At 70.5% G+C, this 53,996-nt stretch carries 63 protein-coding genes (2 of these 63 cut by a window edge); 5 read left to right on the plus strand and 58 right to left on the minus strand.

Annotated features, from left to right (window positions below; translation table 11 throughout):
- The 4 genes in view from alr (AES38_RS12405) to glmS are tightly spaced (at most 10 nt apart) and all read right to left on the minus strand, a layout consistent with a single transcriptional unit that may run on beyond the window.
- Positions 1 to 368, minus strand: the 5' end (the start) of a protein-coding gene (alr, locus tag AES38_RS12405; protein ID WP_053775239.1) for an alanine racemase. Its footprint begins 1,321 nt before the window's first position; only the first 368 of its 1,689 coding nucleotides appear in the window; it begins with the start codon at positions 366 to 368; the stop codon falls past the left edge of the window.
- On the minus strand, positions 365 to 1,522 hold the full coding sequence (gene alr, locus AES38_RS12410; protein WP_053775240.1) for an alanine racemase: 1,158 nt from the start codon (positions 1,520 to 1,522) through the stop codon (positions 365 to 367). The genes alr (AES38_RS12405) and alr (AES38_RS12410) overlap by 4 nt, the downstream gene beginning before the upstream one ends.
- A complete protein-coding gene (locus AES38_RS12415; protein ID WP_053775241.1) occupies positions 1,519 to 1,878 on the minus strand; it encodes a holo-ACP synthase in 360 nt (119 codons plus the stop codon). The genes alr (AES38_RS12410) and AES38_RS12415 overlap by 4 nt, the downstream gene beginning before the upstream one ends.
- A gap of 10 nt (positions 1,879 to 1,888) precedes the next feature.
- Positions 1,889 to 3,739, minus strand: coding sequence for a glutamine--fructose-6-phosphate transaminase (isomerizing) (gene glmS / locus AES38_RS12420; protein WP_053775242.1), 1,851 nt, complete (start codon positions 3,737 to 3,739; stop codon positions 1,889 to 1,891).
- Between the two features lie 108 nt (positions 3,740 to 3,847).
- Here glmS and coaA point away from each other — a divergent pair, with 108 nt between their 5' ends.
- The gene (gene coaA, locus AES38_RS12425) at positions 3,848 to 4,807 is read left to right on the plus strand and encodes a type I pantothenate kinase (protein ID WP_053775243.1); all 960 of its coding nucleotides are present in this window, start codon (positions 3,848 to 3,850) and stop codon (positions 4,805 to 4,807) included.
- 18 nt (positions 4,808 to 4,825) lie between these two features.
- Here the strand turns inward: coaA and glmM are convergent, their stop codons facing one another.
- The 18 genes from glmM to AES38_RS12510 all read right to left on the minus strand — a co-directional run bounded on the left by glmM (position 4,826) and on the right by AES38_RS12510 (position 18,711).
- A complete protein-coding gene (gene glmM / locus AES38_RS12430; RefSeq protein ID WP_053775244.1) occupies positions 4,826 to 6,175 on the minus strand; it encodes a phosphoglucosamine mutase in 1,350 nt (449 codons plus the stop codon).
- Between the two features lie 23 nt (positions 6,176 to 6,198).
- Positions 6,199 to 6,684, minus strand: coding sequence for a 30S ribosomal protein S9 (gene rpsI / locus AES38_RS12435; protein WP_043668864.1), 486 nt, complete (start codon positions 6,682 to 6,684; stop codon positions 6,199 to 6,201).
- A gap of 50 nt (positions 6,685 to 6,734) precedes the next feature.
- A complete protein-coding gene (gene rplM, locus AES38_RS12440; RefSeq protein ID WP_043668861.1) occupies positions 6,735 to 7,181 on the minus strand; it encodes a 50S ribosomal protein L13 in 447 nt (148 codons plus the stop codon).
- A 151-nt stretch (positions 7,182 to 7,332) separates the two neighbouring features.
- A complete protein-coding gene (locus AES38_RS12445) occupies positions 7,333 to 8,013 on the minus strand; it encodes a tRNA pseudouridine synthase A (protein ID WP_371259382.1) in 681 nt (226 codons plus the stop codon).
- A complete protein-coding gene (locus AES38_RS16555; protein ID WP_371259383.1) occupies positions 7,977 to 8,321 on the minus strand; it encodes a tRNA pseudouridine synthase A in 345 nt (114 codons plus the stop codon). The genes AES38_RS12445 and AES38_RS16555 overlap by 37 nt, the downstream gene beginning before the upstream one ends.
- A complete protein-coding gene (locus tag AES38_RS12450) occupies positions 8,318 to 9,409 on the minus strand; it encodes a GNAT family N-acetyltransferase (RefSeq protein ID WP_244629175.1) in 1,092 nt (363 codons plus the stop codon). The genes AES38_RS16555 and AES38_RS12450 overlap by 4 nt, the downstream gene beginning before the upstream one ends.
- 104 nt (positions 9,410 to 9,513) lie before the next feature.
- Positions 9,514 to 10,083 carry a 50S ribosomal protein L17 gene (rplQ, locus tag AES38_RS12455; protein ID WP_053775245.1) on the minus strand — a complete coding sequence of 190 codons (570 nt, stop codon included), beginning with the start codon at positions 10,081 to 10,083 and terminating at the stop codon, positions 9,514 to 9,516.
- 50 nt (positions 10,084 to 10,133) lie between these two features.
- Entirely contained in the window at positions 10,134 to 11,129 is a 996-nt protein-coding gene (locus AES38_RS12460) for a DNA-directed RNA polymerase subunit alpha (protein WP_043668849.1), read from the minus strand.
- A 161-nt stretch (positions 11,130 to 11,290) separates the two neighbouring features.
- Positions 11,291 to 11,689, minus strand: a complete 399-nt coding sequence (rpsK, locus tag AES38_RS12465) for a 30S ribosomal protein S11 (protein ID WP_012039274.1) — start codon at positions 11,687 to 11,689, stop codon at positions 11,291 to 11,293.
- A gap of 45 nt (positions 11,690 to 11,734) precedes the next feature.
- Positions 11,735 to 12,109, minus strand: coding sequence for a 30S ribosomal protein S13 (gene rpsM / locus AES38_RS12470; protein ID WP_053775246.1), 375 nt, complete (start codon positions 12,107 to 12,109; stop codon positions 11,735 to 11,737).
- Positions 12,110 to 12,263: 154 nt separating this feature from the next.
- On the minus strand, positions 12,264 to 12,377 hold the full coding sequence (rpmJ, locus tag AES38_RS12475; protein WP_043668846.1) for a 50S ribosomal protein L36: 114 nt from the start codon (positions 12,375 to 12,377) through the stop codon (positions 12,264 to 12,266).
- Between the two features lie 70 nt (positions 12,378 to 12,447).
- A complete protein-coding gene (infA, locus tag AES38_RS12480) occupies positions 12,448 to 12,669 on the minus strand; it encodes a translation initiation factor IF-1 (RefSeq protein ID WP_012039277.1) in 222 nt (73 codons plus the stop codon).
- Positions 12,670 to 12,908: 239 nt separating this feature from the next.
- On the minus strand, positions 12,909 to 14,081 hold the full coding sequence (locus AES38_RS12485; protein WP_053775247.1) for a mannitol-1-phosphate 5-dehydrogenase: 1,173 nt from the start codon (positions 14,079 to 14,081) through the stop codon (positions 12,909 to 12,911).
- Positions 14,078 to 14,515, minus strand: a complete 438-nt coding sequence (locus AES38_RS12490; RefSeq protein WP_053775248.1) for a PTS mannitol transporter subunit IIA — start codon at positions 14,513 to 14,515, stop codon at positions 14,078 to 14,080. Before AES38_RS12490 ends, AES38_RS12485 begins: the two co-directional genes overlap by 4 nt.
- 112 nt (positions 14,516 to 14,627) lie before the next feature.
- Positions 14,628 to 16,163, minus strand: coding sequence for a PTS mannitol transporter subunit IIBC (locus AES38_RS12495; RefSeq protein WP_053775249.1), 1,536 nt, complete (start codon positions 16,161 to 16,163; stop codon positions 14,628 to 14,630).
- Between the two features lie 109 nt (positions 16,164 to 16,272).
- Positions 16,273 to 17,943 carry a phosphoenolpyruvate--protein phosphotransferase gene (gene ptsP / locus AES38_RS12500; RefSeq protein WP_053775250.1) on the minus strand — a complete coding sequence of 557 codons (1,671 nt, stop codon included), beginning with the start codon at positions 17,941 to 17,943 and terminating at the stop codon, positions 16,273 to 16,275.
- Positions 17,940 to 18,206: an HPr family phosphocarrier protein gene (locus AES38_RS12505; RefSeq protein ID WP_012039282.1), complete on the minus strand. Its 267-nt coding sequence runs from the start codon at positions 18,204 to 18,206 to the stop codon at positions 17,940 to 17,942. The genes ptsP and AES38_RS12505 overlap by 4 nt, the downstream gene beginning before the upstream one ends.
- A 124-nt stretch (positions 18,207 to 18,330) precedes the next feature.
- On the minus strand, positions 18,331 to 18,711 hold the full coding sequence (locus AES38_RS12510) for a PTS sugar transporter subunit IIB (RefSeq protein ID WP_053775251.1): 381 nt from the start codon (positions 18,709 to 18,711) through the stop codon (positions 18,331 to 18,333).
- A 211-nt stretch (positions 18,712 to 18,922) separates the two neighbouring features.
- On the opposite strand from AES38_RS12510, the gene AES38_RS12515 reads away from it, so the two are divergent.
- Entirely contained in the window at positions 18,923 to 20,911 is a 1,989-nt protein-coding gene (locus AES38_RS12515; protein WP_053775252.1) for a BglG family transcription antiterminator, read from the plus strand.
- A 48-nt stretch (positions 20,912 to 20,959) separates the two neighbouring features.
- On the opposite strand, the gene map is transcribed toward AES38_RS12515, so the two are convergent.
- The 36 genes from map to rpoB all read right to left on the minus strand — a co-directional run bounded on the left by map (position 20,960) and on the right by rpoB (position 51,741).
- Positions 20,960 to 21,796: a type I methionyl aminopeptidase gene (map, locus tag AES38_RS12520; RefSeq protein WP_053775253.1), complete on the minus strand. Its 837-nt coding sequence runs from the start codon at positions 21,794 to 21,796 to the stop codon at positions 20,960 to 20,962.
- Positions 21,797 to 21,799: 3 nt separating this feature from the next.
- The gene (locus tag AES38_RS12525) at positions 21,800 to 22,402 is read right to left on the minus strand and encodes an adenylate kinase (RefSeq protein ID WP_053775254.1); all 603 of its coding nucleotides are present in this window, start codon (positions 22,400 to 22,402) and stop codon (positions 21,800 to 21,802) included.
- On the minus strand, positions 22,399 to 23,721 hold the full coding sequence (gene secY / locus AES38_RS12530) for a preprotein translocase subunit SecY (RefSeq protein WP_043668822.1): 1,323 nt from the start codon (positions 23,719 to 23,721) through the stop codon (positions 22,399 to 22,401). Before secY ends, AES38_RS12525 begins: the two co-directional genes overlap by 4 nt.
- A gap of 125 nt (positions 23,722 to 23,846) precedes the next feature.
- Positions 23,847 to 24,422 (minus strand): 50S ribosomal protein L15, encoded by a 576-nt coding sequence (gene rplO, locus AES38_RS12535; RefSeq protein WP_053775255.1) that lies wholly within the window; start codon positions 24,420 to 24,422, stop codon positions 23,847 to 23,849.
- Positions 24,422 to 24,604: a 50S ribosomal protein L30 gene (rpmD, locus tag AES38_RS12540; protein ID WP_012039289.1), complete on the minus strand. Its 183-nt coding sequence runs from the start codon at positions 24,602 to 24,604 to the stop codon at positions 24,422 to 24,424. Before rpmD ends, rplO begins: the two co-directional genes overlap by 1 nt.
- Positions 24,604 to 25,269, minus strand: a complete 666-nt coding sequence (rpsE, locus tag AES38_RS12545; RefSeq protein WP_053775811.1) for a 30S ribosomal protein S5 — start codon at positions 25,267 to 25,269, stop codon at positions 24,604 to 24,606. Before rpsE ends, rpmD begins: the two co-directional genes overlap by 1 nt.
- A 35-nt stretch (positions 25,270 to 25,304) precedes the next feature.
- Positions 25,305 to 25,676, minus strand: coding sequence for a 50S ribosomal protein L18 (rplR, locus tag AES38_RS12550; protein WP_012039291.1), 372 nt, complete (start codon positions 25,674 to 25,676; stop codon positions 25,305 to 25,307).
- 2 nt (positions 25,677 to 25,678) lie between these two features.
- Positions 25,679 to 26,215 carry a 50S ribosomal protein L6 gene (gene rplF, locus AES38_RS12555; protein ID WP_053775256.1) on the minus strand — a complete coding sequence of 179 codons (537 nt, stop codon included), beginning with the start codon at positions 26,213 to 26,215 and terminating at the stop codon, positions 25,679 to 25,681.
- Positions 26,216 to 26,219: 4 nt separating this feature from the next.
- The gene (gene rpsH / locus AES38_RS12560) at positions 26,220 to 26,618 is read right to left on the minus strand and encodes a 30S ribosomal protein S8 (protein ID WP_012039293.1); all 399 of its coding nucleotides are present in this window, start codon (positions 26,616 to 26,618) and stop codon (positions 26,220 to 26,222) included.
- 138 nt (positions 26,619 to 26,756) lie between these two features.
- Positions 26,757 to 27,353: a 50S ribosomal protein L5 gene (gene rplE, locus AES38_RS12565; RefSeq protein ID WP_043668813.1), complete on the minus strand. Its 597-nt coding sequence runs from the start codon at positions 27,351 to 27,353 to the stop codon at positions 26,757 to 26,759.
- A gap of 2 nt (positions 27,354 to 27,355) precedes the next feature.
- Entirely contained in the window at positions 27,356 to 27,715 is a 360-nt protein-coding gene (gene rplX, locus AES38_RS12570; RefSeq protein ID WP_015491186.1) for a 50S ribosomal protein L24, read from the minus strand.
- Positions 27,716 to 27,717: 2 nt separating this feature from the next.
- Complete coding sequence (gene rplN / locus AES38_RS12575) at positions 27,718 to 28,086, minus strand: 50S ribosomal protein L14 (RefSeq protein WP_012039296.1); 369 nt, start codon at positions 28,084 to 28,086, stop codon at positions 27,718 to 27,720.
- 29 nt (positions 28,087 to 28,115) lie between these two features.
- A complete protein-coding gene (gene rpsQ / locus AES38_RS12580) occupies positions 28,116 to 28,412 on the minus strand; it encodes a 30S ribosomal protein S17 (protein ID WP_012039297.1) in 297 nt (98 codons plus the stop codon).
- 2 nt (positions 28,413 to 28,414) lie between these two features.
- Complete coding sequence (gene rpmC, locus AES38_RS12585) at positions 28,415 to 28,741, minus strand: 50S ribosomal protein L29 (RefSeq protein ID WP_012039298.1); 327 nt, start codon at positions 28,739 to 28,741, stop codon at positions 28,415 to 28,417.
- Entirely contained in the window at positions 28,741 to 29,160 is a 420-nt protein-coding gene (gene rplP, locus AES38_RS12590; protein ID WP_043668807.1) for a 50S ribosomal protein L16, read from the minus strand. The genes rpmC and rplP overlap by 1 nt, the downstream gene beginning before the upstream one ends.
- A gap of 2 nt (positions 29,161 to 29,162) precedes the next feature.
- Positions 29,163 to 29,960, minus strand: coding sequence for a 30S ribosomal protein S3 (gene rpsC / locus AES38_RS12595; protein ID WP_012039300.1), 798 nt, complete (start codon positions 29,958 to 29,960; stop codon positions 29,163 to 29,165).
- On the minus strand, positions 29,960 to 30,352 hold the full coding sequence (rplV, locus tag AES38_RS12600; protein ID WP_043668804.1) for a 50S ribosomal protein L22: 393 nt from the start codon (positions 30,350 to 30,352) through the stop codon (positions 29,960 to 29,962). The genes rpsC and rplV overlap by 1 nt, the downstream gene beginning before the upstream one ends.
- A 25-nt stretch (positions 30,353 to 30,377) precedes the next feature.
- Positions 30,378 to 30,659, minus strand: a complete 282-nt coding sequence (rpsS, locus tag AES38_RS12605; RefSeq protein ID WP_043668801.1) for a 30S ribosomal protein S19 — start codon at positions 30,657 to 30,659, stop codon at positions 30,378 to 30,380.
- A 12-nt stretch (positions 30,660 to 30,671) separates the two neighbouring features.
- On the minus strand, positions 30,672 to 31,511 hold the full coding sequence (gene rplB, locus AES38_RS12610; RefSeq protein ID WP_053775257.1) for a 50S ribosomal protein L2: 840 nt from the start codon (positions 31,509 to 31,511) through the stop codon (positions 30,672 to 30,674).
- A 22-nt stretch (positions 31,512 to 31,533) separates the two neighbouring features.
- A complete protein-coding gene (rplW, locus tag AES38_RS12615) occupies positions 31,534 to 31,833 on the minus strand; it encodes a 50S ribosomal protein L23 (RefSeq protein WP_012039304.1) in 300 nt (99 codons plus the stop codon).
- Positions 31,830 to 32,486: a 50S ribosomal protein L4 gene (gene rplD / locus AES38_RS12620; RefSeq protein ID WP_043668795.1), complete on the minus strand. Its 657-nt coding sequence runs from the start codon at positions 32,484 to 32,486 to the stop codon at positions 31,830 to 31,832. The genes rplW and rplD overlap by 4 nt, the downstream gene beginning before the upstream one ends.
- A 2-nt stretch (positions 32,487 to 32,488) precedes the next feature.
- Positions 32,489 to 33,142 (minus strand): 50S ribosomal protein L3, encoded by a 654-nt coding sequence (gene rplC, locus AES38_RS12625; protein WP_053775258.1) that lies wholly within the window; start codon positions 33,140 to 33,142, stop codon positions 32,489 to 32,491.
- Positions 33,143 to 33,150: 8 nt separating this feature from the next.
- Positions 33,151 to 33,459 carry a 30S ribosomal protein S10 gene (rpsJ, locus tag AES38_RS12630; RefSeq protein WP_012039307.1) on the minus strand — a complete coding sequence of 103 codons (309 nt, stop codon included), beginning with the start codon at positions 33,457 to 33,459 and terminating at the stop codon, positions 33,151 to 33,153.
- Positions 33,460 to 33,897: 438 nt separating this feature from the next.
- Complete coding sequence (locus tag AES38_RS12635; protein WP_053775259.1) at positions 33,898 to 34,866, minus strand: DNA topoisomerase IB; 969 nt, start codon at positions 34,864 to 34,866, stop codon at positions 33,898 to 33,900.
- Positions 34,867 to 35,022: 156 nt separating this feature from the next.
- Complete coding sequence (gene tuf / locus AES38_RS12640) at positions 35,023 to 36,216, minus strand: elongation factor Tu (RefSeq protein WP_053775260.1); 1,194 nt, start codon at positions 36,214 to 36,216, stop codon at positions 35,023 to 35,025.
- Positions 36,217 to 36,328: 112 nt separating this feature from the next.
- On the minus strand, positions 36,329 to 38,443 hold the full coding sequence (gene fusA / locus AES38_RS12645) for an elongation factor G (protein ID WP_053775261.1): 2,115 nt from the start codon (positions 38,441 to 38,443) through the stop codon (positions 36,329 to 36,331).
- Positions 38,444 to 38,490: 47 nt separating this feature from the next.
- Positions 38,491 to 38,961 carry a 30S ribosomal protein S7 gene (gene rpsG, locus AES38_RS12650; protein ID WP_012039311.1) on the minus strand — a complete coding sequence of 157 codons (471 nt, stop codon included), beginning with the start codon at positions 38,959 to 38,961 and terminating at the stop codon, positions 38,491 to 38,493.
- The gene (gene rpsL, locus AES38_RS12655; RefSeq protein ID WP_012039312.1) at positions 38,961 to 39,335 is read right to left on the minus strand and encodes a 30S ribosomal protein S12; all 375 of its coding nucleotides are present in this window, start codon (positions 39,333 to 39,335) and stop codon (positions 38,961 to 38,963) included. The genes rpsG and rpsL overlap by 1 nt, the downstream gene beginning before the upstream one ends.
- Positions 39,336 to 39,600: 265 nt before the next feature.
- Positions 39,601 to 40,026 (minus strand): DUF6121 family protein, encoded by a 426-nt coding sequence (locus tag AES38_RS12660; RefSeq protein WP_053775262.1) that lies wholly within the window; start codon positions 40,024 to 40,026, stop codon positions 39,601 to 39,603.
- Between the two features lie 19 nt (positions 40,027 to 40,045).
- Positions 40,046 to 41,038 (minus strand): hypothetical protein, encoded by a 993-nt coding sequence (locus tag AES38_RS12665; protein WP_053775263.1) that lies wholly within the window; start codon positions 41,036 to 41,038, stop codon positions 40,046 to 40,048.
- Between the two features lie 71 nt (positions 41,039 to 41,109).
- Positions 41,110 to 41,949, minus strand: a complete 840-nt coding sequence (locus tag AES38_RS12670) for an amino acid ABC transporter ATP-binding protein (protein WP_053775264.1) — start codon at positions 41,947 to 41,949, stop codon at positions 41,110 to 41,112.
- Positions 41,936 to 42,601 carry an amino acid ABC transporter permease gene (locus tag AES38_RS12675; RefSeq protein WP_053775265.1) on the minus strand — a complete coding sequence of 222 codons (666 nt, stop codon included), beginning with the start codon at positions 42,599 to 42,601 and terminating at the stop codon, positions 41,936 to 41,938. Before AES38_RS12675 ends, AES38_RS12670 begins: the two co-directional genes overlap by 14 nt.
- A 44-nt stretch (positions 42,602 to 42,645) precedes the next feature.
- A complete protein-coding gene (locus AES38_RS12680) occupies positions 42,646 to 43,494 on the minus strand; it encodes an amino acid ABC transporter substrate-binding protein (RefSeq protein ID WP_053775266.1) in 849 nt (282 codons plus the stop codon).
- A 188-nt stretch (positions 43,495 to 43,682) separates the two neighbouring features.
- Entirely contained in the window at positions 43,683 to 44,162 is a 480-nt protein-coding gene (locus AES38_RS12685; RefSeq protein ID WP_244629272.1) for a hypothetical protein, read from the minus strand.
- A 142-nt stretch (positions 44,163 to 44,304) separates the two neighbouring features.
- A complete protein-coding gene (locus AES38_RS12690; protein WP_053775268.1) occupies positions 44,305 to 48,204 on the minus strand; it encodes a DNA-directed RNA polymerase subunit beta' in 3,900 nt (1,299 codons plus the stop codon).
- A 48-nt stretch (positions 48,205 to 48,252) separates the two neighbouring features.
- The gene (rpoB, locus tag AES38_RS12695; RefSeq protein ID WP_053775269.1) at positions 48,253 to 51,741 is read right to left on the minus strand and encodes a DNA-directed RNA polymerase subunit beta; all 3,489 of its coding nucleotides are present in this window, start codon (positions 51,739 to 51,741) and stop codon (positions 48,253 to 48,255) included.
- Positions 51,742 to 52,047: 306 nt separating this feature from the next.
- On the opposite strand from rpoB, the gene AES38_RS12700 reads away from it, so the two are divergent.
- The 3 genes in view from AES38_RS12700 to AES38_RS12710 are tightly spaced (at most 52 nt apart) and all read left to right on the plus strand, a layout consistent with a single transcriptional unit that may run on beyond the window.
- A complete protein-coding gene (locus AES38_RS12700) occupies positions 52,048 to 52,716 on the plus strand; it encodes an MBL fold metallo-hydrolase (RefSeq protein ID WP_053775270.1) in 669 nt (222 codons plus the stop codon).
- Positions 52,717 to 52,768: 52 nt separating this feature from the next.
- Positions 52,769 to 53,626 (plus strand): spermidine synthase, encoded by an 858-nt coding sequence (locus AES38_RS12705; RefSeq protein ID WP_053775271.1) that lies wholly within the window; start codon positions 52,769 to 52,771, stop codon positions 53,624 to 53,626.
- A gap of 47 nt (positions 53,627 to 53,673) precedes the next feature.
- Positions 53,674 to 53,996, plus strand: partial view of a PQQ-dependent sugar dehydrogenase gene (locus AES38_RS12710; RefSeq protein WP_053775272.1) — the start only. It continues 862 nt past the right edge of the window; the window shows 323 of its 1,185 coding nt (coding positions 1–323); the start codon lies at positions 53,674 to 53,676; its stop codon lies off the right edge, out of view.

Genomic DNA, 53,996 nt, shown 5'->3' on the forward strand with positions numbered 1-53,996 from the left:
ATCCGCTCCAGCTCCCACAGCGCCGAGACGCCGAGGTCGATGCCCTCCTCGACCGCGACCCGGAAGTCGGTATCGACCCCGTGCAGCCACGCGAGGAGGCGCGCGTCGATCCCCGCGCGACGGAGCTCGACCGCGGACGCGACGTCGAGCACGGCGAGGCTCTCGGCGCCGGCCTCGAGGGCGGCGCGCGCGACCTGGAGCGCGCCGTGGCCGTACGCGTCGGCCTTCACGGCGACCATCGTGCGGGCGGGGGCGGCGAGCGCCGCGAGCGTGCGGACGTTGTGGCGGATCGCGTCGAGGTCGATCACGGCGCGGCGGCCGGGGGCGACGGGAGCGGGCGTGGGCGTCTCGGGCTCGGGTCCGGTCATGGGAGGTGCCTCCGGGTGACGCGGCCGGCGATGCGCGCGACGATCTCGTAGCCGATGGTGCCGGTCGCCTCGGCCCACTCCTCCACCGAGGGGGCGCCGGTCGCGGGATCCCCGAACAGCACGGCGTCGTCGCCCACGGCGACCGGGGTCCCGTCGACGACCCCGTCGCCCACGTCGACCACGAACTGGTCCATGGCGATCCGGCCGCTCACCCGGAAGCGCGCGCCGTGGATCGCGACGGGCGCGCGGTTGCTCGCGAGCCGGGGCACGCCGTCGGCGAAGCCGAGCGAGACGAGCGCGAGGGTCGTGGCGGCGGCGGTGCGGTACGTGTAGCCGTAGGAGACGCCGGTGTCGGCGGGCACCCGCTTGACGGCGACGACGCTGCCGACGAGGGTCATGGCGGGCACGAGGCCGAGGTCGGCGGAGGTGACGCCGTCGAGCGGGGAGATGCCGTAGATCCCGATGCCGAGGCGCACCATGTCGAGGCGGGCGTCCGGCACGCGCAGCGCGCCGGCGGTGGCGGCGAGGTGGCGGATCCCGGGCTCGAGCCCCGCGGCCCGCACCACGTCGACCGCGGCGTGGAACGCGCGCACCTGCGCCCGGTCCTCCTCCTCGCCCGCGTTCGCGAGGTGGCTGAAGACGCCGCCCAGGCGGATCGCGCCCTCGGCGACGAGCTGCGCGGCCTCGGCGACGACGCCCGGCCACTCGGCCCGCGTCACGCCGTTGCGCCCGAGGCCGGTGTCGACCTTGAGGTGGACCTCGGCGGGCCGGCCGACGCGACGGGCGGCGTCCGCGGCCTCCCGCACCTGGCGGAGGCTGTTGAGCCCCAGGTCGACGCGGTGCGCGATCGCGGAGGCGAAGTCGGCGCCCGGCGCGTGCATCCAGGTGAGGATCGGCGCGTCGATGCCCGCCGCCCGCAGCGCGAGCGCCTCGCGGATGTCGACGACGCCGAGCCGGTCGGCGCCGCCGTCGAGCGCCGCGCGCGCGGACGCGACGGCGCCGTGCCCGTACCCGTCGGCCTTCACCACGGCCATCACGAGCGGAGCGCCCGTCGTGGCGCGCAGGGTGCGGACGTTCGCCGCGATCGCGTCGGTGTCGACGCGGGCCTCGCGGCGGAGCGCGGCCGGGAGCTGGACGGTCGCCTCGTCGGTCATGCGCCCTCCCCCTCGGTCACCACGAACGCGGTCGCGAGGCCGGCGTCGTGGCTCATGCTCAGGTGGATCCGCGTCACGCCCCGCGCCGACGCGACCTGCGCCACGGCGCCGCGCACCACGAGCGACGGGTCGCCGTGCTCGTCGCGCACGACCTCCATGTCCTGCCAGCTGATGCCGCCGGGACCGCCGAGCGCCTTGATCAGCGCCTCCTTCGCCGCGAAGCGGGCTGCCAGCGAGCGCGTCGGCAGGGGCCGCTCCGCGGGCGCGAACAGGCGCGGCACGAGGCCCGGAGTGCGCTCGGCGCTCCGGGCGAAGCGCGCCACGTCGACCACGTCGACGCCGATGCCCCTGATCACGCGCGGCCGGTCACTCGACCGTGACGGACTTCGCGAGGTTGCGCGGCTGGTCGACGTCGAGGCCCTTGGCCGCCGCGAGCTCCATGGCGAAGATCTGCAGCGGCGTGACGGCGAGCAGCGGCTCGAACAGCGGCGCGGCGAGCGGGATCGGGATGACCTCGTCCGCGTGCGGCAGCACGAACGCGTCGCCCTGCTCGGCGATCGCGATGACGCGGGCACCGCGCGCGCGGATCTCCTCGATGTTGGAGATGACCTTCTTGTGCAGCGCGAGCTGGTGCGTGGGGCTCGGCACGATGACGAAGACGGGCTGGCCCGGCTCGATCAGCGCGATGGGGCCGTGCTTGAGCTCGCCGGCCGCGAAGCCCTCGGCGTGGATGTAGGCGAGCTCCTTGAGCTTCAGCGCGCCCTCGAGCGCGACCGGGAAGCCCACGTTGCGGCCGAGGAAGAGCACCGCGCGGGTGTCCGCCATCCACTTCGCGAGCTGGCTGATCTTCTCGCCCTGCTCCACGACGGCGGCGAGCTTCTCCGGGACGGCGAGCAGCTCCTCGGTGTTCGCGACGATCTCGTCGGCCGACAGCGTGCCGCGGATGCGCGCGAGGTGCAGCCCGAAGAGGTACAGCGCCGCGACCTGCGCGACGAACGCCTTGGTGGACGCGACCGCGACCTCGGGACCCGCGTGCGTGTAGACGACGGCCTCCGACTCGCGCGGGATGGTGGCGCCCTGGGTGTTGCAGATGGAGAGCACGCGCGCCCCGGCCTCGCGGGCGTAGCGGACGGCGAGCAGCGTGTCCATGGTCTCGCCGGACTGGCTGATGGAGATGACGAGGGTCGTCGCGTCGAGCACGGGGTCGCGGTAGCGGAACTCGTGCGCGAGCTCGACCTCGACGGGGACGCGCGCCCACTTCTCGAGGGCGTACTTGCCGAGGATGCCCGAGTAGGCGGCCGTGCCGCAGGCGACGATGACGATGCGCGAGATGTCCGCGAGGTCGACCTCGCCGATCGCGTCGAGGTCGGGGAGCACGACGACGCCGTCGACGATGCGGCCGCGGAGCGTGTTCGCCACGGCGTCCGGGCCCTCGCTGATCTCCTTCGCCATGAAGCTCGACCAGCCGCCCTTCTCGGACGCGGAGGCGTCCCAGGCGATCTCGAACTCGTGCGTCTCCACGGGCGCGCCGTGGAAGTCGGTGACGGTGACGGAGTCGGGGCGGATGGCGACCATCTGGTCCTGGCCGATGGCGACCGCGCGGCGCGTGAACTCCACGAACGCGGCGACGTCGGATCCGAGGAAGTTCTCGCCCTCGCCCAGCCCGATGACGAGCGGGGAGTTGCGGCGCGCGCCGACCACGAGGCCGGGCTGGTCGCGGTGCACGGCGAGGAGCGTGAACGCGCCCTCGAGCCGGCTCACCGTGTTGCGGAACGCCTGCTCGAGGTCGTGCGTGATGCCGTACTCGCGGCCGAGCAGCTGGGCCGCGACCTCGGTGTCGGTGTCGCTGTGGAACTCGTAGCCGTCCGCGAGGAGGTCGTCCTTGAGCTCCGCGAAGTTCTCGATGATGCCGTTGTGGATGAGGGCGAGCTTGCCGTCGTCGCCGAGGTGAGGGTGGGCGTTCCGGTCGGTGGGGCCGCCGTGCGTGGCCCAGCGGGTGTGGCCGATGCCGGTGGATCCGTTCGGCAGCGGCGAGGCCTCGAGGTCCTCCAGCAGACGGTCGAGCTTGCCGGCGCGCTTGCGGACGCCGAGGGTGCCGTCGGCGTCGAGCACCGCGACGCCCGCGGAGTCGTAGCCCCGGTACTCGAGCCTCCGCAGCCCCCCGAGGAGCACCTCGAGGCTCTTGGACTCACCGACGTATCCCACGATTCCGCACATGGGGCACGAGTTTACCTTCGGGCGTCGAGGAACCCCGCCGCGGACCGCGCGCCGGGCGCGCCCCCGCCGCCCGGTCGCCCCTGCGGCCCCGCCGTAGGATGAGGGGCCATGCCAGACACCGCGACGGGATCCCCGACGAGCCACGGCCACGTCTCCCCGTTCGTCGAGATCGCCCGGGCCGACTGGGCCGCCCTCGCCCCCGCCACGCACCTCCCGCTGCGGGAGACCGAGCTGGTGCAGCTGCGCGGCATCGGCGACCGGCTCGACATGCGCGAGGTCGAGGACGTCTACCTCCCGCTCAGCCGGCTGCTCAACCTCTACGTCACGGGCACGAAGAAGCTGCACCGCGACACGAGCGCGTTCCTCGGCGAGCGCGCCAAGAGCACGCCGTTCATCATCGGCGTGGCGGGATCCGTGGCCGTCGGCAAGTCGACCGTCGCGCGCCTGCTCCGCGAGATGCTCGCGCGCTGGGAGGACACGCCGCGGGTCGAGCTCGTGACCACCGACGGCTTCCTGCACCCGAACGCCGAGCTCGCGCGCCGGGGCCTCATGGAGCGGAAGGGGTTCCCCGAGTCGTACGACCGGCGGGCGCTGCTGCGGTTCGTCACGCAGGTGAAGAGCGGCGTGCCCGAGGTGCGGGCGCCCTTCTACTCGCACCTCGCGTACGACATCGTGCCGGGCGCGGAGGTCGTCGTGCGCCAGCCGGACGTGCTCATCATCGAGGGCCTCAACGTCCTCCAGCCGGCCGCGTCCGGCGCGAAGCTCGCCGTGAGCGACCTCTTCGACTTCTCGATCTACGTCGACGCCCGCACGCACGACATCGCGCAGTGGTACGAGGAGCGGTTCCTCAGCCTCCAGCGCGGCGCGTTCAGCAACCCGCGCTCGTACTTCCACCGGTACGCCGAGCTCAGCCCGGCCGAGGCCGTGGCGCGGGCGCGCGGGATCTGGTCCACCATCAACGAGCCGAACCTCGAGCAGAACATCCGGCCGACCCGCTCGCGCGCGACGCTCGTGCTGCGCAAGGACGCGGACCACTCGGTCGCGAACGTCCTGCTGCGCAAGCTCTGACGGCGCGGGAGGCGTGGGCTAGATCGCGAGGCGCTCGGTGACGAGCGCGGCGAGCTCCTGCGCGTGGCGCTCGGCGGTCGCCTGGTCGGCGGCCTCCACCATCACGCGGATCATGGGCTCGGTGCCCGACGCGCGCAGGAGGATGCGGCCGGTGTCGCCGAGCTCGGCCTCCGCTCGTGCGACGGCGGCGTTGACCTCGGCGTCGTCACCGACGCGCTCGCGGTCGACGCCGCGGACGTTGATCATCACCTGCGGGTAGACGGTCATGACCGAGGCGAGCTCGTGCAGGCTCTTGCCCGTCGCCGCCATCTCCCCGAGCAGCTGGATCCCCGTGAGGATGCCGTCGCCGGTCGTCGCGTGCTCCGCGATGACGAGGTGGCCGGACTGCTCGCCGCCGAGGGAGTACCCGCCCTCGTTCATGGCCTCGAGCACGTAGCGGTCGCCGACGCGCGTCTGCAGCACGGTGATGTCGTTCTCGGCCATGGCGATGCGGAGGCCGAGGTTGCTCATGACGGTGGCCACGAGCGTGCGCTCCGCCAGCAGGCCGCGGCGGGCCATGGAGAGCGCGAGGACCGCCATGATCTGGTCGCCGTCGATGACGGCGCCCGTGTGGTCGACCGCGAGGCAACGGTCGGCGTCGCCGTCGTGGGCGATGCCGACGTCCGCGCCGTGGGCGAGCACGGCCTCGGCGAGCAGGTCGAGGTGCGTGGAGCCGACGCGGTCGTTGATGTTCATGCCGTCGGGATCGTTGCCGATCACCGTGACGGTGGCGCCCGCGTCCGTGAAGACCTCGGGGCTGATGCCGGCGGCGGCGCCGTGCGCGCAGTCGAGGACCACGTGGATCCCGTCGAGCCGGTGCTGCAGCGTGCCGAGCAGGTGGAGGACGTAGCGGTCCTCGGCGTCGGCGAAGCGGCGGATGCGGCCGACGTCGGCTCCCGTGGGGAGCAGGACGGGCTGCGAGAGCTGCGCCTCGATGCGGTCCTCGAGCTCGTCGGCGAGCTTCCGTCCGCCGGCGGCGAAGAACTTGATCCCGTTGTCGGGAGCGGGGTTGTGCGACGCGGAGATCATGACGCCGAAGTCGGCGTCGAAATCCGCGATGAGGTACGCCGTGGCCGGCGTCGGGATGACCCCGGCGTCGAACACGTCGACGCCGGAGCTCGCGAGGCCGGCGGCCACGGCCGCCGCGATGAACTCGCCGGACACCCGGGGGTCCCGGGCGACGACCGCGACGGGTCGTCGCCCGGAGTCCCGGGCGTCCTGGCCGAGCACGTGCGCGGCGGCCTGGGCCAGGCGCAGGGCGAGGTCCGCGGTGATGGTCTCGCCGTTGGCGAGTCCGCGGACGCCGTCCGTGCCGAAGAGCCGGGGCATGGCTGCCGGTGTGCCCGAGCGCCTTAGCGCTTCGAGAACTGGGGCGCCTTGCGGGCCTTCTTGAGTCCGGCCTTCTTGCGCTCCTTGACGCGCGCGTCGCGGCTGAGGAAGCCGTTCTTCTTCAGCGTGGCGCGGTTGTTCTCCTCGTCGATCTCGTTGAGGGCGCGGGCGATGCCGAGGCGCAGCGCGCCGGCCTGGCCGGAGGGGCCACCGCCGGAGATGCGCGCGACGACGTCGTAGCTGCCGAGGAGGTCGAGGACCTTGAACGGGTCGTTGACGAGCTGCTGGTGCAGCTTGTTGGGGAAGTAGTCCGCGAACTCACGGCCGTTGACCGTGATCGAGCCGGAGCCGGGGACGAGGCGCACGCGGGCGATGGCCTGCTTGCGTCGTCCGACGGCGCCGCCGGACACGTTGAGGACCGCGCGGGGGGCCTTGGGGGCCTCCTCGTTCGGGGTCTCGGTCGAGAAGCTCTCGGGAGCCACGTCGAGGGAGTCTGAGATCTGAGCCACTGGGTTCGATTCCTTCTGAGGTCTTTGGTCGTCGCTGTCGGCAGCCGGAGCTACTGAGCGACCTGGCCGAGGGTGTACGGGGTGGGCTGCTGAGCAGCGTGGGGGTGCTCGGGGCCCGCGTAGACCTTGAGCTTCTTCAGCTGCGCCGCACCCAGCGAGTTCTTCGGCAGCATGCCGCGGATGGCCTTCTCGACCGCGCGCGTGGGGTGCTTCTCGAGCATCTCGACGTAGGTCATCGAGGAGAGGCCGCCCGGGTAGCCGGAGTGGCGGTAGGCCAGCTTCTTCTCGAGCTTCTGGCCCGTGAGCGCCACCTTGTCGGCGTTGACGATGATCACGAAGTCGCCCATGTCCATGTGCTGGGCGAAGGTGGCCTTGTGCTTGCCGCGCAGGAGCGCGGCGGCGTGGCTGGCGAGACGGCCGAGGACGATGTCCGTGGCGTCGATGACGACCCAGTCGTGCTGGACCTCACTGGCCTTGGGGGAATAGGTGCGCGTCATTGATCTGACTGCCTTCTTTTCGAGGTGAGATGGTCGTGGATCCCGCTCCGTGGGCGTTCTGACGAGAACGCATCCGGTGGAGGGCTCAACCTTGTACGTCGCCGCACGCAGGCGTGCAGACAACCGGTTCAGAGTACGCGATCGGAGCGGATCAGGCAATCCCGGGCGTGTCGGCCAGCCGTGCGAGGTCGCGGGCGGCCTGCTCGGCGCCGTCGACGACCGGATCCACCTCGTGCGCGCCCCGCCGGTTCCGGGTGATCGCGTTGCGGGCCTCGAGCTCCTCGTCCGCCGGGTAGCCGACCCTCTCGAGCACGAGCCCGCGTGCCGGCATGACGCTGAACTCGCTGGTGCGCTCGCGGATCTCGAGCAGCTCCCGCAGGCGGGCGACGGTCGCCCGGCCGGACGCCGCCGCGACGCACGCGCCGACGAGCGCGCGCACCATGCTGTGGCAGAAGGCGTCCGCCCGCACGACCGCCTCGAGCGCGCCGTCCGCCGCGCGCGTCCACGTCAGCTCCTGCAGCGTGCGGATGGTCGACGCGCCCTCGCGCGGCTTGCAGTACGCGGCGAAGTCGTGGAGCCCCAGGAGCGCGTCGGCGGCCTCCTGCAGCCGGGCGTCATCGAGCTCGACCGGCACCTCGACCGTGCGGTGCCGCTGCAGGGGGTCGCGCGGGCCGGCGGCGTCGGCGATCCGGTAGCGGTAGGCCCGCCAGGTCGCGGAGAACCTCGCGTCGAAGCCCGCGGGCGCGGGGGCGCACGCGAGCACCACCACGTCGGAGCGCGCGCCGAGCACGCCGTTCAGGCGCCGGGCGAGCGCGGGCGCGGCGCGCTCCACGGACGGGACGTGCGGCCCTCCCCCGCGGCGTCCGTCGCGGCACGGCCGCGCGGCGGTCGGTCGAGGGAGGCCACCTGCTCGTCGGTCAGGTCGAGATGGGCCACCTGGCCGGTGGCGTGCACCCCCGCGTCGGTGCGGCCGGCGACGACCAGCGCCGGCGCGGGCGGCGTGCGCGCGAGGAGCTGCGCGAGCGCGTCCTCGAGCACGCCCTGCACCGTGCGGAGGCCGGGCTGCTTCGCCCAGCCGGCGAACCCGGTGCCGTCGTAAGCCACGTCGAGGCGGACGCGCGCGCCGCCGTCCCCGGTCATCGGTCGGCGGATCCCCGCGGCCGGGTCGTGCCGACCTCGCGCTCGTACACGGCCGAGCGGCTGGCCTGCGTGAAGCCGACGTGCTCGTACAGGTCGAGCGCGCCGGTGGGGCTGTCGAGGTCGACGTCGAGCACCGCGCGCTGCAGTCCCTCGGCGCGGAAGCCCTGGAAGGCGGCCGACAGCAGCGCCTGGGCCAGGCGGCGGCCGCGGAACTCGCGCCGCACGCCGACGAGGCCGATGTAGGCCGACGTGTAGCCGGCGGCCTCCCAGTGGTCCGGGGAGACCTCCGCCAGGGCGAAGCCGGCGACGACCGCGTCCTCGCCGTCGCCCGTCACCGCGATGACCGACAGGTCGTCGCGGGAGGTCGGCAGCGAGAGGAAGGCCTCCCAGCGCTCGGCGCTGATGGGCTCGGATCCCCAGTGGTCGCGGAACACCTCGTTCTTGGCCTGGCGCACGCGCTCCCACCACTCGCGCGCGACCGGGATCAGCCGGAGGCCCTCGGGCGACGGGACCTCGGGGATCTCGGCGGCGAGGTCGCGGTGCATCTCGACGAAGTAGCGGCCGACGCGGAGCCCGCGGGACGCGAACAGCGCCGCGGCGCCCGCGTCGTCCGCCTGCGCCTCGGTGGAGAGGCGCGTCGGCACGGATCCGTCGATGTGGGGCGCGGGCTGGGCCACCGCGAGCTTCTGCGTCGCGCGCGCGATCTGCCAGTCGAGCAGGCGTCCGCCGACGCCGGTGCGGCGGAGGTCGGGGCGGACGGCGCCGGAGATGTCCGCGCGCACGACGGTCTCGTCGTCGGGCTTCACGAGGGCGTGGCCCTCCGCGGCGAGGCGGCCGTCGGCGTCCACGGCGACGATGCCGTCCCGGGCGACGTCCACGTACGAGAACCCGAGCGCCATGGCGATCTCGTCGCGGGAGGCGCGGTGCTCGGGGTGGTCGGCGTCGGCCACGGCGCTCTGCAGGTCCGCGAGCGCGTCGACGTCGTCGAGCGACATGGCCCGCCACGTGATGCCGTCGGGGCCCTCGGGGAGCGGGATCGGGGCGGTGGAGGAGGCGTCGTCCGGCATGGTCGTGCTGCTGTCGGTCATCCCTCCAGGGTAGCGGGGCGGCCGCGGTGCCTCCCGGGCGGGCCGCCGCACGCACGAGAGCCCCCGACACGCAGGGCGACGGGGGCTCTCGGGTGGTGCGGGTGCTACTTGTCGGACTTCTCCGCGGCGTCGGCCTCGACCTCGGCGGCGGCCTCGTCGGTCGTCTCCGCGGGGGTCGCGTCGGTGTGCTCGACGGCGTCGGTCTCCTCGACGGGGACCTCGGTCGCCTCGTCCTCGGCGGGCGCCTCGGCGACCGGAGCAGCGGCGGCCGGGGCCGTCGTGGTCGCGGTGCGCGAGGAGCGGACCTTCGGGGTCACGGGCTCGAGCACGAGCTCGATCTGCACCATGGGGGCGTTGTCGCCCTTGCGGAAGCCGAGCTTCGTGATGCGGGTGTAGCCGCCGTCGCGCTCGGCGACGAGGGGCGCGATCTCCGTGAAGAGCTCGTGGACGACGCTCTTCGAGGGGATGACGCCCATGACGCGGCGACGGGCGTGCAGGTCGCCGCGCTTGGCGAACGTCACGAGGCGCTCGGCGACGGGACGCAGGCGCTTGGCCTTCGTCTCGGTCGTCTTGATGGACTTGTGCTCGAACAGGCTCTGGGCGAGGTTCGCGAGCATGAGGCGCTCGTGCGCCGGGCCGCCTCCGAGGCGGGGACCCTTGGTGGGCTTGGGCATTGTCTATGTCTCCGTAATGGTCGAAAGGAAGTCGGGCCGGGGCCGGACGATCAGTTGGTGGTGGTCTCGTCCTCGTCGTAGCTGTAGTAGTGCGCGCCGTCGAAGCCGGGGACGGCGTCCTTCAGCGACAGACCCAGCTCGACCAGCTTGTCCTTGACCTCATCCACGGACTTCTGGCCGAAGTTGCGGATGTTCATGAGCTGCGTCTCCGAGAGGGCGACGAGCTCGCTGACGTTGTTGATGCCCTCGCGCTTGAGGCAGTTGTACGACCGGACCGAGAGGTCGAGGTCCTCGATGGGCATCGACAGCTCGGAGCTGAGGACGGCGTCGACCGGCGCGGGGCCGATCTCGATGCCCTCGGCCGCGGTGTTGAGCTCGCGCGCCAGGCCGAAGAGCTCGGTCAGCGTGCGGCCGGCCGACGCGATGGCGTCGCGGGGCGTGATGGCCGACTTGGTCTCGACGTCGACCACGAGGCGGTCGAAGTCGGTGCGCTCGCCGGCACGGGTGGCCTCGACGCGGTAGGTGACCTTGAGCACGGGCGAGTAGATCGAGTCGACCGGGATCTGGCCGGCCTCGCTGAACTCGCTGCGGTTCTGGGTCGCCGAGACGTAGCCGCGGCCGCGCTCGATCGTGAGCTCCAGCTCGAACTTCGCCTTCTCGTTGAGCGTGGCGATGACGAGCTCGGGGTTGTGGATCTCGACGCCCGCGGGAGCGGAGATGTCGGCGGCCGTGACCTGGCCCGCACCCTGCTTGCGCAGGTACGCGGTGATCGGCTCGTCGTGCTCGCTGGAGACGACGAGGCCCTTGATGTTGAGGATGATCTCGGTCACGTCCTCCTTCACGCCGGGGACGGTGCTGAACTCGTGCAGCACGCCGTCGATGCGGATGCTGGTGACGGCCGCGCCGGGGATGGACGAGAGGAGCGTGCGGCGGAGCGAGTTGCCGAGCGTGTAGCCGAAGCCGGGCTCCAGCGGCTCGATGACGAACCGCGAGCGGAACTCCGAGATCTGCTCCTCGGTGAGGGTGGGGCGCTGCGCAATGAGCACTGTGTTGTTTCCTTTCGGCGAGGCGACCGATATATGACGCCTGCGATGCCCCCCGGGTGGCGGCCCGGGCGGGTAGAGATTTGGTCGATCGGACACACGGCGGATCGGCCGACGCCGTCCCCTCCTGACGGAGCGGGACGGCAGCGGCCGATCAGCGCGAGCTAGACGCGGCGGCGCTTGGGCGGGCGGCAGCCGTTGTGCGCCTGCGGGGTGACGTCGTTGATCGAGCCCACCTCGAGGCCGGCGGCCTGGAGCGAGCGGATCGCGGTCTCACGGCCGGAGCCGGGTCCCTTGACGAACACGTCGACCTTCTTCATGCCGTGCTCCTGCGCCTGGCGGGCGGCCGACTCGGCGGCGAGCTGCGCGGCGAACGGCGTCGACTTGCGCGAGCCGTTGTAGCCGACGACGCCCGAGGACGCCCAGCTGATGACGGCGCCGGTCGGGTCCGTGATCGAGACGATGGTGTTGTTGAAGGTGCTCTTGATGTGGGCCTGGCCCACGGCGATGTTCTTCTTGTCCTTGCGGCGCGGCTTGCGAACGGCCGACTTGGGTGCTGCCATGGAATTCTCCTGTGTCTACGGGTGGCGAGGGCGCTGGCCGACGGCCTAGCGCGCCTTCTTCTTGCCGGCTACGGTGCGCTTCGGGCCCTTGCGGGTGCGAGCGTTGGTCTTCGTGCGCTGCCCGTGGACAGGGAGGCCGCGGCGGTGGCGGATGCCCTCGTAGCTGCCGATCTCGACCTTGCGGCGGATGTCGGCGGCCACCTCGCGGCGGAGGTCGCCCTCCACCTTGAAGTTCCCGTCGATGTAGTCGCGCAGGGCGATGAGCTGGTCGTCGCTCAGGTCCTTGACGCGGATGTTCTTGTCGATGCCGGTGTCCGCGAGGGTCTTGACGCTCGAGGTGCGGCCGACGCCGTAGATGTACGTGAGTGCGATCTCGACGCGCTTGTCGCGCGGGAGGTCGACGCCTGCTAGACGTGCCATTGAGGCTTCTCCTGGTGATGAGTGGAGGTCTGCAGCAGCGCCTGTGCATCGGCCTCCGACCGATGGTGTCCCCCGGACCCTCGCGGGTCCCGGCTTCCGGCGTTGCTGTCGTGCTGAGAGGGGTGGTGCTGGTGGTGCTGTGCGGTGGTGCTGACTAGCCCTGGCGCTGCTTGTGGCGCGGGTTCTCGCAGATGACCATCACGTTTCCGCTGCGCCGGATGACCTTGCACTTCTCGCAGATCGGCTTGACGCTCGGGTTGACCTTCATGACGCTTCCTTATGTGTTCTTCGCTGGCCTCGTACCCCGCGGCTGCGGGGCCGTTCCTTGTGCAGCAGGCCTACTTGTAGCGGTAGACGATCCGGCCGCGCGTGAGGTCGTACGGGCTCAGCTCCACGATCACGCGGTCCTCGGGGAGGATGCGGATGTAGTGCTGACGCATCTTGCCCGAGATGTGGGCGAGGACCTTGTGCCCGTTGCTCAGCTCAACGCGGAACATCGCGTTCGGCAGAGCTTCGACAACTCCGCCTTCGATCTCGATGACGCCGTCTTTCTTGGCCATATACTCACTGTCGCTAGAGGTGGTGTCTGCTGGTCGTGCGGATGCGCATCAGGTGGAGCGCGCATGGTGCGGACGGCACGCCGGGAGGCGGCCGCGCACCAAGGGTCGAGAGTACGGCATCCCCGGGCGTGTCGCAATTCTCCCCGCGTGTCGCGGCGGGATCCGCGGATCCTGCGCTAGCGGAGCGCACGACGGGCCGGGCGGTCGCCCGCCCGGCCCGTGCGCGACGCGCGTCCCGGCTACTCGGCGCGGTGGCGCGGCGCGCTGCGGCGGTCGGCCTGGGCCGCGTCGACCACGGCGACGAGGTCGGCGGTCAGCGGGTGCTGGTCGTCGAGCCCCGTGACGCGGCGGACGAGGTCCGCCGGGGTGTCCGTCTGCAGGAGCTCCTGCAGCTCGAGCGCCTGCGGGTCGCCCGCGGGGTCGAAGCGGAGCGCCTGGCCCATGGCGCGCACGAGGGCGTCGTGCGGCAGGCCGCGCTCGGCGAGCTGCGACGCAGGACCCACGAAGCGCTCCTCGCGGGAGAGCTTGCGCAGCGGCTGGCGTCCGACGCGCTCGACGGTGTCGGCGAGGGCCGCGTTGGCGAATCGCGCGAGGTTCTTCTCGCGGTACGCCGCCTGCTCGGCCTCGTCGAGCCCGTGCTTCGCGACGAGCAGCGCACTCGTCTCCTCGAGCACCTGGCGCACCTCGTCGGCGACCTCGGGGATCGCCATGGCGTCCGACTGGCTGACGGCGCCGCGCGCGTAGCCGTGGTACGCCACGGTCGCGTGCCCGGTGTTCACCGTGAAGAGCTTCCGCTCGATGTAGGGCGCGAGGTCGTCCACGAACGTGGCACCGGGGATCGCGGGCACGGCATCGCCGAAGGGCCCGCGCTCCACGACCCACTCCGAGAAGTCCTCGACGGTCACGTCGAGGCCCGCGGCGGGATCCTGGTTCGGCACGATGCGGTCGACGGCCGTGTTGGCGAAGACCGCCCGGTCGAGCGCGTCGGCCTCGTCGCCGAGCGCCGTCCGGATCTCGGCGCGCAGGGTGTCGGTCGCGTTGATCGCGTTCTCGCACGCCATGACCGCGACGGGTCCGAGGTCGGCGGAGCGCGCGCGGAGGCCCGCGGCGATAGCCGGGGCGACGAAGCGGAGGATGTTCGGGCCCACGGCCGTGGTCACGACGTCGGCGGTCGCGATCTCGCGGATGAGCGCCTCGCCGTCGGCCGCGCTGTCGATCGCGCGGAAGCCCGTGACGGTCCAGTCGCGCGCCTGCGGCCCGACCTCGGTGACGCGGTAGGACTCGGCGGCGTCGAGGCGCCCGATGAGCTCGGCGTTGACGTCGGCGAACACGACCTCGTAGCCGGCCTCGTGCAGGATCAGCCCGACGAAGCCGCGGCCGATGTTGCCGGCGCCGAAGTGGACGGCCTTCACGCCTCGTTCACCTCGGCCAGGAGGGCGTAGAGCGCCTCGGCGTCGGGGGCGTCGAGGAGCTTCCGCACCTCGTCGTCGTCGCTGAAGATGATGGCGATCTTGCTGAGGATGTCGAGGTGCCCGTTGTCCTTGCCGGCGATGCCGACGACGAAGCGGACCTCGTTGCCCGCCCAGTCGATGGGGGCGTCGTAGCGGACGAACGAGAGGGCGGAGTCGAGGATCGTGTCCTTGCCCTCGTTGGTGCCGTGCGGGATGGCGAGCAGGTTGCCCATGTAGGTCGAGACGCTCTTCTCGCGCTCGAGCATGTAGCCCTGGTACTCGGGGGTGACGGCGCCCGCGGCGACGAGGATGCCCGCCGCCTCGGCGATGGCCTCCTCGACGGAGGACGCGGTGCCGCCGACGCGGATCTGGGCGGGTTCGAGGACGTTCGACATGGTGCTCCTGACGTGGTTCTGCCTGATGCGAGGCTACCGGGGCCCGGTCGGTGACGACCGGGCCCCGGGTCTCGCGCGTGCGGTGGTGCGGGTCCGCCTGCGCGGACCGGGATCAGCTGTCCGAGCGCTGCTTCCGGACCAGCTCCACGATCTCGTCGTAGCGCGGCGAGTTCATGAAGTTGTCGACCGAGACGTGCTCGCTCGAGGGGCTCTTCTGGCGGGCCCGGTCGGTGAGCTCGCGCTGCGTGATCACGAGGTCGGCCGTGCCGTCGAGGGCCGCGATGGCCTTGTTGACGACCGTGACGTCGGTGAGCCCGGCCTTCTTCATCTTGTTGCGGAGGACCGAGGCCCCCATGGCGGACGAGCCCATGCCGGCGTCGCAGGCGAAGACGATGTCCTGGATGCGGGTGGCCGTGGCCGTGCCGCCGTCGGTGCCCGTGGCGGTGCCGGCCTGGCCGTCGGCGAGGCCGCCGACCGTGCCCGCGGTGCCGGTCTCGGCGCCGAGGCCCGAGAGGATCGAGGACTCCTTGCCCTTGTTGGCCTGCGTCGCGGCGACCGCGGCGCCGAAGTCGCCGGAGCCCTTCTTGCCGGTGCGGAGGATGACCGCGGCGACGACGAAGGTGACGGCCGCGGAGATGATGACCGAGAGGATCACGCCGAGGAAGCTGTTGCGCTCCGTCTGGCCGAGCACGGCGATGATGCTGCCGGGCGAGGCCGGGCCGCGGAGGCCCGAGCCGAAGGCGACGTTGGTCGCGACGCCCGAGGCGCCACCCGCGATGACCGCGAGGAACAGGAGCGGCTTCGAGAGCACGTACGGGAAGTAGATCTCGTGGATGCCGCCGACGAACTGGATGAGGATCGCGCCGGGAGCGGTGGAGCGCGCCGCGCCCGCGCCGAAGATCGCGAAGGCGAGGAGCACGCCGAGGCCGGGGCCGGGGTTCGCCTCGAGCAGGAACAGGATGCTCTTGCCGTTCTCCAGCGCCTCGGTGGTGCCGAGCGGGGTGAGGATGCCCTGGTTGATGGCGTTGTTGAGGAACAGGACCTTGGCGGGCTCGATCACGATGCTCGTGATCGGCAGCAGGTTGTTGTTCACCAGGAAGGCGACGCCCTCGCCGAGGCGGGCCGTGATCCAGCTGATGACGGGCGTGAGGAGGAAGTACGCGCCGATCGCGAAGATCGCGCCGAGGATGCCGGCGGAGAAGTTGTTGACGAGCATCTCGAAGCCGGGGCGGATCCGGTCGATCCAGAGGCGCTCGATGACCTTCAGCAGGTAGGCCGCGAGCGGGCCCGTGATCATGGCGCCGAGGAACATCGGGCTGCCGCCGTCGAAGTACGGGTCGCCGACCGTGCCGACGATGACGCCCATGGTCGCGATGCTCGCGACCACGCCGCCGCGCGCGTCGTAGACCATGCGGCCTCCGGTGTTCGCGATGAGCAGCGGGAGGAGGAAGTACAGCACGGGCGCGACGAGGCCGGCGAGCTCCTCGTTGGGCAGGTAGCCGTCCGGGATGAACAGGGCGGTGAGGAGGCCCCAGGCGATGAACGCCGCGATGTTCGGCATGATCATGCCGCTGAGGAACGTGCCGAACTTCTGCACGCCGGTGCGCACGGACTGCCCCGTGCTGCGGGTGGGTGACGTCGTCGTCATGGGGGTGGTGCTCCTGTTCGTGGTGGTGGCGGGCCTGCTGCGGCCCGCCTGCTGCGGTGAGGTGGGATGTGGTGCGGTGCGGTGCGGTGCGGGGAGAGGGCGGTGCGGGTCAGACGGTGGCGGGCGCCGACGCCGCGGTGACCGCGGCGCGCGCCTCGACGGCGCTGTCGGCGGCGAGGGCGACGGCGGCCAGGGCCTCCGCCTCCTCGCGCGAGTGCAGGGTGAGCTCGGCGCGCACGTCGGCGAGGGCCGCCGGCGACATCGAGAGGCTGGTCGCGCCGAGGCCGACGAGCACGACGGCGAGCAGCGGGTCGGCCGCCGCCTCGCCGCAGATCCCGACGGGCTTGCCGAGCGCGCGTCCCGCGGCGCCGACCTCCTGCACGAGGCGGAGGACGGCGGGGTGCCACGGGTCCTGGAACGCGGCCACGGATCCCAGCAGCCGGTCGGCCGCGAGCGTGTACTGCGTGAGGTCGTTGGTGCCGATGCTCGCGAAGTCGGCGACGCTGAGGATCCGGTCGGCGAGGAGCGCGGAGGACGGGACCTCCACCATCACGCCGACGGTCCTGAGGCCCAGCTCGCGGCCGAGGGCGGAGAAGTAGCGCGCCTCCTCGACGGTCGAGACCATGGGCGCCATGACCCACAGGTCGGCGTCGGTGGCGGCGTCGGCCTGCGCGAGCGCGGTGAGCTGGTCGCGGAGGATCTGCTCGTTGGCCCGGAGCGCGCGGAGGCCGCGGAGCCCGAGGGCCGGGTTCTCCTCGTCGGCGTCGTTGAGGAAGGCGAGCGGCTTGTCCGCGCCGGCGTCGAGCGCGCGGACGACGACCTTCTGGCCGGGGAACGCCCGGAGCAGGCGCGTGTAGTGCTCCTGCTGCTCGGCGACGGTCGGCGCGCTGGTGGCGTCGAGGAAGAGGAACTCGGTGCGGAAGAGGCCGACGCCCTCGGCGCCCTTGGCGACCGCGTCGTCGGCGCCGTCGGCGGATCCGAGGTTGGCGAGCAGCGGGATCGCGGTGCCGTCGGAGAGCGCGCCGGGGCCGGTGGGCACGGCCACGCTGTTGCGGCGGGTCTCGATCTCGGCGCGGGCGGCCTGCTCCTCGGCCTCGCTGGGGGCGACGGTGACGACGCCCGTGAGCGCGTCGACCACGACGGTCTCGCCGTCGGCGAGGTCCTTCGCCTCCGCGGCGCCGACGACCGCGACGATCGCCTTCTCGCGGGCGAGGATCGCCGTGTGCGAGGTCGGGCCGCCGTCGGTCGTGATGAGCGCGAGGACCTTGTCGAGGTCGAGCAGCGCGGTGTCGGCGGGCGCGAGGTCGCGCGCGACGAGCACGAACGCGTGGTCGGGATCCGGCACGCCGGGGGCGGCGACGCCCTGCAGGTGCGCGACGACGCGCTGCGAGACGTCGTCGAGGTCGGTGGCGCGCTCGCCCATGTAGCCGCCCATGCTGAGGAGCAGGTCGCGGAAGCCGGCGAAGGCCTCGTGCACGGCGCGCTCGGCGGTGCGACCGGTCGCGAGGCGCGCGGTGATGTCGTCGACGAGGGTCGGGTCCTCGGCCATGAAGGCCTGCGCCTCGAGCACGTCCTTGGCGGCGCCGCCGGCCTTCTCGCCGCGGATGCGGATGTCGGCGGCGACGGCGGCGAGCGACGCGCTCACGCGGATGCGCTCCTCGTCGGCGGTCAGGGTGCTCGCGGTGTCGGCGGGCTCGGGCAGCGGGTCGGGCATGCGGACGACGGGGCCGACCGCGGATCCGCGGCCGATGCCGATGCCGTTCAGGGCGCGGGAGCTCATGCGGCGTCCAGGTCGGACTCGAGGAGCGTGGCGAGGTCGGTGACGACCTGCTCGGCGTTCTCGCCCTCGGCGGAGACGACGACCTCGTCGCCCGTGTCGACGCCCAGCGAGATCACGCCGAGGATGCTCGCCGCGTTGACGCTGCGGTCGCCCTTGGCGAGCTGCACGGGGATCCCGGCCTTCGCGGCGGCCTGCGTGAACAGCGAGGCGGGGCGGGCGTGAAGCCCGTGCGACGAGGCGATGGTGACGGTGCGTTCTGCCATGGTGGCTCCTTCGGTCGGCCCCGTCGTCGGGGCCCTGGTGGGCGGTGCCCGGGTGGGCGGTGCCCGGGTGGGCGGTCGTCGTGCGGTGCTGCGGGTCGTGCGGCGTCGGCGCGGGCGCCGGAGGTCAGGCGGTGGGCGGGGATCCCCCGACGGCGCGGGCGTGGAGGCCGGGCGCGAGGCGGAGCGATCGGGCGCCCTGGCGCATGGCGGCGACGGCCCGGTCGAGCGCGGCGCGCGCGCCCTCGGGTCGCGAGGCGTCGGCGTCGAGGAGGACGGCGGTCGCGCCCTCGTCGGCGGCGGCCTGGCGCACGGCGTCGAGGCGGTCGGCGAGGTGGGCGCCGAGGAGGACGACGTCCATGCCGGCGGCATCGAGGCGCACCTGGGCCAGGGATCCCGCGACGGCCTCGATCTCGAGCCCGTCGGCCTCGGCGAGCGCGCGGAGGCGCTGGGCGAGGAAGGTGCTGGATGCGCCGGAGCCGCAGACGACGAGGATCCTCCCGGTCATGCTGTGCCTCCTCGCGTCGTCGCTGGTCGTCCCATCGTGCTCCGGGGTGGGGTGCCGCTGCCAGCAGATCCGCTTCCGCGGGGTAGGAAGACGACGCCCGCAGCGGCCCCGGCGGGCATCGGGGCCGGGCGCGGATGGTTGACTCGTCTCGGAGAGCGGCACGCTCCGTCCGACGCCGGAGGGGACGCGAGCGGCCGCGAGGGAGACGACCATGCTGAGCGAGAACCAGGAGAGGCTGCTGGACTACCTGTCCACGGCGGACCGCTGGGTCGAGGCCGGCGAGCTCGCCGACCGGCTCGGCGTCACCACGCGCAGCGTGCGCAACTACGTCACGGCCGTCCGGGAGCGCTCGACCGTCGCCATCGCCTCCTCCCCCGACGGCTACCGCATCGACGCCGGCAGCTACGCCCGCCACCTCGGCGCCCGGTCGACGGCGGATCCGCAGGGCACGCCCCGCGACCGGCTGCACGCCCTCGTCCGCCGGCTCGGCGACGCCCCCGACGGGCTCGACGTCTTCGCGCTCGCGAGCGAGCTGCACGTGAGCGAGTCGACCGTCGAGGCGGACCTCCGCAAGGTGCGCGCGCTCGTCGAGGACGCCGGCCTCGCCCTCCGGCGGACCGGATCCACCGTCGTGCTCGAGGGCTCGGAGCGCGACTTCCGCCGGCTGCTGTCGCGCATGTTCCGCGACGAGAGCGCCCAGGGCTTCCTGCCGCTCGAGTCCGTGCAGCGCGAGTTCGCCTCCGACTCGCTGCGCGCCTTCAAGACCGACCTCATCCGCGAGCTCACGGAGCGCGGCTTCTTCGTCAACGAGTACGGGGTCGACAACGTGCTGCTGCACGTGGCGATCGCGGTCGACCGGCTCGCGCGGGCGCCGCGGCGGACGGACGCCGACGCGGATCCCGACCAGACGGACGACGGCGCGACGCTCGTCGCGGACCCGACCGACGACGACCCGTCATCGACCGTCCCCTCCCCCGACCCCACCGCCCTCGCGATCCGCGACGTGCTCGCCCGGCTCCTCGCCGCGCACTTCGACGTGCCCGTGCCCGCCGGCGACGTCGCCTACCTCGCGCTCCTCGTCCGCACGCGCGTCGTCACGCCCGGCAACGAGCAGTCGCTCGCCACCGTGATGCGGGAGCACGTCGTCGAGAGCGACCTCGACGTGGTGCGGGCCATCGTCCGCCGCGTGAAGCAGGAGTACCTGGTGGACCTCGAGGACGAGGACTTCACGGTCCGCTTCTCCCTGCACCTCGGGAACCTGGTGGCGCGCGCCGCCGACCGCTCCTTCTCGCGCAACCCGCTGGCCCGCTCCATCAAGACCTCCTACCCGATGACGTACGAGATCGCCGTGTTCATCGCGAGCGAGGTGCAGCGGCGCCGCGGCATCGCGATCAACGACGACGAGATCGCGTACATCGCGCTGCACGTGGGCTCGCACCGGGAGCGCGTCGCCCGGCGCGACGACCGGGTCGCCAGCGCGCTCGTGTGCCCGAACTACTACGACCTGCACCAGATCATGCGCTCGCGCATCGAGCAGGCGCTCGGCTCCGACATCAGCGTCGACGCCGTCGTCACGCGCACGGACGCCGACGCGGACGCGCTCGGCGTGCAGCTCGTGATCGACGCCACCGGCACGCGTCCGCCCGGGGACGACGTCGTCGTCGTGCAGCCGCTGCCGACCCCCGACGACATCGAGTCGATCCGGCGGGCCGTCGCGCGCGTCCGCCGTCAGGCGCGGCGCAGCTCCATGAAGCACGACCTGCTGCGCTTCCTCGACGAGTCGCTGTTCTTCCGCGACCTCCACGCCCCCGACGAGGAGGCGATGATCCGGCTGCTCGGCGGGAAGATGGTCGAGCAGGGCATCATCGAGCCCGAGTACATCGAGGGCGCGATCGAGCGCGAGCGCCTGTCGTCCACGGCCTTCACCGACACGCTCGCCGTGCCGCACTCGCTCGCCATGACGGCGAACCGCACGGCCATCGCGATCGTCGTCAACGACGAGGCGATGCGGTGGGGCGGCAACCGCGTGCACGTGGTCGCGCTCGTCGCCTTCAGCGCCAGCGGACGCACGAGCTTCCAGCACGTGTTCGACCAGTTCGTCGAGGTCTTCTCCGACCACCGCGACGTGCAGGCGATCATGCGGGCCTCCGGATCCCACGGCTCCTTCATCGAGGAGCTCGTGCACGTCATGGACACCTAGCGCGGCCGTCCCCCGCCGCCGGCCGGGTCGCCCGGGCGGGTGCGCCGGTCAGGGCGCGACGGGCGTGACGCCGAGCGGCACGAGGCGCGAGGCGCCGCCGTCGGCGAGCGTGAGCACCCAGATGCCGCGCGCGTGCACGGCGACGGAGTGCTCCCAGTGCGAGGCCATGCTGCCGTCGACCGTGGCGACGGTCCAGTCGTCGTCGAGGACGCGCGTCTCCGCCTCGCCGTCGGTGATCATGGGCTCGATCGCCACGACCAGCCCGGGCTTCACGGCGGGGCCCTTGCCGCGCACGCGGTAGTTGAACACCGGCGGATCCTCGTGCATGCTCCGGCCGATGCCGTGGCCCGTGTAGTCCATGACGATGCCGAAGCGCCCGGCCGCCTCGACGCTCTCCTCGACGGCCTCGCCCACCTCGTTGAGGTGCGACGCGGTCGCCAGCCGGGCGATGCCCGCCCAGAGCGAGTCCTCGGTGACGCGCGACAGGCGCTCGCGCGCCTCCACGACGTCGGGGCGCGCGGGATCCGGCACGACGACGGTCATGGCCGAGTCGCCGTTCCAGCCGTCGATCTCCGCGCCGCTGTCGACCGAAACGATGTCGCCCGGCTGCAGCACGCGGTCGCCGGGGATGCCGTGCACGACCTCGTCGTTGACGGAGACGCACACCGTGTGGCGGTAGCCCGGCACGAGCTGGAAGTTGGAGCGCCCGCCGAGCGCGCGGATGGCGGCGTCGGCGGCGGCGTCGAGCTCGCCCGTCGTCACCCCGGGGGCGATGAGCCCGCGCACGGCGTCCAGCGACGCGGCGGTCGCGAGACCGGGCGCCACCATGCGGCGGATCTCGTCCGGCGTCTTGTAGATCCCCGGCGTGCGGCGGAGCGCTCCCACGGGCTAGGCGCGGCCGGCGTCGGAGACGGGACGCACGCCGCGACCGGCGAGCGCCGCGCGGATGCGCTCGGCGACCTCGTCGACCTCGCCGAGGCCGTCGACCTCGAGCAGCAGTCCGCGGTCGCGGTACACGGCGATGAGCGGGCTCGTCTCGCGGCGGTACACCTCCTGGCGGTGCCGGATGGCGTCCTCGCTGTCGTCGGCGCGGCCCTGCTCCTCGGCGCGGCGCTGGAGGCGGGAGACGACCTCCTCCTCGTCGGCGACGAGCTGGATGACGGCGTCGAGCTCGTGGCCCCAGCCCTGCAGCAGCTCCTCCAGGTACGCGACCTGGTCGAGCGTGCGCGGGTAGCCGTCGAGCAGGAAGCCCTCCTTCGCGTCCTCCTCCTGGAGGCGCGCGGTGACGAGCTCGTTGGTGAGCTCGTCGGGCACGTAGTTGCCCGCGTCGACGAGCGCCTGGACCTGCCGGCCGAGGTCGGTGCCGTCCTTGATGTTCTGACGGAAGATGTCTCCCGTCGAGACGTCCGGGATCCCGAACTCCTCCGCGATGCGCTTCGCCTGCGTCCCCTTGCCCGCGCCGGGCGGGCCCACGATCAGGAGCCGGGTCACTTGAGCAGCCCCTCGTAGTGGCGCTGCTGCAGCTGCGAGTCGATCTGCTTCACCGTCTCGAGGCCGACGCCCACGACGATGAGAATGCTCGCGCCGCCGAACGGGAAGTTCTGGTTGGCGCCGACGAGCGACAGGGCGATGAGCGGCAGGAGCGCGATGAGGCCGAGGTACAGCGAGCCCGGCAGCGTGATGCGCGTGAGCACGTAGTCGAGGTACTCCGCGGTGGGGCGGCCGGCGCGGATGCCGGGGATGAAGCCGCCGTACTTCTTCATGTTGTCGGCGACCTCCTCCGGGTTGAAGGTGATGGCGACGTAGAAGTACGTGAAGCCGACGATGAGGAGGAAGTACATCGCCATGTAGAGCGGGTGGTCGCCCGTGGTGAGGTTGTCGGTGATCCACTGCACCCACGGCGCCGGCGGCTGGCCGACGGGCGGCTGGTTGAACTGCGCGACGAGCGCGGGCAGGTACAGCAGCGACGACGCGAAGATGACGGGCACGACGCCGGCCATGTTCACCTTGATGGGGATGTAGGTGTTGTTGCCGCCGTAGGTGCGGCGCCCGACCATGCGCTTGGCGTACTGGACGGGGATGCGGCGCTGCGACTGCTCGACGTAGACGACGGCGGCGACCACGAGGAGGCCGACCAGGATGACGAGGGCGAAGACCTCCCAGCCGCGGCTCTGCTGGATGGCGATGAGCGAGGTGGGGAAGGCGGCCGCGACCGACGTGAAGATGAGGAGCGACATGCCGTTGCCGACGCCGCGCTCGGTGATGAGCTCGCCCATCCACATGATGAGGCCGGTGCCGGCGGTCATGGTGATGACCATGAGCATGATCGCGTACCAGGCGTCGTTCGTGACGAGCTGCGTGCAGGCGCTGACGTTCGTCTGGCCGAACAGCGCACCGCTGCGCGCGACCGTGATGAGCGTCGTGGACTGCAGGACCGCGAGGGCGATCGTGAGGTAGCGCGTGTACTGCGTGAGCTTGGCCTGGCCGGACTGGCCCTCCTTGTAGAGGGTGTCGAAGTGCGGGATGACCACGCGGAGCAGCTGGACGATGATCGACGCCGTGATGTACGGCATGATCCCCAGCGCGAAGATGGAGAGCTTCAGCAGCGCGCCGCCGCTGAAGAGGTTGACGAGCTCGTAGAGGCCCGAGGTGCCCTGGTTCGCCGCGAGGCACGACTGCACGTTGGCGAAGTCGACGAACGGCGCCGGGATGAAGGACCCCAGTCGGAAGAGGGCGATGATGCCCAGCGTGAAGCCGATCTTGCGACGCAGATCGGGGGTGCGGAAGATCCTGACGACGGCGCTCAACACGGAGGGTGTCCTGCTTTCTGTGGGAGGTCCGCCGGGAGGCGGGGGTCGGGCCGACCCGATGCGGCCCCAGGTGCCGGTAGGGGCGGTCGGTTGCCCGACCGCCCCTTCCGTTGCGTCCTGAAGTGCTACTTGACGGAGCCGCCTGCTGCGACGATCTTCTCCGCAGCGGAGCCGGAGACCTTGTCGACAGCAACCGTCAGCTTAACCGAGATGTCGCCGTCCCCGAGGACCTTGACCTTCTCGTTCTTGCGCACGGCACCCTTGGCGACCAGGTCGCTCGTGGTGACGTCGCCGCCGTCGGGGTAGAGCACGGCGAGCTTCTCCAGGTTCACGACCTGGTACTCGACGCGGAACGGGTTCTTGAACCCGCGCAGCTTCGGGGTGCGCATGTGCAGCGGCATCTGCCCACCCTCGAAGCCGACGCGGACCGTGTAGCGGGCCTTCGTGCCCTTGGTGCCACGACCCGCGGTCTTGCCCTTCGAGCCCTCACCGCGGCCGACACGCTGGCGTGCCTTCTTGGCCCCGGCGGCGGGACGGAGGTGGTGGACCTTGAGGACCTGCTCGCGCTTGACCGTCTCCGTCGAGCCGACCGTGGTCGTCTCGGCGGAAGCGGCGGCGACGGGGGCCTTCGCGGTCTTCTTGGGTGCGGCCTTCGGCGCCTTCACGGGCGCCTGCTCGGCCGACTCGTTGTTCTCAGCCATCAGTCGATCTCCTCCACCTTCACCAGGTGCGCGACGGTGTTGACGTAGCCGCGGTTCTGGGCGTTGTCCTCTCGGACCACCACGGCACCGATGCGACGGAGCCCGAGGCTCCGCAGGGTGTCGCGCTGGTTCTGCTTCTCGCTGATCTTGGACTTGATCTGCGTCACTCGGAGCTGAGCCATCAGACACCTGCCTTCGCGTCGGCCTCGACACGCTGGGCGCGGAGGATGCGGGCCGGGACGACCTGCTCGAGCTCGAGCCCACGACGGGCCGCGACGGCGCGCGGCTCCTCGAGCTGCTTGAGCGCCTCCACCGTGGCGTGCACGATGTTGATCGTGTTCGACGAGCCGAGCGACTTGCTCAGGACGTCGTGGATGCCGGCGCACTCGAGCACCGCGCGGACGGGACCACCGGCGATGACGCCGGTACCCGCGGACGCGGGACGCAGGAGGACGACTCCGGCGGAGGCCTCACCCTGCACGGCGTGCGGGATGGTCAGGCCGATGCGGGGGACGCGGAAGAAGTTCTTCTTCGCCTCCTCGACGCCCTTGGAGATGGCGGTCGGGACCTCGCGGGCCTTGCCGTAGCCGACGCCCACCAGTCCGTTGCCGTCTCCGACGATCACGAGCGCGGTGAAGCTGAAGCGACGACCGCCCTTGACGACCTTGGACACGCGGTTGATGGTGACGACGCGCTCCAGGAACTGGCTCTTGTCGGCATCACGGCCACCGCGGTTGTCGCGGCCGCCCTGGTTCCGGTCGCGTCCGCCACGACGGCCCTCACGGCCCTCGTTCTGCGCGGGTGCGGTGGACGCCGCGGTCTCGACGGGCGTCTCCGCCACGGCCACGACCTCGGGCTCCTTGTTGTTGTTCTCGGCTGCGCTCACAGGCTCAGACCACCCTCTCGAGCTCCTTCGGCGATGGCCGCGACGCGTCCTGCGTAGCGGTTGCCACCACGATCGAATACGACGCTCTCCACGCCGGCCGCCTTGGCGCGCTCGGCGACGAGCTCGCCGACCTTGCGCGACTTGGCGGTCTTGTCGCCGTCGAACGTGCGCATGTCGGCCTCGAGGGTCGACGCGGACGCGACGGTGTGACCACGGCTGTCATCGACGACCTGCACGAAGACGTGACGGGCCGAACGGGTGACGACGAGGCGCGGACGCAGCTCGGTCCCCTCCACCTTCTTGCGCAGGCGTGCGTGCCTGCGACCGCGGGCGGCGGACTTGCTTTTTCCTCTAACTCCGAGAGCCATGATCACTTACCACTCTTTCCGGCCTTGCGGCGAACGTTCTCGCCGGCGTAGCGGACGCCCTTGCCCTTGTAGGGCTCGGGCTTGCGAATCTTGCGGATGTTGGCGGCCGTCTCGCCGACGAGCTGCTTGTCGATGCCGACGACGGTCATCTTGTTGACGCCCTCGACGGTGAAGCTGATGCCCGCGGGCGCCTCGACGTACACGGGGTGGGAGAAGCCGAGCGCGAACTCGACGCCCTTGTCCTTGAGCGCGACGCGGTAACCCGTGCCGACGATCTCGAGGCCCTTGGTGTAGCCGGTGGTGACGCCGACGATCTGGTTGGCGATGAGGCTGCGCGTGAGGCCGTGGAGCGAACGCGACTCGCGCTCGTCGTCCGGGCGGGTGACGAGCACCTGCCCGTCCTGGACCTCGGCGCGGATGGGCTGGGCCACGGTGAGGCTCAGCTCGCCCTTGGGGCCCTTGACCGTGACGACCTGGCCGGACACGGTGACGTCGACCCCTGCGGGGACGTCGATGGGGAGTCTTCCGATGCGGGACATGTCGTTACCACACGTAGGCGAGGACTTCCCCACCCACGCCCTTCTTCGCAGCCTGGCGGTCCGTGAGGAGCCCCGAGGAGGTGGACAGGATGGCGACCCCGAGGCCACCGAGGACCTGGGGGATCTCCGCGGACTTCGCGTACACGCGGAGACCGGGCTTGGACACGCGCTTGATGCCCCGGATGGAGCGCTCGCGGTCGGGTCCGAACTTGAGGCTGAGCGTCAGCGTCTGGCCGACGCGGGCGTCCGCGACGTCCCAGCCGGCGATGAAGCCCTCGGACTTGAGGATGTCGGCGATGTGCGACTTGAGCTTGGAGTGCGGCATGGAGACCGTGTCGTGGTGCGCGGAGTTCGCGTTCCGGAGTCGGGTCAGCATGTCGGCGACCGGGTCGGTCATTGTCATGACTGGTGGTACCTCTCTCGCCTGGTTTCGTTCATCCGGACACGGATGACGACCTGTGGTGGTGGCGGCGCCGGGCGGAGGTGCCCGGCGCCGATCGTGCGGTGGTGCTGGTCGTGCGGGTGGTGCTGGTGGAACTGGTTACGGCGTGTTCTCGGGCGTCTGGAACGGGAAGCCGAGCGCCTTGAGCAGCGCGCGTCCCTCGTCGTCCGTCCGAGCGGTCGTGACGACCGTGATGTCCATGCCGCGGACCCGGTCGATGCGGTCCTGGTCGATCTCGTGGAACATGGACTGCTCGTTGAGGCCGAACGTGTAGTTGCCGTTGCCGTCGAACTGCTTCGGGCTGAGCCCGCGGAAGTCGCGGATGCGGGGCAGGGCGAGGGACAGCAGGCGGTCGAGGAACTCCCACATGCGGTCGCCGCGCAGCGTGACGTGGGTGCCGATGGCCTGGCCCTCACGCAGCTTGAACTGGGCGATCGACTTGCGGGCCTTGGTGACCTGCGGCTTCTGGCCCGTGATCTTGGTGAGGTCGGCGACCGCGCCGTCGATGATCTTGCCGTCGCGAGCCGCGTCGCCGACGCCCATGTTCACGACGATCTTCGTGAGCCCGGGCACCTGGTGCACGTTCGTGAAGCCGAGATCAGCGGTCAGCTGGCTGACGATCTCGGAGCGGTACTTCTGCTTCAGGCGCGGGAGCTGCTTGCCCTCGGCCGTGCCAGCGGTTGCGGTGTCGGTCATTGCTAGAGGTCCTTACCTGACTTCTTGGCGTAGCGGACGCGGACGGTCTTGGAGACCCCGTCCTTCTCGACCTGCTCGGTCCGGAAGCCGACTCGCGTGGGCTTCTTGGACTCGGGGTCGACGAGCGCGACGTTGGAGATGTGGATGGGCGCCTCGACGGTCTCGATGCCGCCGGTCTTGGAGCCGCGCTGCGTCTGGCCGACGCGGACGTGCTTCGTGACGAAGTTCACGCCCTCGACGACGACGCGGTTGCGCTCGACCAGGACGGACAGGACACGGCCCTGCTTGCCCCGGTCGCCGCCCTTGGCCTGCGTGCGACCCGTGATGACCTGCACGAGGTCACCCTTCTTGATGTTCGCCATGACTAAATGACCTCCGGTGCCAGCGAGATGATCTTCATGAACTTCTTGTCCCGGAGCTCGCGGCCCACCGGTCCGAAGATGCGGGTGCCGCGGGGCTCCCCGTTGCTGTTCAGGATGACGGCGGCGTTCTCGTCGAACTTGATGTACGAGCCGTCGGGACGGCGCGTCTCCTTCTTGGTCCGGACGATGACGGCCTTGACGACCTCGCCCTTCTTGACGTTGCCGCCGGGGATCGCGTCCTTGACGGTCGCGACGATGACGTCACCGAGGCCGGCGTAGCGGCGACCCGAGCCACCGAGCACGCGGATGGTCAAGATCTCCTTGGCACCCGTGTTGTCGGCGATCTTGAGGCGGGATTCCTGCTGAATCACTGTTGCTCCTTCTATCCAAGCAGCCGGGGCTACTTGGCCTTCTCGAGGATCTCGACCAGGCGCCAGCGCTTGGAGGCGCTCAGGGGACGGGTCTCGTTGATCAGGACCAGGTCGCCGATGCCGGCGGTGTTCGCCTCGTCGTGCGCCTTCACCTTGGAGGTGCGGCGGATGACCTTGCCGTACAGGGGGTGCTTCACGCGGTCCTCGACCTCGACGACGATGGTCTTGTCCATCTTGTCGCTGGTGACGTAGCCACGACGGGACTTGCGGTAGCCGCGGTCGGCCGTCGCGGTGTCAGCCGTGTTCTTCTCTTCGGCGTTCGCCATGATCAAGCCTCCTCAGCCTTCTCGGTGACGGCGGCGTCGTCGGCCTTCGCGGCCTTCTTCGTCGCCTTCTTCTTCTCGGGCTTCTCGGGGACCTCGACGGGGGCGGGCGTGGCACGGATGCCCAGCTCGCGCTCGCGGATGACCGTGTAGATCCGAGCGATGTCGCGCTTGACCGCGCGGAGGCGGCCGTGGCTGTCGAGCTGGCCGGTGGCCGACTGGAAGCGCAGGTTGAACAGCTCCTCCTTGGCCTTCTTCAGCTCTTCGACGAGTCGCTCGTCCTCGAAAGTGTCCAGCTCGACGGGGGCGAGCTCCTTGGAACCGATCGCCATTATGCGTCGCCTTCCTCGCGCTTGATGATGCGTGCCTTGAGGGGCAGCTTGTGGATGGCCCGGGTGAGCGCCTCGCGCGCCGTGACGTCGTCGACGCCGGCGAGCTCGAAGAGGACGCGACCCGGCTTGACGTTCGCGACCCACCACTCGGGCGAGCCCTTGCCGGAGCCCATGCGGGTCTCGGCGGGCTTCTTGGTGAGCGGGCGGTCGGGGTAGATGTTGATCCACACCTTCCCGCCGCGCTTGACGTGACGCGTCATGGCGATTCGAGCGGACTCGATCTGGCGGTTGGTGACGTAGGCGGGCGTGAGGGCCTGGATGCCGTACTCACCGAACGACACGGTGGTGCCACCGGTCGCCTGGCCGGAACGGCCGGGGTGGTGCTGCTTGCGGTGCTTGACTCGACGGGGGATAAGCATGGTTACGCCTCAACTCCTGCTGCGGCGACCGGCGCTGCCTCGGCGGCCGGCGCGGTGCGCGGCGCGTTGGTGCGGCGATCCCCGGTTCGACCGTCGGAACGGTCGTTACGGCGCTCGGGGCGCGACGACTTCTGGTTCGCCTGCTCGCGAGCGAGATCCTTGTTGGTGATGTCGCCCTTGTAGACCCAGACCTTCACGCCGATGCGGCCGAAGGACGTGCGGGCCTCGTAGAAGCCGTAGTCGATGTTCGCACGGAGGGTGTGCAGCGGCACGCGGCCCTCGCGGTAGAACTCCGACCGGCTCATCTCGGCGCCGCCGAGGCGGCCCGACACCTGGATGCGGACGCCCTTGGCGCCGGCGCGCTGCGCGCCCTGCAGGCCCTTGCGCATCGCGCGGCGGAACGCCACACGACCCGCGAGCTGCTCGGCGATGCCCTGGGCGACCAGCTGCGCCTCGGCCTCGGGGTTCTTCACCTCGAGGATGTTCAGCTGGATCTGCTTGCCCGTGAGCTTCTCGAGGTCGGCGCGGATGCGCTCGGCCTCGACGCCGCGACGGCCGATGACGATGCCGGGGCGGGCCGTGTAGATGTCCACGCGGACACGGTCACGGGTGCGCTCGATCTCGATGCGCGCCACTCCGGCGCGGTCGAGGCTCGTCTTGAGCATGGTGCGGATGCGCACGTCCTCGGCGACGTAGTCGCTGTAACGCTGCCCCTTCTTCGTGCTGTCCGAGAACCAGCGCGACACGTGGTCGGTGGTGATCCCGAGACGGAACCCGTACGGGTTGACCTTCTGTCCCATTACTTGCTCGCCTTCTTCGTGGTCGACGCCACGTCCGCCTCGTCCGGCGTCGCGAGGACGACCGTGATGTGGCTGGTGCGCTTGTTGATACGGAACGCGCGACCCTGTGCGCGCGGCTGGAACCGCTTGAGGGTGGTGCCCTCGTCCACGAACGCCTTGGCGATGTAGAGGTCCTGCTCCGAGAGGAAGCTGTTCGACGCGTCGGCCTTGACCCGCGCGTTCGCCATGGCCGAGGCCACCAGCTTGTAGATCGGCTCGCTCGCGCCCTGGGGGGCGAACTTCAGGATGGCGAGGGCCTCCTCGGCCTGCTTCCCGCGGATCATGTCGACGACACGGCGGGCCTTCTGGGGGGTGACGCGGATGTGACGCACGCGTGCGATCGACTCCACCATTTCTCTCCTCCTTCTCGTCGCCGCGTTAGCGACGACGACCCTTCTTGTCGTCCTTCACGTGGCCGCGGAAGGTGCGCGTGAGCGCGAACTCGCCGAGCTTGTGACCGACCATGGACTCCGTGACGAACACGGGGATGTGCTTGCGACCGTCGTGCACCGCGATGGTGTGACCCAGCATCGCCGGGATGATCATCGAGCGGCGCGACCAGGTCGTGATCACGTTCTTGCTGCTGGCCTCGTTCGCCGAGATCACCTTGCGGAGCAGGTGGTCGTCGACGAAGGGGCCCTTCTTCAGACTGCGTGGCATCTTCTACAACTCCTACTTGCGCTTCTTGCCGGCGTTGCGGCGGCGAACGATGAGCTTGTCGCTGGGCTTGTTGATGTGGCGCGTGCGGCCTTCCTTCTGGCCCCACGGGCTGACCGGGTGGCGACCACCGGAGGTCTTGCCCTCACCACCACCGTGCGGGTGGTCGACCGGGTTCATCGCGACACCGCGGACGGTCGGGCGGACGCCCTTCCAGCGCATGCGGCCGGCCTTGCCCCAGTTGATGTTCGACTGCTCGGCGTTGCCGACCTCGCCGATGGTCGCGCGGCAGCGCGCATCGACGTTGCGGATCTCGCCCGAGGGGAGACGCAGCTGGGCGTAGGGGCCGTCCTTCGCCACGAGGCGCACGGAGGCGCCGGCGGAGCGGGCCATCTTCGCGCCGCCGCCGGGGCGGAGCTCGATGGCGTGGATGACGGTACCCGTCGGGATGTTGCGCAGCGGCAGGTTGTTGCCGGGCTTGATGTCGGCCTGGGCGCCCGACTCGATCTTGTCGCCCTGCTTCAGCTTGTTCGGCGCGAGGATGTAGCGCTTCGTGCCGTCGATGAAGTGCAGGAGCGCGATGCGCGCCGTGCGGTTGGGGTCGTACTCGATGTGGGCGACGGTCGCGATGACGCCGTCCTTGTCGTTGCGCTTGAAGTCGATCACGCGGTACTGGCGCTTGTGGCCACCACCGATGTGACGGGTCGTGATCCGACCCTGGTTGTTGCGGCCACCGGTCTTGGAGAGCGGGCGGAGCAGCGACTTCTCGGGCGTCGAGCGCGTGATCTCCACGAAGTCGGCGACGGACGAACCGCGACGACCCGGGGTCGTGGGCTTGTACTTGCGAATAGCCATTGGTGTTTTCCTAGTCCCGGTCTCAGCCGACAGTCGTGAAGATGTCGATGGAGCCCGACTTGAGGGAGACGATGGCGCGCTTGGTGTCCTTGCGCTTGCCCATCCCGAACTTGGTCCGGCGGGTCTTGCCCTGCTTGTTGAGCGTGTTGACCGACGCGACCTGCACGCCGAAGATCTTCTCGATCGCGAGCTTGATCTCGGTCTTGTTCGAGCGGGGGTCCACGATGAACGTGTACTTGCCCTGGTCGATCAGGCCGTAGCTCTTCTCGGAGACGACCGGCGCGATGATGATGTCGCGGGGGTCCTTCTGGGTGGCGCTCATGCGGCAACCTCTTCCTTGGCCGTCTTCGACGCGACGAACGCGTCGTACGCGCCCTTCGTGAAGACGATGTCGTCGCTCACGAGCACGTCGTACGCGTTGAGCTGGTCGTAGGACAGCACGTGGACCGTCGGGATGTTGCGCACGCTGCGGAGGCTGACCTCGTCGGTGCGCTCCAGGACGATGAGGACGTGCTTGCTCGTGGCGATGCCGTCGAGCAGCGCGACCACGGTCTTCGTCGAGGGGACGTCTCCGGCGGAGAGGCTCTCGATGACGTGGAGGCGGGCGCCGCGCGCGCGGTCGGAGAGGGCGCCGAGCAGAGCCGCGGCGATCATCTTCTTGGGGGTGCGCTGCGAGTAGTTGCGGGGCGTGGGTCCGTGGACGATGCCACCGCCGGTCATCTGGGGGGCGCGGATCGAGCCCTGACGAGCGCGGCCGGTCCCCTTCTGCTTGAACGGCTTGCGGCCGGCGCCGGAGACCTCGCCGCGGCCCTTGGTCTTGTGCGTTCCCTGGCGCGCCGCGGCGAGCTGGGCCACGACGACCTGGTGGATGAGCGGGACGTTGGTCTGCACGTCGAAGATCGACGCGGGCAGGTCGACGGAGCCGGTGACTGCACCGGTCGCGTCGAGGACGTCGAGCTGGGTGTCGGTAGCCATGACTACTTCCCCTTCACTGCGTTGCGGACGAAGACGATGCGGCCACGCGCGCCGGGCACTGCGCCCTTGACGAGCAGGAGGCCCTTCTCGGCGTCCACGCTGTGGACGACGAGGTTCAGCACGGTGACGCGCTCGCCGCCCATGCGACCGGCCATGCGCATGCCCTTGAAGACGCGGCTGGGGGTCGAGGAGGCGCCGATGGAGCCGGGCTTGCGGTGGTTGCGGTGCGAACCGTGCGAGGCGGAGACTCCCTTGAAGTTGTGGCGCTTCATGACGCCGGCGAAGCCCTTGCCCTTGCTGGTGCCGACGACGTCGACCTTGGTGCCGGGCTCGAAGGCGCCGACCGTGATCTCCTGGCCGAGCGAGTACTCGGCGAAGTCGGCCGTGCGGACCTCGGTGAGGTGGCGGCGCGGCGTGACGCCGGCCTTCTCGAAGTGGCCGGTGCTCGGCTTGTCGGCCTTGCGGGGGTCGATCTGGCCGTAGGCGATCTGGATGGCGCCGTAGCCGTCGACCTCGGGCGTGCGCACCTGGGTGACGACGTTCGGGGTGATCTGCACGACGGTCACGGGGATGAGCTTGTTGTTCTCGTCCCACACCTGCGTCATGCCCAGCTTCGTGCCGAGCAGACCGGTGAAAGTCCTGTTAGCGGTAGACATGGGTTCCCTTAGAGCTTGATCTCGATGTTGACGTCGGCCGGGAGGTCGAGTCGCATGAGCGAGTCGACCGCCTTCGGCGTCGGGTCGACGATGTCGATCAGACGCTTGTGCGTGCGCATCTCGAAGTGCTCGCGGCTGTCCTTGTACTTGTGGGGGGAACGGATCACGCAGATCACGTTCTTCTCCGTGGGCAGCGGCACCGGGCCGACGACCGTGGCGCCCGCGCGGGTCACCGTGTCGACGATCTTCCGGGCCGAGGAGTCGATGACCGAGTGGTCGTACGACTTAAGTCGGATGCGGATCTTCTGTCCCGCCATGTGTGACTCTCTCTCTTTCGTGCGTCATGCGGCCTCGGACCGTATTGGACGCGTGTGTCCCTCGCTCGGATCCGCGCGCCTCGTGGCGTGCCTCTCCGTGGTGCACCCGGGCGCGCATCGTGGGACGCGGCCTCGGGCAGCTCGTGCACCCGCCCGCATGCGGGCGCCGACGAGCTGTGCTCATCCGGTGGGTGTCGGTGCTTGTGCTCTGCTGCCCGCGGCCTAACCTGCCCAGGGAGCGACGTGCGCTCCGGGCGGCTATGCACTGCCTGGCAGTGATCCGGCGTCTCGCGCGCAGGGCGGCGTGCACCGGAATGTTGAACTAGACGAGTTTGTCATAGTCCGGCCATGCGTGCAACCCGGGCGTGTCGCGCCCACTCCCCCGTGTTTCCGGGCCCGGCACCGGGTGCCGACGCGTCCTCGACGGACGCTTCCGCATCACCGGTAGAGCAGGTTCCGGAGCTCCGTCTCCCCCGAGCCGAGGCGCTGCGGGTCGATGGTGCGGCCGTGCACGTACTCGTCCACGAGCCGCGGGTCCACGTAGCTGTTCTTCGCGATGGTCGGGGTGTTGCTCAGCACCTCGGACGCGTCGCGGTACGCCTGCGCGAGCGCCCGCTGCCGCTTGCCCTTGGTCTCCTCGGGCCCGTGCTTCGCGAGGCTGATCGCCGCGGCGACCGTGCCGTGGAGCGTCCGGAAGTCCTTGGCGGTGAACTCGCCGCCGGTGCGCTCGCGCACGTAGTCGTTGATATCCGCCGCGCCGAGCGGGTGCCAGTCGCTCCCGTCCCGGTAGGCGAGGAGGCGCGCGTTCGCACCCCGGCGCTTGAGGCCCTGGATCGCCTGGACGAGGTCCGCGTCACGGATGTCGCTCGACCACTCCTGCCCGCTCTTCGCGGGGAACTCGAGGTGGACGCTGTCGCCGTGGATGGTCACGTGGGAGCACAGCAGCGTCGAGAGCCCGTGGCTGCCGTTCGACTCCGCGTACCGCTCGCTGCCGACGCGGAGGCTCCCCGTGTCGAGCATGCGGAAGCCGGCGGCCAGCGCGCGCTCGCGCGTGTGCCCCTCCTGCCGGAGGTGCATGGTGACCTGGCGTCGCGCGGCCGGGAGGGACTCGGCGAGCTGCAGCGCGCGGTCGAACTTGATCCGGTCCTTCTGCTCGCGCCAGGTCGGGTGGTAGATGTACTGCCGGCGTCCGGCGCTGTCCATGCCCGTCGCCTGCACGTGGCCGTTGGCGTACGGGGCGATCCACACGTCGGTCCAGGCGGGCGGGATCCCGAGGTGCTCCATGCGGGCGCGCAGCTCCCGGTCGGTGACCCGGTTCCCGTCGGAGTCCAGGTAGGTCCAGCCCTTCCCCGAGCGCTTGCGCGTGTAGCCCTTGCCGGTGGCGTCGCTGCGCCGGAGTCTTACCATCCCTCGAACCTACGCGCTGGGCGCCCGATCGTTAGCGCACTACGCATCCGGGCCGGGCTTCCGCAGGAGCCCGTGACATCCGGCGCGGCGTTAACGGCCGACAGGGCCGGGCCATGACGGCCCGACCCTGTCGGAGGTGGTGCTGGTGGAGCTGTGCTACTTGACGATCTTCGTGACCGTGCCGGCGCCGACGGTGCGGCCACCCTCGCGGATGGCGAAGCCGAGGCCCTCCTCCATGGCGATCGGCTGGATCAGCGCGACGTTCATGTCGGTGGTGTCGCCGGGCATGACCATCTCGGTGCCCTCGGGCAGCGTGATGACGCCGGTGACGTCGGTGGTGCGGAAGTAGAACTGCGGACGGTAGTTCGCGTAGAACGGGTTGTGACGCCCGCCCTCCTCCTTGGAGAGGATGTACGCGGTGCCCTCGAAGTCCGTGTGCGGCGTGACCGAACCCGGCTTGACGATGACCTGGCCGCGCTCGACGTCCTCGCGCTTGGTGCCGCGGAGCAGGAGACCGCAGTTCTCGCCGGCCCAGGCCTCGTCGAGCTGCTTGTGGAACATCTCGATGCCCGTGACGGTGGTCTTGACGGTGGGACGGATGCCCACGATCTCGACGTCCGAGTTGATGGCCAGCGTGCCGCGCTCGGCGCGACCCGTGACGACGGTGCCACGACCGGTGATCGTGAAGACGTCCTCGACGGGCATGAGGAACGGCTTGTCCTTGTCGCGGACGGGCTCCGGGATGGAGTCGTCGACCGCGTCCATGAGCTTGACGATCTGCTCGACCCACTTCTCGTCGCCCTCGAGCGCCTTGAGGCCGGAGACCTGGACGACGGGGGCGTTGTCGCCGTCGAAGTCCTGGCTGGAGAGCAGCTCGCGGACCTCGAGCTCGACGAGCTCGAGGATCTCCTCGTCGTCGACCATGTCGGACTTGTTGAGCGCGACGAGCAGGTACGGCACGCCGACCTGCTTCGCGAGCAGGACGTGCTCGCGCGTCTGGGCCATGGGGCCGTCGGTGGCGGCGACCACGAGGATCGCGCCGTCCATCTGCGCCGCGCCGGTGATCATGTTCTTGATGTAGTCAGCGTGACCCGGGGCGTCGACGTGAGCGTAGTGACGCTTGGGCGTCTCGTACTCGACGTGCGAGATGTTGATCGTGATGCCGCGCTGGCGCTCCTCGGGAGCGGAGTCGATGGACGCGAAGTCGCGCTGCACGTTGGTCGCCGACGGGTACTTGTCCGCCAGGACCTTGGAGATCGCTGCCGTCAGCGTCGTCTTGCCGTGGTCGACGTGACCGATCGTTCCGATGTTGACGTGCGGCTTGGTCCGCTCGAACTTGGCCTTACCCACTGTGGGTCCTCCTCAGGACTCGGTTGCGGGGCGTCCGGTGTTCCCGGACGCCCTGCGTGTTGGAGATCTTGCTTATGGTACTGAAACGGCGGATGCCGCTCGAACTGGAGGGCTACTCGCCCTTGTTCTTCTGGACGATCTCGTCGGCGACAGCCTTCGGGACCTCGGCGTAGCTGCCGAAGCTCATCGAGTACACCGCGCGGCCCGAGGTCTTGCTCCTCAGGTCGCCGACGTAGCCGAACATCTCCGACAGGGGGACGTTGGCGGTGATGACCTTCACGCCGCTCGCGTCCTCCATCGCCTGGATCTGCCCGCGTCGGGAGTTCAGGTCGCCGATGACGTCGCCCATGTACTCCTCGGGCGTGCGGACCTCGACGGCCATGAGCGGCTCGAGCAGCACGGGCTTCGCCTTGCGCGCGGCCTCCTTGAAGGCCATCGAGCCGGCGATCTTGAACGCCATCTCCGAGGAGTCGACGTCGTGCGCGGCGCCGTCCAGCAGCGTCGCCTTCACGCCCACCATGGGGTAGCCGGCGAGCACGCCGACCTGGAGGGCGTCCTGGATGCCCGCGTCGACCGAGGGGATGTACTCCCGCGGGACGCGACCGCCGGTGACCTTGTTGTCGAACTCGTAGGTCTTCTCCGCGGTCACCTCCATGGGCTCGATCTTGATCTGGATCTTGGCGAACTGGCCCGATCCACCCGTCTGCTTCTTGTGGGTGAAGTCGTGCTTGTCGACGGTGCCGCGGATGGTCTCACGGTACGCGACCTGCGGCTTGCCGACGTTCGCCTCGACGTTGAACTCGCGCTTCATGCGGTCGACCAGGATGTCGAGGTGGAGCTCGCCCATGCCCTTGATGACCGTCTGACCGGTCTCCTGGTTCTGCTCCGTGCGGAAGGTCGGGTCCTCCTCGGCGAGCTTCTGGATGGCGACACCCAGCTTCTCCTGGTCGGCCTTCGTCTTCGGCTCGATGGCGACCTCGATGACGGGCTCGGGGAACGTCATCGACTCGAGCACGATCTGCTCGTTCGGGTCGCACAGCGTGTCGCCCGTGGTCGTGTCCTTGAGGCCGATGACCGCGTAGATGTGACCCGCGGTGACCGAGTCGACCGGGTTCTCCTTGTTGGAGTGCATCTGGAAGATCTTGCCGATGCGCTCCTTCTTGCCCTTGGTCGAGTTGATGACCTGCGAGCCGCCCGCGATGGTGCCCGAGTAGACCCGGACGTACGTGAGGCGACCGAAGAACGGGTGCACCGCGACCTTGAACGCGAGAGCCGAGAACGGCTCGGTCGCGTCGGGCTTGCGGATGATGACCTTCTCCTCGTCGCGCACGTCGTGGCCCTCCATGGGGGGCACGTCGAGCGGGCTGGGGAGGTAGTCGATGACCGCGTCGAGCATCGGCTGGACACCGCGGTTCTTGAACGCGGAGCCGCACAGCACGGGGTAGATCTCGCTGTTGACGGTGAGCTTGCGGATGGCGGCCTTGATCTCCGCCACCGTCAGCTCCTCGCCGCCGAAGTACTTCTCGAGCAGCGCGTCGTCGGTCTCGGCGACGGTCTCGAGCAGCTTGGCCCGGTACTCGTCCGCCTTGTCCTGGAGGTCCGCGGGGATCTCCTCGATCTCGTACTTCGCACCGAGCTCGACGTCTCCCTTGGAGTCGCCGCGCCAGGTCAGCGCACGCATCTCGACGAGGTCGATGACGCCCTCGAAGCCGCTCTCGGAGCCGATGGGCAGCTGGATGACCAGCGGCTTGGCGCCGAGGCGGTTGACGATGGTGTCGACCGTGAAGTAGAAGTCCGCGCCGAGCTTGTCCATCTTGTTGACGAAGCAGATGCGCGGCACGTCGTACTTGTCGGCCTGGCGCCACACCGTCTCGGACTGGGGCTCGACGCCCTCCTTGCCGTCGAACACGGCGACCGCGCCGTCGAGGACGCGGAGCGAGCGCTCCACCTCGACCGTGAAGTCGACGTGCCCGGGGGTGTCGATGATGTTGATCTGGTTCTTGTTCCAGAAGCACGTCGTCGCGGCGGACGTGATAGTGATGCCGCGCTCCTGCTCCTGGGCCATCCAGTCCATCGTGGCGGCGCCGTCGTGGACCTCGCCGATCTTGTGAGTGATGCCCGTGTAGAACAGGATGCGCTCGGTGGTGGTGGTCTTGCCGGCATCGATGTGAGCCATGATGCCGATGTTGCGGACCTTGTTCAGGTCGGTGAGCACGTCCTGTGCCACAGGTTCCTCCGAAAGGGGTTGGTGGTGCTGTCGAACGAGGTGGTCGACTACCAGCGGTAGTGCGCGAACGCCTTGTTCGACTCGGCCATCTTGTGGGTGTCCTCGCGGCGCTTGACCGCGGCACCGAGGCCGTTGGATGCGTCGAGGATCTCGTTGGTGAGACGCTCGGTCATGGTCTTCTCGCGACGCGACTTGGCGTACGTCGTGAGCCAGCGGAGCGCGAGGGTGTTCGCGCGGTGCGGCTTGACCTCGATCGGCACCTGGTAGGTGGAGCCACCCACGCGGCGCGAACGCACCTCGAGGGCCGGGCGGACGTTGTCGAGCGCCTTCTTCAGCGTGACGACGGCGTCCTGGCCGTTCTTCGCGGCGACGCCGGCGAGGGCGTCGTAGACGATCTTCTCGGCGAGGCCCTTCTTGCCGTCGAGCAGGATCTTGTTGACGAGCTGGCTGACGATCGGCGCACCGTAGACGGGATCTGCGACGACAGGGCGCTTGGGGGCGGGACCCTTGCGAGGCATTACTTCTTCTCCATCTTCGCGCCGTACCGGCTGCGAGCCTGCTTGCGGTTCTTCACGGCCTGGGTGTCGAGCGCACCGCGGACGATCTTGTAGCGGACGCCGGGGAGGTCCTTCACGCGACCGCCGCGGACGAGCACCATGGAGTGCTCCTGGAGGTTGTGGCCCTCACCGGGGATGTAGGCCGTGACCTCCTGGCCGTTGCTGAGCTTGACGCGGGCGACCTTGCGGAGGGCCGAGTTCGGCTTCTTCGGCGTGGTCGTGTACACGCGGGTGCAGACGCCCCGCTGCTGGGGGTTGGCCTTCAGGGCGGGCGCCTTGGTCTTGACGACCTTGGGCGTGCGGCCCTTGCGGACCAGCTGCTGGATGGTTGGCACTACGGGACTCCTCGATGCTGCACGGTGACAGCGGGTTGATGGTCAGCATTCGAGCCCGCAGGACGGGCTCGAGTTCAACTGGACCCACGCGTCCGCCGACCACGGGAGTGGGAGGCGCCGGCGGGTATGCCGTGGGGGCCGGCCGGAATGGCCGAACCCTGATCGGTGCGTTGAAGGCCCGCTCGAGCGCCCCGACTCCATGGCACGACACGAGCGCACGCCTGAGCGCACACCTCCACCACGATACAGTTCCGCGACTCGCCGGTCAAACGGTGGACGAGGGGCCGCGAGCGGCCAGCGCGACCGCCCCGAGGCCCAGCAGGACGGAGACGCCGAGCACGGCGATCCCGAACGGATCCACCAGGTGCCGGATCGCGAACGCGAGGCTCGCGAACGCGTCCGCGCCGCCCGCCAGGTAGACGACGGCGCCGACGATCCCGTAGGCGAGCCACGCGGCGGCGCCCCAGCCGACCACCGGCAGGACGGCGATCCGCCGCTCGCGATCCGCCGCGCGTGCGGTGCGGACGAGGCCGCCGGCGAAGACGAGCGTGGCGCTCAGCACCATGAGCGGGCCGAGGAGGACTCCCGCGTCCCGCTCCGGGATGACCTCGTCACCGCCGAGGAGCGAGACGAAGCCGAAGACGCACACCACCAGCGCGACGTGCAGGACGGCGGCCAGGAGGGGGATCACTCCCCCAGCCTGACACGCGTCAGCGGTGGTCGGGCTGCTCGGCCAGCTTGCGGTCGTACTCGGCGCGGGCCTCGACGTTCTTCGCCTTGACGCGGCGGCCGCGGGCGCTGATGCCGGCGCCCAGCCAGGTGACGAGCTCGCGGGCGAGGAAGCCCGCGAGGATCCCGTCGGGGAAGGTCACCGTGCGCTGCAGCAGGAGGGCCTGCTCCGAGGGGGCGAGGTCCATGACGCCGCCCTGGAGGAGGCGCGTGCCGACGTACGCGGCGTAGACGAGGATCGCGACGGGCAGCCCGCCGAGGACGAACGCCCACCACCCGCCGCGGTTGACGAGGAGCGCGAGCAGCACGAAGAGGACCAGGAACGCGATGGTGGGCACGTAGAAGACGGGCGACAGCAGGTACCGCCCGAAGACGTCGCCGAAGGCGTCCGGGTTCCGCACCGAGGCGAGGAGCGCCGTGCCCAGCGAGTAGAGGAGGGCGAAGACGATGGCGGCGACGACCGCGATGAGCACGCCGAACCCGCGGTTGCCGCGCTTCTCCGGCGGGACGGGCGCCTGCACGTAGATGGGCTGCGACGGCGACTGGCGCTGCGCCTCCTCGTCGCGGGCGCGGCGGTCGCGCTCCTCGCGCTCGCGGGCGTCGGCCTCACGGGCCTCGCGCTCGCGGCGCTCGCGGTCCTCGACGTCGCGCTGGCGGGCCTCCGCCTCGCGCGCCTCGACCTCGCGGGCCTCCGCCTCGCGCGCCTCGCGCTCGCGGGCGTCGCGCTCGCGTGCCTCGGCGATGCGGGCCTCGGACTCGCGTGCCTCCCGGGCCTCGCGCTCGCGTGCCTCGTCGACGGGGGCGGCGAACGCGGTCTGGTCGAAGGTCGAGGTGTCGGAGTGCGCGGTGTCCGCCGTGCGGTCGGCGGGGCCGTCGTCGAAGGCGGCGGCGGCGCGCTCGTCGGGCGTGCGGGGATCGCGCGGCTGGTCGGCCTCGTCGGGCTGTCGGTGCGGGGCGGGCCTGTCGTCGGTCATGGCATGAACCTACCGTCGGCCGCCGCCCCCGCCTCGGAGGCGTGCCGCGGCGGACAGAACGGACGGGCGGCCTAGAAGGGCTCGAGCAGCCGCTGCAGGAAGCGCCGCGTGCGCTCCTCGGCGGGATGCTGCAGCACCTGCGACGGGTGCCCGCGCTCCACGACGACGCCGCCGTCCATGAACACGATCTCGTCGGCGACCTGGCGCGCGAACGCCAGCTCGTGCGTGACGATCACCATCGTCCACGCCTCGTCGGCGAGCTCCTTGATGACGCTGAGCACCTCGCCCACGAGCTCGGGGTCGAGGGCCGAGGTCGGCTCGTCGAACAGGAGGATCTGCGGACGCAGGGCGAGCGCGCGCACGATGCCGACCCGCTGCTGCTGTCCGCCGGAGAGCTGGAACGGGTGCTGGTCGCGCTTGTCGGCCAGCCCCACGCGCGCGAGCAGCTCCTCGGCCTCGCGGGTCGCCTCGGCGACGGGACGCCGCTGCACCTGCACCGGACCCTCGATGACGTTCTCCAGCACGGTCTTGTGCGGGAAGAGGTTGTACTGCTGGAAGACCATGGCCGAGCGGTCGCGCAGGGCGAGCAGCTCGCGGTTCCGCGGCTTCGCGGCGAAGTCGACGCGGAGCGGGCCGGTCGTGCGGGAGCGGGAGTCGGCGTCCGCCGCGGCGACCTCGACCACGCCCTGCTCGGGCACCTCGAGCCCGTTGAGCGAGCGGAGGACCGTCGTCTTGCCGGATCCGCTCGGGCCGATGAGCGCCGTCACGCCGCCGCGCCGCACCTCGAGGTCGATGGAGCGCAGCACCTCGTTGTCGCCGAACGACTTGCGGAGGCCGCGGACGGTGAGGACGGGCTCGCCGGGCGCGCGGTGCGCCGCGGGCGCCGGATCGGCGGGATCAGTGGGCGACATACCGGTCGAGCCTCCTCTCGAGGCGGGTCTGCGCGAACGACAGCACGAGGCAGACGAGCCAGTAGATCAGCGCCGCCTCCAGGTACAGCAGCATGTACTCGAACGTGGACGACGCGATGAGCTGCGCCTGCTTGAAGAGCTCGGTCACGAGGATCACCGAGGCGAGGGACGTGTCCTTCACCAGGCTGATGAACGTGTTCGACAGCGGCGGCACGGACACCCGGGCCGCCTGCGGCACGATGATCCGCCGGAGCGTCATGGCGCGGGACATGCCGATCGTGTGGCCGGCCTCCCACTGCCCGCGCGGCACGGAGAGGATCGACGCCCGGATGATCTCCGCCGCGTACCCGCCGACGTTGACCGACAGCGCGATGACCGCGCTCGGCCAGGGCGGGAGCACGACGCCGATGGACGGCAGCCCGTAGAAGATCACGAACAGCTGCACCAGGAGCGGCGTGCCCCGCACGACGGAGATGTAGAAGCGGGCGATGCCGGAGACGACCCGGTTGCCGTAGAGGCGCATGAGCGCGAGGCCCAGCGCGATGGCGAGGCCGAGCGCGAAGGTGACGAGCGCCAGCGGGATGGTGCCGCGGATCGTCTCGAGCGCGAGCGGCCCGAAGGACGACCAGAACAGGTCCCACTCCCTCGACATGCGATCCCCTCGTCTCGTCCTCGACCGTCAGCGTACGCGGCGGGCTACTGCGAGACGTCCGCGCCGAAGTACTTCTCGGAGATGGACGCCAGCGTGCCGTCGGCCCGCAGGTCGGCGAGGGCCCGGTCGACGGCCGCCACGAGGTCGTCGCTGCCCTTGCGGAGGACGAAGGCGTTGAGCGACGGGTCGTCGGTCTGCGCCGCGACCTCGAGGTCGGAGTCGCCCTGCTGCTTCTGGTAGTCGAGGAGCGTGAGGCGGTCGTTGATGGTCGCGTCGACGCGGCCCTGCTGGAGGAGCGTCACGGCCTGCGCGAACCCCTCGACGGCCTCGACCTTGGCGCCGCTCTCGGTGGCGAGCTCGTTCCAGTTGCTCGTGAGCGACTGCGCCGTGGTCTTGCCCTCGAGGTCGGCGAACGAGGAGATGCCCGAGTCGGATCCCTTGACGATGATGACGCCGGGCGAGACGGTGTACGGCTCGGAGAAGTCGTAGACCTCCTTGCGCTCGTCCGTGATGGAGATCTGGTTGGCGATGACGTCCCAGCGGCCGGCCTCGAGGCCGGCGAAGATGCCGTCGAACTGGGTCTCCTCGAAGACCGGCTCCACGCCGAGCTTGCCGGCGACGGCCGTGGCGACGTCGACGTCGTAGCCCGTGAGCGCGCCCGACCCGGATCCCTCGTGGAAGGAGAAGGGCGAGTAGGTGCCCTCGGTGCCGATGACGAGCTTCCCGGCGGCCTGCACGTCGGAGAGGCTCGACGCGGCGGCGGGGGTGCCCGAGGTGCCCGCCGCGGTCCCCGTGCCCGCGTCGCCCGAGGCGCAGCCGGCGAGGCCGAGGGCGGCGACGGCGACGAGGCCGGTGAGGGCGAGGGACGGACGGATGCGGGAGCGGAGCGACATGGGGGTCCTTGCGGTCACGGCGGATCCCGGTGCGGGATCGCCTCGTGCGGGTGCTGTGTGCGGTGATGCGGCGCCGGATGCCCGGATGCGCGGGAGCGCCGACCGCCATCGTCTCAACGCCTGCGGCCCATCGGTATTCCCGAGTCGCCGCATGACGGACGCGGCGCGCACGGGGCGCCCCGCTCCGCCTAGAACAGGGGCTCGGGATCCGTGCCGTCGCCGTCGTCCGCCACCGGACCGATCTCCCCCTCGAGCTCCAGCAGCCGCAGGGCCACGAAGCGGTCGAGGGCCTGGCGGATGACGGGCGCGAGCGGCACGAGCTCGCGCGCGAGCGCCTGGTCCACCACGTGCTGGATCTCCGCGCTCCGCTCCCCGTAGTCCACGAACGCGGGCATGCCGAAGGGGTGCTCGCGGTAGGCCGGCCCGCGGGTCTCGCGGTAGAGGCGCTCCCGCGCGTCCAGCGCGGCCTCCGCCCGGGCGGCCTCGAGCGCGGCGATCAGCGGGTGGATGGCGGTGTGGGGCGCGTCGTGGGGGATCGCCTCCTGACCCGTGAAGAACGAGGCGTCGCACGCGGGGCAGGGACCGGATCCGCCGCCGGGCGACGACGCGGACCCGGTGGCGTAGCGGAGGGCGTGCGCGCGCCACGCCAGGACGACGTCCTCCAGCATCCGCACGTCGACGCCTCCTCGGGTCCCGGCGCGGGGCCGCCGGGTGGCCCCACTTTATCGCCGGGTCGACGGGCGGCCGGGGACGAGGAAGGGCCCCGCCGGAGCGGGGCCCTTCTCATCGTGCGCTCACGCGCCGGCTGTCCTAGTTGTAGGTGCCGGGCGTGTAGTCGTCCGAGCTGAAGCTGTCGAAGTCGACGAAGCTCAGGTCGGACTCGTTGAACACCGACTCATCCGTGAAGATGCGGTTCGGGTAGCGCTCGGCCTTGGCCTCCTCCGTCGCGGTGACGGTGACGTCGCGGTACTTCGCGAGCCCCGTCCCGGCCGGGATCAGCTTGCCGATGATGACGTTCTCCTTGAGGCCCATCAGCGGGTCGGACTTGCCCTCCATGGCGGCCTGCGTGAGCACGCGGGTCGTCTCCTGGAAGGACGCGGCCGACAGCCACGACTCGGTCGCGAGCGAGGCCTTGGTGATGCCCATGACCTCCTGGCGGGCGGAGGCGGTCTTCTTGCCCTCCGTCAGCGTGGCGCGGTTGACCTCGTTGTAACGGGCCCGGTCGACCAGCTCACCGGGGAGGAGGTCCGTGTCGCCGTGCTCGACGACCGTGACCTTGCGCAGCATCTGCCGCACGATGACCTCGATGTGCTTGTCGTGGATCGGGACGCCCTGCGAGCGGTAGACGCCCTGGACGCCGCCCACGAGGTGCTTCTGCACCTCGCGCACGCCCTTGACCCGGAGGACCTCCTTCGGGTCGATGGCGCCGACGTGCAGCTGCTGCCCGAGCTCGACGTGCTGGCCGTCCTCGACGAGGAGGGTCGCGCGCTTGAGCACCGGGTAGACGTGCGGCTCGTCGCCGTTGTCCGGGGTCAGGATCACCTTGCGGCTGCGATCCGTGTCCTCGATCGTGATGCGACCGGCGGCCTCCGCGATGGGCGACGCACCCTTGGGGGTGCGGGCCTCGAAGAGCTCCTGCACGCGGGGCAGACCCTGCGTGATGTCGTCCGCCGATGCCACACCACCGGTGTGGAAGGTGCGCATCGTGAGCTGCGTGCCGGGCTCGCCGATCGACTGGGCCGCGATGATGCCGACGGCCTCGCCGATGTCGACGAGCTTGCCCGTGGCGAGCGAGCGGCCGTAGCAGGCCGCGCACACGCCGACGGCGGACTCGCAGGTCAGGACCGAGCGCACCTTGATCTCGTGCACGCCGGCCGCGATCAGGTGGTCGATCATGACGTCGCCGACGTCGCTGCCCGCGGGGGCCACGACCTCGCCGGCCTCGTTGACCGCGTCGGCGGCCAGCGAGCGGGCGTACACGGAGTTCTCCACGTTGGAGTCGCGGACCGACGTGCCGTCCGCCGCCTGGATGGCGATCGGCAGGTCGAGGCCGCGGCTCGTGCCGCAGTCGTCCTCGCGGATGATGACGTCCTGCGACACGTCCACCAGACGACGGGTGAGGTACCCGGAGTCGGCGGTGCGCAGCGCGGTGTCGGCCAGTCCCTTGCGGGCGCCGTGGGTGGAGATGAAGTACTCCGCCACCGTCAGGCCCTCGCGGTACGAGTGGACGATCGGGCGGGGGATGATCTCGCCCTTCGGGTTCGACACGAGGCCGCGCATGCCGGCGATCTGGCGGACCTGCATCCAGTTGCCTCGTGCCCCGGAGGACACCATGCGGTTGATGTTGTTGTCGGCGGGGAGGTTGTCCTCCATCGCCTTCGCGACCTCGGCGGTGGCCTTGTTCCAGATCTCGATGAGCTCCTGACGACGCTCGGCGTTCGTCGTGAGGCCCTTCTCGAACTGGCCCTGGACCTTGGCGGCCTGCTTCTCGTAGCCCGACAGGATGGCCGCCTTGGTGGGCGGGGTCAGCACGTCGGAGAGGGCGACCGTGACGCCGGAGCGCGTGGCCCAGTAGAAGCCCGCGTCCTTGATCCGGTCGAGCGCTGCCGCGACCTCCACCTTGGGGTAGCGCTCGGCGAGGTCGTTGACGATCTCGGAGAGCTTGCCCTTGTCGGCGACGGCCTCGATGTACGGGTAGTCGACCGGCAGGGTCTCGTTGAACAGCGCGCGACCGAGGGTGGTCTCGAGCAGCACGGGGCCGACCGTCTTGCCCTTCTCGTCGAGCTCGACGCCCTCGGGCGCCTCGCCCTCGCCGAAGTAGATGTCGTGCAGGCGGATGCGCACCTTGGCGTTGAGGTCCAGCGAGAGCTGGTCCTTCGCCAGGATGGCCTCGGCCACCGAGCTGAACGCGCGACCCTCACCGGCGACGCCCTCCTTGAGGGTGGTCAGGTGGTGCAGGCCGATGATCATGTCCTGCGTGGGCAGGGTGACCGGGCGTCCGTCCGACGGCTTGAGGATGTTGTTCGAGGCGAGCATCAGGATGCGCGCCTCGGCCTGGGCCTCGACCGACAGGGGCAGGTGGACGGCCATCTGGTCGCCGTCGAAGTCCGCGTTGAACGCGGCGCAGACGAGCGGGTGCAGCTGGATGGCCTTGCCCTCCACGAGCTGGGGCTCGAACGCCTGGATGCCCAGGCGGTGGAGCGTGGGCGCGCGGTTGAGCAGCACGGGGCGCTCGCGGATGATCTCCTCGAGCACGTCCCAGACCTGTCCGCGGCTGCGCTCGACCATGCGCTTGGCGGCCTTGATGTTCTGGGCGTGGCTCAGGTCGATGAGGCGCTTGATGACGAACGGCTTGAACAGCTCGAGCGCCATCTGCTTCGGCAGACCGCACTGGTGCAGCTTGAGCTGCGGTCCGACGATGATGACCGAGCGGCCCGAGTAGTCCACGCGCTTGCCGAGCAGGTTCTGGCGGAACCGGCCCTGCTTGCCCTTCAGCATGTCGCTGAGGGACTTGAGCGCGCGGTTGCCGGTGCCCGTGACGGGACGACCGCGGCGGCCGTTGTCGAACAGCGCGTCGACGGCCTCCTGCAGCATGCGCTTCTCGTTGTTCACGATGATCTCGGGAGCGCCGAGGTCCAGCAGGCGACGGAGGCGGTTGTTGCGGTTGATCACGCGGCGGTACAGGTCGTTCAGGTCGCTGGTCGCGAAGCGGCCGCCGTCGAGCTGCACCATCGGGCGCAGCTCCGGCGGGATGACCGGGACGACCTGCAGCACCATCGCGGCCGGCGAGTTGCCCGTCGCGAGGAAGGAGCTGACGACGCGCAGGCGCTTGATGGCGCGGATCTTCTTCTGGCCCTTGCCGGTGGCGATCTGCTCGCGGAGCAGCTCCCCCTCGGCCTCGAGGTCGAAGGCCTCCAGGCGCTTCTGGATCGCCTCGGCGCCCATGTGGGCCTCGAAGTAGATGCCGAAGCGGTCCTGCAGCTCGTGGAAGACGGCGTCCTCGGGCTTGAGCTCGCCGACCTTGAGGCTGCGGAACTCCTCCCAGACGCGCTCGAGACGGGAGATGTCCTCGTCGAACGCCTTGCGCGTCTGACCCATCTCCTTCTCGGCGCCGTCCTTCGCGCGGCGCTTCTGGTCGCTCTTGGCGCCCTCGGCCTCCAGCGCGGCCAGGTCGGTCTCGAGGCGCCCGAGGCGCTCCGCGATCTGGCTGTCGCGCTGGTCCTGCAGGGTCTTGATCTCGAGCCGGAGCTCGTTCTCGAGGCCCGGCATGTCCTCGTGGCGAGCGTCCTCGTCCACGCTGATCACCATGTAGGCGGCGAAGTAGATGACCTTCTCGAGGTCCTTCGGCGCCATGTCGAGCAGGTAGCCGAGGCGCGAGGGCACGCCCTTGAAGTACCAGATGTGCGTGACGGGCGCGGCGAGCTCGATGTGGCCCATGCGCTCGCGGCGCACCGCGGACTTGGTGACCTCGACGCCGCAGCGCTCGCAGACGATTCCCTTGAAGCGCACCCGCTTGTACTTGCCGCAGGAGCACTCCCAGTCACGGCTGGGTCCGAAGATCTGCTCTCCGAAGAGGCCGTCCTTCTCGGGCTTCAGCGTGCGGTAGTTGATGGTCTCAGGCTTCTTGACCTCACCGTGCGACCAGCGGCGGATGTCGTCGGCCGTCGCGAGGCCGATCCGCAGCTCATCGAAAGTTGTTACGTCGAGCAATTTTCCTTCTCTCCTTGGAAAGCTTCGAGTCGAAAGTCTTGAGCGGGCTTAGATGTCGTCGATGCTGGACGACTCGAAGCGGGTGGAGATGTTGATGCCGAGCTCCTCCGCCGCGCGGAAGACCTCGTCATCCGTGTCGCGCAGGCTGACCGCCTGGCCGTCCGCCGAGAGCACCTCGACGTTCAGGCAGAGGGACTGCATCTCCTTGATCAGGACCTTGAAGGACTCGGGGATACCCGGTTCCTGGATGTTCTCGCCCTTGACGATGGCCTCGTACACCTTCACGCGGCCGAGGATGTCGTCCGACTTGATGGTGAGGAGCTCCTGGAGCGCGTAGGCCGCTCCGTATGCCTCGAGCGCCCACACCTCCATCTCGCCGAAGCGCTGGCCGCCGAACTGGGCCTTACCGCCCAGGGGCTGCTGCGTGATCATCGAGTAGGGACCCGTCGAGCGCGCGTGGATCTTGTCGTCCACCAGGTGGTGCAGCTTCAGGATGTACATGTAGCCGACCGAGATGGGCTCCGGGAACGGCTCGCCGGAGCGGCCGTCGAACAGGCGCGTCTTGCCGCTGGACCCGATGAGGCGGTCGCCGTCGCGGGTGACCGTCGTCGAGTCGAGCAGGCCGGCGATCTCCTCCTCGAGCGCTCCGTCGAACACCGGGGTGGCGACCTTCGTGCCGGCCGGGGCCTGGCGCGCGTGGTCCGGCAGGCGCTCGGCCCACTTCGGGGTGCCCTCGACCTCCCAGCCCTGCTTGGCGATCCACCCGAGGTGGGTCTCCAGGACCTGGCCGAAGTTCATGCGGCCGGGGATGCCGAGCGGGTTGAGGATGACGTCGACCGGGGTCCCGTCGGCGAGGAACGGCATGTCCTCGACCGGCAGGATCTTGGAGATGACGCCCTTGTTGCCGTGACGGCCGGCGAGCTTGTCGCCCTCGGTGATCTTGCGCTTCTGCGCGATGAACACCACGACGCGCTGGTTGACGCCCGAGCCGAGCTCGTCGTCGCCGTCCTGCGAGTCGAAGACCTTGACGCCGATGATCGTGCCCTGCTCGCCGTGGGGCACCTTCAGGGACGTGTCGCGGACCTCGCGGCTCTTCTCGTTGAAGATCGCGCGCAGCAGGCGCTCCTCGGCGCTGAGCTCGGTCTCGCCCTTCGGCGTGACCTTGCCCACGAGGATGTCGCCGGGGCGGACCTCGGCGCCGATGCGGATGATGCCGCGCTCGTCGAGGTCGGCGAGCAGCTCCGGGCTGACGTTGGGGAGGTCGCGGGTGATCTCCTCCTTGCCGAGCTTGGTGTCGCGCGCGTCGACCTCGTACTCCTCGATGTGGATGGAGGAGAGGGTGTCGTCCTTGACCAGGTTCTGGCTCAGGATGATCGCGTCCTCGAAGTTGTGGCCCTCCCACGGCATGAACGCGACGAGCAGGTTCTTGCCGAGCGCGAGCTCGCCGTTCTCCGTGGCGGGGCCGTCGGCGATGACCTCGCCGGCCTCGATGCGGTCGCCGGCCGAGACCAGGACGCGGTGGTTGTAGCTCGTGCCCTGGTTCGAGCGGTCGAACTTGCGCAGGTAGTAGGTCTGCGTGCCGCCCTCGTCGAGCTGGATGGTGACGACCTCGGCCGACACCTCCTGCACGACGCCCGAGGCGTCGGCGGTGAGGACGTCGCCGGCGTCGATCGCCGCGTAGCCCTCCATGCCGGTGCCGACGAGCGGGCTCTCGCTGCGCAGCAGCGGGACGGCCTGACGCTGCATGTTCGCGCCCATGAGGGCCCGGTTCGCGTCGTCGTGCTCGAGGAAGGGGATGAGCGAGGTCGCGACCGACACCATCTGGCGCGGCGAGACGTCCATGTAGTGCACGTTCTCGGCGGGGACGAGCTCCACCTCACCGCCCTTGGGGCGGACGAGGACGCGGTCCTCCGCGAAGCGGAAGTCCTTCGTGAGGGGCGCGTTGGCCTGGGCGACGAGGAACTCGTCCTCCTCGCTGGCCGTGAGGTAGTCGATGTTCTCCGTGACCACGCCGTCGACGACGCGACGGTACGGGGTCTCGATGAAGCCGAACGAGTTGATGCGGGCGAACGACGCCAGCGAGCCGATCAGGCCGATGTTCGGGCCCTCGGGGGTCTCGATGGGGCACATGCGGCCGTAGTGCGACGGGTGGACGTCGCGGACCTCGACGCCGGCGCGCTCACGGGACAGACCACCCGGGCCGAGCGCCGAGAGACGGCGCTTGTGGGTGAGGCCCGCGAGCGGGTTGTTCTGGTCCATGAACTGCGACAGCTGGCTCGTGCCGAAGAACTCCTTGATCGCGGCGACGACGGGGCGCACGTTGATCAGGGTCTGGGGCGTGATGGCCTCGATGTCCTGCGTGGTCATGCGCTCGCGGACGACGCGCTCCATGCGGGAGAGGCCGGTGCGCACCTGGTTCTGGATGAGCTCGCCGACCGCGCGGATGCGGCGGTTGCCGAAGTGGTCGATGTCGTCCACGTCGAAGCGCAGCTCGACGGGCTTGCCGTCGCGCACGCCGTTCATCTTCGTCTCGTTCGCGTGCAGCGAGACGAGGTACTTGATGGTCGCGAGGATGTCCTCGACCGTGAGCACCGAGTCGGTGAGCTGCTTGTCGATGCCGAGCTTGCGGTTGATCTTGTAGCGACCCACCTTCGCCAGGTCGTAGCGCTTCGGGTTGAAGTAGAAGTTGTCGAGCAGCGCGCGCGCGGCCTCGGCGGCGACCTGCTCGCCGGGACGGAGCTTGCGGTAGATGTCCTTGAGGGCCTCCTCCTTGGTGAGGATGGAGTCCTTCTCGAGCGTGAGCTCGATGGACGCGACGCCCTTGAACTCCTCGAGGATCTGCTCGCTGGTGAGGCCGAGGGCCTTCAGGAACACGGTGACCGACTGCTTGCGCTTGCGGTCGATGCGCACGCCGACCTGGTCGCGCTTGTCGATCTCGAACTCGAGCCAGGCGCCGCGGGACGGGATGACGCGGGCGGAGTAGATGTCCTTGTCGGAGGTCTTCTCCTGCTGGCGCTCGAAGTACACGCCGGGCGAGCGGACGAGCTGGGACACGACGACACGCTCGGTGCCGTTGATGATGAACGTGCCCTTCTCCGTCATGAGCGGGAAGTCGCCCATGAAGACCGTCTGGGTCTTGATCTCACCCGTGAGGTGGTTCATGAACTCGGCCTCGACGTAGAGGGGGGCGGAGTAGGTCTTGCCGCGCTCCTTGCACTCGTCGATGGAGTACTTCTGCTCCTCGAGGTACGGGTTCGTGAACCCGAGCTGCATGGTCTCGCCCAGGTCCTCGATGGGGGAGATCTCCTCGAAGATCTCCTCGAGGCCCGAGTTGAGCGCGAGGTCGGTGCGACCCTGCTTGGTGCCCTCCTCGACGCGCCGCTTCCACACGTCCGAGCCGACGAGCCAGTCGAAGCTCTCGGTCTGCAGGGCGAGCAGGTCGGGGACGGTGAGGGTGTCAGTGATCTTCGCGAACGAGAGCCGCGATGCGTCGCGACCGTTCTGGGGAGTGGGAGTTGCGTTGCGCGCAGCAGCCAAGGAAATTACCTCCGTGGGCCCCGTCGGGCTCCGATGTCGTCGATACGCCGAGACCGACCCGGGTTGTCACCCGCGCCGATCCTGATTGGAGTTGCTCGCCACACCTCGCGGGTGGGGCTCGGGATGGACCCGAGCGCACACGATGACCGACCGCAATATGAAGGCAAAAGGGAGTGGGAGCGCAAAGGATCACCATACGGGTCGCGACGCGCCATGTCCAGCGGAATCTTGCATCCTCGGCGTGTCTCGGTGTATAACGTGCGGTCGCCCTCTCGCCGGGCGGCCCGCGCCGCGTAGCGTCGGGGCATGAGCGATCCCTGGCACGTGTCCCCCGGCGGCCCCTCGCACGCCCACCGGGCGGGCGACGTGGAGATCCGGAAGGCCTCCGTCGGGCCGATGGACAACGACGCGTACCTCCTCACCGACCTCGACTCCGGCGAGCGCCTGCTCGTCGACGCGGCGGCCGACGTCGACCGCCTGCTGGCCCTCGTGGCGGAGCCGGATCCCGTCGGCCGCGTCGCCGTGGTCGTCACCACCCACGGGCACCCCGACCACCACGGCGCCCTCGCCGCCGTGCTCGACGCGACGGAGGCGGACTCCGCCGTGGGCGACGCGGACGCCGCCGACCTGCCCGTCGACGCCGACCGGCGGCTCGCGGACGGCGACCGGATCGCGTTCGGCGGCGTCGAGGTCGAGGTCGTCGCGCTCCGCGGCCACACGCCGGGGAGCGTCGCGCTCGTCCTCCAGCCGGGCGACGGCAGCACGCACCTCCTCACCGGCGACTCGCTCTTCCCGGGCGGGGTCGGGAGCACCCAGGGCGACGCGGGCCGGTTCCGGCAGCTGATGGACGACGTGGAGGAGCGCCTGTTCGCGCGCTTCCCCGACGACGCGCACGTGCACCCCGGCCACGGCGACTCGACGACGATCGGCGCCGAGCGCGGATCCCTCGCCGCCTGGCGCGAGCGCGGCTGGTGACGGGTCGCCCGACGTCGGATCCGCTCCCGGGGCGGACGCCTAGGCTGAGGAGATGCCCGAGCACCCGTCGACCGTCCTGTCCCTGAGCGGGCACCGGGCCGTCATCGAGCCCGACCGGTTCGTGCCGGGCGCCTACCAGCTCGTGGTCGACGGGACGCCGCAGTCGCACGTGAACATGGACGACCCGGGCGAGCTGTTCTTCGAGTACGTGCAGCGGATGGGGCACGTCATCGACCTCCTCGGCGACCCCGGGCAGGCGATCACCGCCCTGCACCTCGGCGCCGGCGCGCTCACCATCCCGCGGTACGTCGAGGCGACCCGGCCCGGATCCCGCCAGCAGGTCATCGAGCTCGAGCAGGACCTCGTGGAGCTCGTCCGCGAGCACCTGCCGTGGTCGCGCAGGGCCTCCATCCGGCTGCGCTACGGCGACGCCCGCGAGGTCATGGGGCGGCTGCCGCAGGGGCTCCGCGGATCCGTCGACCTGGTCGTCACGGACGTCTTCAGCGGCGCCCGCACGCCCGCCCACATCACGAGCCGCGAGTTCCACGCGGAGGCCGCGGCGTTCCTCGCGCCCGGCGGGATCATGACGGTCAACGTCGCCGACGGACACGGGCTCGCGTTCGCGCGCGGCCAGGCCGCGACCATCCAGGACGTCCTGCCGCACGTGGCCGCGCTCGCGGAGACCCAGGTGCTGAAGGGCCGGCGGTTCGGCAACGTGGTGTTCGCCGCGTCCGCCACGCCGCTCCCGCTCGACTTCGTGCCGCGCCTGCTCGCCGGCGGCCCGCACCCCGCCAAGGTCGTCGAGGGCCGCGAGCTCGCCGACTTCATCGCCGGCGCCTCCGTCGTCACCGACGCCACGGCCGTGCCGTCCCCCTCCCCCGCCCGCAGCGTCTTCCAGACGAGGCCCTGACCGGCCTCATCCCGGGCACCGAGGCCCGCCGAACCACCGGAGTCCCCATGAACCGCCGCTCCCGCACCCGCCCGGCGCGCCTCGCCGCGCTCGGCCTCGCCGCCCTGGTCGCGCTCACGGGCTGCACGAACGACGACGGCTCGCCCGTGGACGTGCGCGCGACCGAGCCGCCCGCGCCCTCCCCCGCCGCCACGGACGCGGGGCCCGCGGGCGTCGCCCCATCCGGCACGCCGACGGCGATCGCCACGGGCCTCGTCTCGCCGTGGTCGACCGCCGAGCTGCCGTCCGGATCCCTCCTCGTGAGCGAGCGCGACACCGCGCGGGTCGTCGAGGTGCTCGCCGACGGCACGACGCGCGTCGCCGGCACCGT

Source organism: Clavibacter capsici (assembly GCF_001280205.1).
GTDB classification, from domain to species: domain Bacteria; phylum Actinomycetota; class Actinomycetes; order Actinomycetales; family Microbacteriaceae; genus Clavibacter; species Clavibacter capsici.

What these genes read in the sequence shown, in the direction of transcription:
- alr (WP_053775240.1), bottom strand. Translation starts at nt 1,522, where the DNA reads ATGACCGACGAGGCGACCGTCCAGCTCCCGGCCGCGCTCCGCCGCGAG.
- glmS (WP_053775242.1), bottom strand. Translation starts at nt 3,739, where the DNA reads ATGTGCGGAATCGTGGGATACGTCGGTGAGTCCAAGAGCCTCGAGGTG.
- coaA (WP_053775243.1), top strand. Translation starts at nt 3,848, where the DNA reads ATGCCAGACACCGCGACGGGATCCCCGACGAGCCACGGCCACGTCTCC.
- glmM (WP_053775244.1), bottom strand. Translation starts at nt 6,175, where the DNA reads ATGCCCCGGCTCTTCGGCACGGACGGCGTCCGCGGACTCGCCAACGGC.
- rplM (WP_043668861.1), bottom strand. Translation starts at nt 7,181, where the DNA reads ATGACGCGCACCTATTCCCCCAAGGCCAGTGAGGTCCAGCACGACTGG.
- AES38_RS16555 (WP_371259383.1), bottom strand. Translation starts at nt 8,321, where the DNA reads ATGACCGGGGACGGCGGCGCGCGCGTCCGCCTCGACGTGGCTTACGAC.
- AES38_RS12450 (WP_244629175.1), bottom strand. Translation starts at nt 9,409, where the DNA reads ATGACCGACAGCAGCACGACCATGCCGGACGACGCCTCCTCCACCGCC.
- rplQ (WP_053775245.1), bottom strand. Translation starts at nt 10,083, where the DNA reads ATGCCCAAGCCCACCAAGGGTCCCCGCCTCGGAGGCGGCCCGGCGCAC.
- rpsK (WP_012039274.1), bottom strand. Translation starts at nt 11,689, where the DNA reads ATGGCAGCACCCAAGTCGGCCGTTCGCAAGCCGCGCCGCAAGGACAAG.
- rpsM (WP_053775246.1), bottom strand. Translation starts at nt 12,109, where the DNA reads ATGGCACGTCTAGCAGGCGTCGACCTCCCGCGCGACAAGCGCGTCGAG.
- rpmJ (WP_043668846.1), bottom strand. Translation starts at nt 12,377, where the DNA reads ATGAAGGTCAACCCGAGCGTCAAGCCGATCTGCGAGAAGTGCAAGGTC.
- infA (WP_012039277.1), bottom strand. Translation starts at nt 12,669, where the DNA reads ATGGCCAAGAAAGACGGCGTCATCGAGATCGAAGGCGGAGTTGTCGAA.
- AES38_RS12490 (WP_053775248.1), bottom strand. Translation starts at nt 14,515, where the DNA reads ATGTCGAACGTCCTCGAACCCGCCCAGATCCGCGTCGGCGGCACCGCG.
- AES38_RS12495 (WP_053775249.1), bottom strand. Translation starts at nt 16,163, where the DNA reads ATGACGACGACGTCACCCACCCGCAGCACGGGGCAGTCCGTGCGCACC.
- ptsP (WP_053775250.1), bottom strand. Translation starts at nt 17,943, where the DNA reads ATGAGCTCCCGCGCCCTGAACGGCATCGGCATCGGCCGCGGATCCGCG.
- AES38_RS12505 (WP_012039282.1), bottom strand. Translation starts at nt 18,206, where the DNA reads ATGGCAGAACGCACCGTCACCATCGCCTCGTCGCACGGGCTTCACGCC.
- AES38_RS12510 (WP_053775251.1), bottom strand. Translation starts at nt 18,711, where the DNA reads ATGACCGGGAGGATCCTCGTCGTCTGCGGCTCCGGCGCATCCAGCACC.
- AES38_RS12515 (WP_053775252.1), top strand. Translation starts at nt 18,923, where the DNA reads ATGCTGAGCGAGAACCAGGAGAGGCTGCTGGACTACCTGTCCACGGCG.
- rplO (WP_053775255.1), bottom strand. Translation starts at nt 24,422, where the DNA reads ATGGCTGAGAACAACGAGTCGGCCGAGCAGGCGCCCGTGAAGGCGCCG.
- rpmD (WP_012039289.1), bottom strand. Translation starts at nt 24,604, where the DNA reads ATGGCTCAGCTCCGAGTGACGCAGATCAAGTCCAAGATCAGCGAGAAG.
- rplR (WP_012039291.1), bottom strand. Translation starts at nt 25,676, where the DNA reads ATGGCTCTCGGAGTTAGAGGAAAAAGCAAGTCCGCCGCCCGCGGTCGC.
- rplF (WP_053775256.1), bottom strand. Translation starts at nt 26,215, where the DNA reads ATGTCCCGCATCGGAAGACTCCCCATCGACGTCCCCGCAGGGGTCGAC.
- rpsH (WP_012039293.1), bottom strand. Translation starts at nt 26,618, where the DNA reads ATGACAATGACCGACCCGGTCGCCGACATGCTGACCCGACTCCGGAAC.
- rplE (WP_043668813.1), bottom strand. Translation starts at nt 27,353, where the DNA reads ATGACCGACACCGCAACCGCTGGCACGGCCGAGGGCAAGCAGCTCCCG.
- rplX (WP_015491186.1), bottom strand. Translation starts at nt 27,715, where the DNA reads ATGGCGAACATCAAGAAGGGTGACCTCGTGCAGGTCATCACGGGTCGC.
- rpsQ (WP_012039297.1), bottom strand. Translation starts at nt 28,412, where the DNA reads ATGGCGAACGCCGAAGAGAAGAACACGGCTGACACCGCGACGGCCGAC.
- rpmC (WP_012039298.1), bottom strand. Translation starts at nt 28,741, where the DNA reads ATGGCGATCGGTTCCAAGGAGCTCGCCCCCGTCGAGCTGGACACTTTC.
- rplP (WP_043668807.1), bottom strand. Translation starts at nt 29,160, where the DNA reads ATGCTTATCCCCCGTCGAGTCAAGCACCGCAAGCAGCACCACCCCGGC.
- rpsC (WP_012039300.1), bottom strand. Translation starts at nt 29,960, where the DNA reads ATGGGACAGAAGGTCAACCCGTACGGGTTCCGTCTCGGGATCACCACC.
- rplV (WP_043668804.1), bottom strand. Translation starts at nt 30,352, where the DNA reads ATGGTGGAGTCGATCGCACGCGTGCGTCACATCCGCGTCACCCCCCAG.
- rpsS (WP_043668801.1), bottom strand. Translation starts at nt 30,659, where the DNA reads ATGCCACGCAGTCTGAAGAAGGGCCCCTTCGTCGACGACCACCTGCTC.
- rplB (WP_053775257.1), bottom strand. Translation starts at nt 31,511, where the DNA reads ATGGCTATTCGCAAGTACAAGCCCACGACCCCGGGTCGTCGCGGTTCG.
- rplW (WP_012039304.1), bottom strand. Translation starts at nt 31,833, where the DNA reads ATGAGCGCCACCCAGAAGGACCCCCGCGACATCATCATCGCGCCGGTC.
- rplD (WP_043668795.1), bottom strand. Translation starts at nt 32,486, where the DNA reads ATGGCTACCGACACCCAGCTCGACGTCCTCGACGCGACCGGTGCAGTC.
- rplC (WP_053775258.1), bottom strand. Translation starts at nt 33,142, where the DNA reads ATGTCTACCGCTAACAGGACTTTCACCGGTCTGCTCGGCACGAAGCTG.
- rpsJ (WP_012039307.1), bottom strand. Translation starts at nt 33,459, where the DNA reads ATGGCGGGACAGAAGATCCGCATCCGACTTAAGTCGTACGACCACTCG.
- AES38_RS12635 (WP_053775259.1), bottom strand. Translation starts at nt 34,866, where the DNA reads ATGGTAAGACTCCGGCGCAGCGACGCCACCGGCAAGGGCTACACGCGC.
- rpsG (WP_012039311.1), bottom strand. Translation starts at nt 38,961, where the DNA reads ATGCCTCGCAAGGGTCCCGCCCCCAAGCGCCCTGTCGTCGCAGATCCC.
- AES38_RS12665 (WP_053775263.1), bottom strand. Translation starts at nt 41,038, where the DNA reads ATGACCGACGACAGGCCCGCCCCGCACCGACAGCCCGACGAGGCCGAC.
- AES38_RS12670 (WP_053775264.1), bottom strand. Translation starts at nt 41,949, where the DNA reads ATGTCGCCCACTGATCCCGCCGATCCGGCGCCCGCGGCGCACCGCGCG.
- AES38_RS12675 (WP_053775265.1), bottom strand. Translation starts at nt 42,601, where the DNA reads ATGTCGAGGGAGTGGGACCTGTTCTGGTCGTCCTTCGGGCCGCTCGCG.
- AES38_RS12680 (WP_053775266.1), bottom strand. Translation starts at nt 43,494, where the DNA reads ATGTCGCTCCGCTCCCGCATCCGTCCGTCCCTCGCCCTCACCGGCCTC.
- AES38_RS12685 (WP_244629272.1), bottom strand. Translation starts at nt 44,162, where the DNA reads ATGCTGGAGGACGTCGTCCTGGCGTGGCGCGCGCACGCCCTCCGCTAC.
- AES38_RS12700 (WP_053775270.1), top strand. Translation starts at nt 52,048, where the DNA reads ATGAGCGATCCCTGGCACGTGTCCCCCGGCGGCCCCTCGCACGCCCAC.
- AES38_RS12705 (WP_053775271.1), top strand. Translation starts at nt 52,769, where the DNA reads ATGCCCGAGCACCCGTCGACCGTCCTGTCCCTGAGCGGGCACCGGGCC.